Origin of the sequence: Perlucidibaca aquatica, assembly GCF_001676655.1 — a bacterium.
GTDB classification, from domain to species: domain Bacteria; phylum Pseudomonadota; class Gammaproteobacteria; order Pseudomonadales; family Moraxellaceae; genus Perlucidibaca; species Perlucidibaca aquatica.
This window is the reverse complement of sequence record NZ_LZDB01000001.1, coordinates 395,892-452,419: the sequence shown is the minus strand read 5'-3', so window position 1 is coordinate 452,419 and position 56,528 is coordinate 395,892. Positions and strand designations below refer to the sequence as shown.

General features: G+C 57.0%; 56 protein-coding genes and 1 pseudogene (2 of these 57 cut by a window edge). 23 read left to right on the top strand and 34 right to left on the bottom strand.

Translation table 11 applies throughout. The features are described from left to right. Positions 1-229, top strand: partial view of an RES family NAD+ phosphorylase gene (locus tag A8710_RS02225; RefSeq protein ID WP_082968600.1) — the 3' portion only. It extends 518 nt beyond the left edge of the window; only the last 229 of its 747 coding nucleotides appear in the window; its start codon lies beyond the left edge, outside the window; the stop codon is at positions 227-229. Positions 230-236: 7 nt separating this feature from the next. Here A8710_RS02225 and A8710_RS02220 read toward each other — a convergent pair whose 3' ends face one another. The 6 genes from A8710_RS02220 to A8710_RS02195 form a co-directional block, all read right to left on the bottom strand. Then, a complete protein-coding gene (locus tag A8710_RS02220; RefSeq protein WP_068857837.1) occupies positions 237-2,051 on the bottom strand; it encodes an alkaline phosphatase D family protein in 1,815 nt (604 codons plus the stop codon). 106 nt (positions 2,052-2,157) lie between these two features. Further along, positions 2,158-3,405, bottom strand: a complete 1,248-nt coding sequence (locus tag A8710_RS02215) for a dihydroorotase (protein WP_068857836.1) — start codon at positions 3,403-3,405, stop codon at positions 2,158-2,160. Then, positions 3,402-4,391 carry an aspartate carbamoyltransferase catalytic subunit gene (locus A8710_RS02210; RefSeq protein ID WP_068857835.1) on the bottom strand — a complete coding sequence of 330 codons (990 nt, stop codon included), beginning with the start codon at positions 4,389-4,391 and terminating at the stop codon, positions 3,402-3,404. The genes A8710_RS02215 and A8710_RS02210 overlap by 4 nt, the downstream gene beginning before the upstream one ends. A gap of 57 nt (positions 4,392-4,448) precedes the next feature. Beyond that, on the bottom strand, positions 4,449-4,820 hold the full coding sequence (locus A8710_RS02205; RefSeq protein ID WP_068857834.1) for a hypothetical protein: 372 nt from the start codon (positions 4,818-4,820) through the stop codon (positions 4,449-4,451). Positions 4,821-4,836: 16 nt separating this feature from the next. Further along, positions 4,837-5,277, bottom strand: coding sequence for a Holliday junction resolvase RuvX (ruvX, locus tag A8710_RS02200; protein WP_068857833.1), 441 nt, complete (start codon positions 5,275-5,277; stop codon positions 4,837-4,839). Then, positions 5,270-5,839: a YqgE/AlgH family protein gene (locus tag A8710_RS02195; protein WP_068857832.1), complete on the bottom strand. Its 570-nt coding sequence runs from the start codon at positions 5,837-5,839 to the stop codon at positions 5,270-5,272. The genes ruvX and A8710_RS02195 overlap by 8 nt, the downstream gene beginning before the upstream one ends. A gap of 136 nt (positions 5,840-5,975) precedes the next feature. On the opposite strand from A8710_RS02195, the gene A8710_RS02190 reads away from it, so the two are divergent. Beyond that, positions 5,976-6,755: an SDR family NAD(P)-dependent oxidoreductase gene (locus A8710_RS02190; RefSeq protein WP_068857831.1), complete on the top strand. Its 780-nt coding sequence runs from the start codon at positions 5,976-5,978 to the stop codon at positions 6,753-6,755. Positions 6,756-6,764: 9 nt separating this feature from the next. Here A8710_RS02190 and A8710_RS02185 read toward each other — a convergent pair whose 3' ends face one another. Genes A8710_RS02185 through pyrE form a run of 4 tightly spaced genes read right to left on the bottom strand, consistent with a single transcriptional unit; the run spans position 6,765 to position 10,001 of the window. Continuing rightward, on the bottom strand, positions 6,765-7,658 hold the full coding sequence (locus A8710_RS02185; RefSeq protein ID WP_082968599.1) for an energy transducer TonB: 894 nt from the start codon (positions 7,656-7,658) through the stop codon (positions 6,765-6,767). Further along, the gene (locus tag A8710_RS02180) at positions 7,633-8,313 is read right to left on the bottom strand and encodes a class I SAM-dependent methyltransferase (RefSeq protein WP_082968598.1); all 681 of its coding nucleotides are present in this window, start codon (positions 8,311-8,313) and stop codon (positions 7,633-7,635) included. The genes A8710_RS02185 and A8710_RS02180 overlap by 26 nt, the downstream gene beginning before the upstream one ends. 5 nt (positions 8,314-8,318) lie before the next feature. After that, positions 8,319-9,320 (bottom strand): glutathione synthase, encoded by a 1,002-nt coding sequence (gene gshB, locus A8710_RS02175; protein WP_264753522.1) that lies wholly within the window; start codon positions 9,318-9,320, stop codon positions 8,319-8,321. Positions 9,321-9,353: 33 nt separating this feature from the next. Further along, positions 9,354-10,001, bottom strand: coding sequence for an orotate phosphoribosyltransferase (pyrE, locus tag A8710_RS02170; protein WP_068857829.1), 648 nt, complete (start codon positions 9,999-10,001; stop codon positions 9,354-9,356). Between the two features lie 125 nt (positions 10,002-10,126). Here pyrE and A8710_RS02165 point away from each other — a divergent pair, with 125 nt between their 5' ends. The 6 genes from A8710_RS02165 to A8710_RS02140 are packed head-to-tail and all read left to right on the top strand — an operon-like array spanning position 10,127 to position 14,266. Continuing rightward, on the top strand, positions 10,127-10,606 hold the full coding sequence (locus tag A8710_RS02165) for a lipocalin-like domain-containing protein (protein ID WP_068857828.1): 480 nt from the start codon (positions 10,127-10,129) through the stop codon (positions 10,604-10,606). 17 nt (positions 10,607-10,623) lie between these two features. After that, positions 10,624-11,910 carry an MFS transporter gene (locus A8710_RS02160; RefSeq protein ID WP_068857827.1) on the top strand — a complete coding sequence of 429 codons (1,287 nt, stop codon included), beginning with the start codon at positions 10,624-10,626 and terminating at the stop codon, positions 11,908-11,910. 2 nt (positions 11,911-11,912) lie between these two features. Beyond that, on the top strand, positions 11,913-12,680 hold the full coding sequence (locus A8710_RS02155) for an exodeoxyribonuclease III (RefSeq protein WP_068857826.1): 768 nt from the start codon (positions 11,913-11,915) through the stop codon (positions 12,678-12,680). A gap of 11 nt (positions 12,681-12,691) precedes the next feature. Beyond that, entirely contained in the window at positions 12,692-13,054 is a 363-nt protein-coding gene (locus tag A8710_RS02150; RefSeq protein ID WP_068857825.1) for a hypothetical protein, read from the top strand. 1 nt (position 13,055) lies between these two features. Then, positions 13,056-13,661 carry a class I SAM-dependent methyltransferase gene (locus A8710_RS02145; RefSeq protein WP_068857824.1) on the top strand — a complete coding sequence of 202 codons (606 nt, stop codon included), beginning with the start codon at positions 13,056-13,058 and terminating at the stop codon, positions 13,659-13,661. Beyond that, positions 13,661-14,266: a TetR/AcrR family transcriptional regulator gene (locus A8710_RS02140; protein WP_068857823.1), complete on the top strand. Its 606-nt coding sequence runs from the start codon at positions 13,661-13,663 to the stop codon at positions 14,264-14,266. The genes A8710_RS02145 and A8710_RS02140 overlap by 1 nt, the downstream gene beginning before the upstream one ends. Here A8710_RS02140 and A8710_RS02135 read toward each other — a convergent pair. From A8710_RS02135 to rph, 5 genes are all read right to left on the bottom strand, one after another. Then, complete coding sequence (locus tag A8710_RS02135; RefSeq protein WP_068857822.1) at positions 14,263-15,786, bottom strand: flavin-containing monooxygenase; 1,524 nt, start codon at positions 15,784-15,786, stop codon at positions 14,263-14,265. The two genes, A8710_RS02140 and A8710_RS02135, sit on opposite strands and share 4 nt — an antisense overlap. A gap of 20 nt (positions 15,787-15,806) precedes the next feature. Next, positions 15,807-16,643: an SDR family NAD(P)-dependent oxidoreductase gene (locus A8710_RS02130; protein WP_068857821.1), complete on the bottom strand. Its 837-nt coding sequence runs from the start codon at positions 16,641-16,643 to the stop codon at positions 15,807-15,809. A 22-nt stretch (positions 16,644-16,665) separates the two neighbouring features. Continuing rightward, positions 16,666-17,595 (bottom strand): metal-dependent hydrolase, encoded by a 930-nt coding sequence (locus A8710_RS02125; RefSeq protein ID WP_068857820.1) that lies wholly within the window; start codon positions 17,593-17,595, stop codon positions 16,666-16,668. A gap of 255 nt (positions 17,596-17,850) precedes the next feature. After that, entirely contained in the window at positions 17,851-18,225 is a 375-nt protein-coding gene (locus A8710_RS02120) for an MAPEG family protein (RefSeq protein WP_068857819.1), read from the bottom strand. A gap of 39 nt (positions 18,226-18,264) precedes the next feature. Next, positions 18,265-18,981, bottom strand: coding sequence for a ribonuclease PH (gene rph / locus A8710_RS02115; RefSeq protein WP_068857818.1), 717 nt, complete (start codon positions 18,979-18,981; stop codon positions 18,265-18,267). A gap of 92 nt (positions 18,982-19,073) precedes the next feature. Here rph and A8710_RS02110 point away from each other — a divergent pair, with 92 nt between their 5' ends. Next, positions 19,074-19,946, top strand: a complete 873-nt coding sequence (locus A8710_RS02110; protein ID WP_068857817.1) for a YicC/YloC family endoribonuclease — start codon at positions 19,074-19,076, stop codon at positions 19,944-19,946. Positions 19,947-19,951: 5 nt separating this feature from the next. Here A8710_RS02110 and A8710_RS02105 read toward each other — a convergent pair whose 3' ends face one another. From A8710_RS02105 to A8710_RS12590, 7 genes and pseudogenes are all read right to left on the bottom strand, one after another. After that, on the bottom strand, positions 19,952-21,628 hold the full coding sequence (locus tag A8710_RS02105) for an AMP-binding protein (protein WP_082968597.1): 1,677 nt from the start codon (positions 21,626-21,628) through the stop codon (positions 19,952-19,954). 25 nt (positions 21,629-21,653) lie between these two features. Beyond that, on the bottom strand, positions 21,654-22,898 hold the full coding sequence (locus A8710_RS02100; protein WP_068857816.1) for an alpha/beta fold hydrolase: 1,245 nt from the start codon (positions 22,896-22,898) through the stop codon (positions 21,654-21,656). A gap of 3 nt (positions 22,899-22,901) precedes the next feature. Continuing rightward, on the bottom strand, positions 22,902-23,525 hold the full coding sequence (locus tag A8710_RS02095) for a 1-acyl-sn-glycerol-3-phosphate acyltransferase (RefSeq protein WP_068857815.1): 624 nt from the start codon (positions 23,523-23,525) through the stop codon (positions 22,902-22,904). Positions 23,526-23,565: 40 nt separating this feature from the next. Next, positions 23,566-24,786, bottom strand: a complete 1,221-nt coding sequence (locus A8710_RS02090) for a DUF445 family protein (protein WP_068858135.1) — start codon at positions 24,784-24,786, stop codon at positions 23,566-23,568. Between the two features lie 142 nt (positions 24,787-24,928). Continuing rightward, entirely contained in the window at positions 24,929-26,110 is a 1,182-nt protein-coding gene (locus A8710_RS02085; RefSeq protein WP_068857814.1) for a lipid-transfer protein, read from the bottom strand. Between the two features lie 31 nt (positions 26,111-26,141). Continuing rightward, complete coding sequence (locus A8710_RS12595; RefSeq protein WP_454557326.1) at positions 26,142-27,779, bottom strand: MaoC/PaaZ C-terminal domain-containing protein; 1,638 nt, start codon at positions 27,777-27,779, stop codon at positions 26,142-26,144. 63 nt (positions 27,780-27,842) lie between these two features. After that, positions 27,843-28,733: pseudogene (locus A8710_RS12590) on the bottom strand (SDR family oxidoreductase); the annotation flags it as partial. Positions 28,734-28,863: 130 nt separating this feature from the next. On the opposite strand from A8710_RS12590, the gene A8710_RS02075 reads away from it, so the two are divergent. After that, positions 28,864-29,628 (top strand): TetR/AcrR family transcriptional regulator, encoded by a 765-nt coding sequence (locus A8710_RS02075; RefSeq protein WP_198341587.1) that lies wholly within the window; start codon positions 28,864-28,866, stop codon positions 29,626-29,628. A gap of 13 nt (positions 29,629-29,641) precedes the next feature. Here the strand turns inward: A8710_RS02075 and A8710_RS02070 are convergent, their stop codons facing one another. Further along, complete coding sequence (locus A8710_RS02070) at positions 29,642-30,229, bottom strand: hypothetical protein (RefSeq protein ID WP_068857811.1); 588 nt, start codon at positions 30,227-30,229, stop codon at positions 29,642-29,644. A 137-nt stretch (positions 30,230-30,366) separates the two neighbouring features. Between A8710_RS02070 and gmk the strand changes: the two genes are divergently transcribed. From gmk to A8710_RS02050, 4 genes are all read left to right on the top strand, one after another. Next, positions 30,367-30,984, top strand: coding sequence for a guanylate kinase (gmk, locus tag A8710_RS02065; protein WP_068857810.1), 618 nt, complete (start codon positions 30,367-30,369; stop codon positions 30,982-30,984). A gap of 100 nt (positions 30,985-31,084) precedes the next feature. Continuing rightward, positions 31,085-31,357 (top strand): DNA-directed RNA polymerase subunit omega, encoded by a 273-nt coding sequence (gene rpoZ / locus A8710_RS02060; RefSeq protein ID WP_068857809.1) that lies wholly within the window; start codon positions 31,085-31,087, stop codon positions 31,355-31,357. 69 nt (positions 31,358-31,426) lie between these two features. Next, complete coding sequence (spoT, locus tag A8710_RS02055) at positions 31,427-33,556, top strand: bifunctional GTP diphosphokinase/guanosine-3',5'-bis pyrophosphate 3'-pyrophosphohydrolase (RefSeq protein WP_068857808.1); 2,130 nt, start codon at positions 31,427-31,429, stop codon at positions 33,554-33,556. 32 nt (positions 33,557-33,588) lie between these two features. Beyond that, positions 33,589-33,972, top strand: a complete 384-nt coding sequence (locus A8710_RS02050; RefSeq protein WP_068857807.1) for a RidA family protein — start codon at positions 33,589-33,591, stop codon at positions 33,970-33,972. A gap of 25 nt (positions 33,973-33,997) precedes the next feature. On the opposite strand, the gene A8710_RS02045 is transcribed toward A8710_RS02050, so the two are convergent. Both A8710_RS02045 and A8710_RS02040 read right to left on the bottom strand, forming a co-directional pair. Then, positions 33,998-35,905 carry an alpha/beta hydrolase family protein gene (locus A8710_RS02045; RefSeq protein ID WP_068857806.1) on the bottom strand — a complete coding sequence of 636 codons (1,908 nt, stop codon included), beginning with the start codon at positions 35,903-35,905 and terminating at the stop codon, positions 33,998-34,000. 91 nt (positions 35,906-35,996) lie between these two features. Then, on the bottom strand, positions 35,997-36,866 hold the full coding sequence (locus tag A8710_RS02040; RefSeq protein WP_068857805.1) for an SDR family oxidoreductase: 870 nt from the start codon (positions 36,864-36,866) through the stop codon (positions 35,997-35,999). A gap of 61 nt (positions 36,867-36,927) precedes the next feature. On the opposite strand from A8710_RS02040, the gene A8710_RS02035 reads away from it, so the two are divergent. The 3 genes from A8710_RS02035 (at position 36,928) to A8710_RS02025 (ending at position 40,803) form a co-directional block, all read left to right on the top strand. Beyond that, positions 36,928-37,824: a LysR substrate-binding domain-containing protein gene (locus tag A8710_RS02035; RefSeq protein WP_068857804.1), complete on the top strand. Its 897-nt coding sequence runs from the start codon at positions 36,928-36,930 to the stop codon at positions 37,822-37,824. Beyond that, on the top strand, positions 37,821-39,914 hold the full coding sequence (recG, locus tag A8710_RS02030) for an ATP-dependent DNA helicase RecG (RefSeq protein WP_068857803.1): 2,094 nt from the start codon (positions 37,821-37,823) through the stop codon (positions 39,912-39,914). Before A8710_RS02035 ends, recG begins: the two co-directional genes overlap by 4 nt. Positions 39,915-40,008: 94 nt before the next feature. Continuing rightward, positions 40,009-40,803, top strand: coding sequence for a tetratricopeptide repeat protein (locus A8710_RS02025; protein WP_068857802.1), 795 nt, complete (start codon positions 40,009-40,011; stop codon positions 40,801-40,803). 85 nt (positions 40,804-40,888) lie between these two features. Here the strand turns inward: A8710_RS02025 and A8710_RS02020 are convergent, their stop codons facing one another. From A8710_RS02020 to A8710_RS02010, 3 genes are all read right to left on the bottom strand, one after another. Next, complete coding sequence (locus tag A8710_RS02020; RefSeq protein WP_068857801.1) at positions 40,889-42,058, bottom strand: NAD(P)/FAD-dependent oxidoreductase; 1,170 nt, start codon at positions 42,056-42,058, stop codon at positions 40,889-40,891. Between the two features lie 3 nt (positions 42,059-42,061). Continuing rightward, positions 42,062-42,226, bottom strand: coding sequence for a rubredoxin (locus A8710_RS02015; RefSeq protein WP_068857800.1), 165 nt, complete (start codon positions 42,224-42,226; stop codon positions 42,062-42,064). A gap of 133 nt (positions 42,227-42,359) precedes the next feature. After that, on the bottom strand, positions 42,360-42,833 hold the full coding sequence (locus A8710_RS02010) for a rubrerythrin family protein (protein WP_068857799.1): 474 nt from the start codon (positions 42,831-42,833) through the stop codon (positions 42,360-42,362). A 181-nt stretch (positions 42,834-43,014) separates the two neighbouring features. Here A8710_RS02010 and A8710_RS02005 point away from each other — a divergent pair, with 181 nt between their 5' ends. From A8710_RS02005 to phoR, 4 genes are all read left to right on the top strand, one after another. Beyond that, complete coding sequence (locus A8710_RS02005; RefSeq protein ID WP_068857798.1) at positions 43,015-43,536, top strand: chorismate--pyruvate lyase family protein; 522 nt, start codon at positions 43,015-43,017, stop codon at positions 43,534-43,536. 6 nt (positions 43,537-43,542) lie between these two features. Continuing rightward, positions 43,543-44,418: a 4-hydroxybenzoate octaprenyltransferase gene (ubiA, locus tag A8710_RS02000; protein ID WP_068857797.1), complete on the top strand. Its 876-nt coding sequence runs from the start codon at positions 43,543-43,545 to the stop codon at positions 44,416-44,418. Between the two features lie 69 nt (positions 44,419-44,487). Then, on the top strand, positions 44,488-45,201 hold the full coding sequence (gene phoB, locus A8710_RS01995) for a phosphate regulon transcriptional regulator PhoB (RefSeq protein ID WP_068857748.1): 714 nt from the start codon (positions 44,488-44,490) through the stop codon (positions 45,199-45,201). Then, a complete protein-coding gene (phoR, locus tag A8710_RS01990) occupies positions 45,198-46,499 on the top strand; it encodes a phosphate regulon sensor histidine kinase PhoR (protein WP_068857747.1) in 1,302 nt (433 codons plus the stop codon). Before phoB ends, phoR begins: the two co-directional genes overlap by 4 nt. 109 nt (positions 46,500-46,608) lie before the next feature. On the opposite strand, the gene phoU is transcribed toward phoR, so the two are convergent. From phoU to A8710_RS01965, 5 genes are all read right to left on the bottom strand, one after another. Next, the gene (phoU, locus tag A8710_RS01985; RefSeq protein ID WP_068857746.1) at positions 46,609-47,322 is read right to left on the bottom strand and encodes a phosphate signaling complex protein PhoU; all 714 of its coding nucleotides are present in this window, start codon (positions 47,320-47,322) and stop codon (positions 46,609-46,611) included. An 18-nt stretch (positions 47,323-47,340) separates the two neighbouring features. Further along, positions 47,341-48,198, bottom strand: coding sequence for a phosphate ABC transporter ATP-binding protein PstB (gene pstB / locus A8710_RS01980; protein ID WP_068858134.1), 858 nt, complete (start codon positions 48,196-48,198; stop codon positions 47,341-47,343). Between the two features lie 82 nt (positions 48,199-48,280). Beyond that, positions 48,281-49,942 carry a phosphate ABC transporter permease PstA gene (gene pstA, locus A8710_RS01975; protein ID WP_068857745.1) on the bottom strand — a complete coding sequence of 554 codons (1,662 nt, stop codon included), beginning with the start codon at positions 49,940-49,942 and terminating at the stop codon, positions 48,281-48,283. A gap of 17 nt (positions 49,943-49,959) precedes the next feature. Then, positions 49,960-52,206 (bottom strand): ABC transporter permease subunit, encoded by a 2,247-nt coding sequence (locus tag A8710_RS01970; RefSeq protein ID WP_227512980.1) that lies wholly within the window; start codon positions 52,204-52,206, stop codon positions 49,960-49,962. Positions 52,207-52,396: 190 nt separating this feature from the next. Continuing rightward, positions 52,397-53,353 carry a PstS family phosphate ABC transporter substrate-binding protein gene (locus A8710_RS01965; RefSeq protein WP_068857743.1) on the bottom strand — a complete coding sequence of 319 codons (957 nt, stop codon included), beginning with the start codon at positions 53,351-53,353 and terminating at the stop codon, positions 52,397-52,399. Positions 53,354-53,533: 180 nt separating this feature from the next. On the opposite strand from A8710_RS01965, the gene A8710_RS01960 reads away from it, so the two are divergent. Then, positions 53,534-53,797 (top strand): hypothetical protein, encoded by a 264-nt coding sequence (locus A8710_RS01960; RefSeq protein ID WP_082968595.1) that lies wholly within the window; start codon positions 53,534-53,536, stop codon positions 53,795-53,797. Between the two features lie 115 nt (positions 53,798-53,912). Beyond that, on the top strand, positions 53,913-54,332 hold the full coding sequence (locus A8710_RS01955) for an acyl-CoA thioesterase (protein ID WP_068857742.1): 420 nt from the start codon (positions 53,913-53,915) through the stop codon (positions 54,330-54,332). On the opposite strand, the gene uvrD is transcribed toward A8710_RS01955, so the two are convergent. Beyond that, positions 54,329-56,528: the 3' portion of a DNA helicase II gene (gene uvrD, locus A8710_RS01950; RefSeq protein ID WP_068857741.1), read on the bottom strand. 2 nt of this gene lie beyond the right edge of the window; 2,200 of the gene's 2,202 nt are visible here — the last part of the coding sequence; the start codon is cut by the window's right edge — 1 of its three bases falls inside, at position 56,528; its stop codon occupies positions 54,329-54,331. The genes A8710_RS01955 and uvrD overlap by 4 nt on opposite strands.

Genomic DNA, 56,528 nt, shown 5'->3' with positions numbered 1-56,528 from the left:
CTGGCTTCGGCAGCAAGGCGCTCAGGGCTTCGAGTTTGAATCGGCGCGCTGCCCGCAAAAAGGCATCAATGTGGCCTTGTTCAAACCCGAAGGTCTGCACTCCGAGACGCCCCTAGAAATGCAGCCTTGGTTATGTGAAACACGCGCAGACAGTGTTGCTTTCAGCAGCCGGAGCAGTCGTCGAGGCATTGATGTCGTGCGCTGGACCACGGCAGACATTCCGCTCTGAAACGGGCTCAGGCAAACGGATCGGCAATATCGGTCAGCTTGCTGGTGCCGGCGGCAACGGTGAAAGTCTTGCGCATGGCCAGACTCTCCACGCCGATCTGCGCGGGATCGACAATGTTCGCGGCGTAACGCCACTGCGCGATCATGCGCTCGGCAGTGAGGCTGACCAGCACGAAGCCATGCGACTTCAGCTCGTTGTAACGGATGTGCGGGTTTGCGACCGGAATCGCGGCAGATACCACTTCCGCGACGCCATCGGGAAAGCCCGGCGATGTCACCGAGGGTGCGACCAGCTCGACGCCAAACGGCTTCTCCAGCAGATTGCCGGCGAGCAGGAACGGGTTCTCGTATAGCTCGATGGCCCAACTGGTGTGGATATCCCCCGTGAGCACCACCAGATTCTGCAGGCCGATGGCTTTGACGAAGTCGCGCACGCGGTCGCGCTCGGCGACATAGCCATCCCACTGATCCATGTTCACCGCCGCGATATTGCCCAGTACCTTTTGCCCGAGTAGTTGTAACTGCGGCAACTCGACCAGATTGAGCTGGCCGAACATGACCTGCTGGCCGAGGAAGGTCCATTTCGCGCCTTCGTTCTTCGCCAGCAAGAGTTGCAGCTGCAGCCATTCGCGCTGGCTCTGCCCGAGCAGCGAGCGATTCGGGTTAGTCCGATCCGGATCGACCGCCGGTGTCGCCGCCTGCTTGTCGCGGCCGACATAGCGGGTGTCGAGCATGATCAGATCCATCAAGCCGCCGACGCGAATGCGGCGATAAATCACTTCGCGCGGATCCGGGCGCAGCGTGGTCGCCTGACGGCTGAACTGCTCACGCAGCGGCATCCAGTTGAAATAGGCGCGGATGCTGAAACCACTGCGATCAGTCCAGCTGCCTTCTGTCCCTTCGGTGTGATTCTCGGCACCGTCACGCCAGGTGTCGTTGGTAAACTCGTGATCGTCCCAGATGCAGATCATGGGGAACTGCGCATGCAGGCGCTGCAGCTCGGGGTCGCGCTTGTACTGGGCATGACGCAGCACATAATCCTGCTGCGTGATCATCTCCGTGGGCGGTTCCGGCACGCGATCCTGGCCGTTGCGGACCAGCGCCGAGCCATCGCCATATTCGTCCTCGCCGTACTCGTAGAGGTAGTCGCCGAGGTGCACGACAAAGTCGAGATTGTCCTCCTGGCTGATCATGTCGTAGACGCTGAAAAAACCTTCCGGCAAGTTCGAGCAGCTGGCGACGGCAAAGTTGGCGGTCGTCACGGCAGAGGCCGCCGGCTGCGTTCTGGCGCGACCAATGCGTGACACCTGCGAGCCGGCAACAAAGCGGTAATAGACAAACTGGCCGGCAGGCAATGCGGTCATCGTGCCTTCGGCAAAGCGCGTGCCTTGATACAGCGCGACATTGCCGAGGTCGATCTTCACCGTGTAGTCACGCGCCTTCAGCGCCAGAAAGGTACCGAGACGGCGGACGGCATTGGCCGTGAACAAGGCTGCCCAATCGCTTTCCTTGGCAAGGCGCTGCGGCGACAGCACATATTCCAGACGCAAGGGTATCGATGCCACATCGGCATTCAGCGGTTTCAGCGCTGTCCACAGGATGATCTTGTCGGCGTCGGGATCGCCACTGGCCACGCCATAGGGGAAGGCATTGGCGGCGAGCAGGGCATCCACTTCACGGGCCGATGGCGTGCTGCCACCCACACCCGAGGTCGGCGGCTGTACGCTGGAGTCCGATGAGCCATCCGAGCCCAGACAAGCCACCAAACTCGGCAGAGTCGCGCCCAGAAGCAGACTGTTTTGAAGGAATTGACGGCGTTGCATAGGAAGGGCTCAGGCAGAATTCAGAGCCCGAACCATAGCTAGCGAAGGTTTCAGTTTGGCGACAATGCGGGGGGATGGTCAGACCTCCGCATTGCGAACGCAGCCCTCAATGACCCGCCCGCACCCGCCCCACCATCTTCTGCCCGGCAAACACCGTATTGCGGCCCACAGACAACCACTCTTCCCCGGCAACCTGCCAAGTCTGCGCCGGATCAATCAACAGCACACCCGACGCCGCCTCGCCCAGCGCCCCAATCGGCTTTTGCAGGATGCGCGCCGGTGCCGAGGTCAAAGCCTCGATCAAGCGACGTGCCGACAATTCGCCATCCGCCACCAGTTTCAGGCCCAGCGGCAGCACGGTCTCCAGCGTGGACATGCCCGGCAGGGCTTCGGCGAACGGCGCTAACTTAGCGGCGGCGTTCAGGGGTTGGTGATCGGAGCAAATAGCGTCAATCACGCCTTCGCGCACGCCGGCAATCAGCGCCACGCGATCAGCTTCGCTGCGCAGCGGGGGCCGCACATGAGCCATGGCGTTGAAACCGTCAATCGCGGCATCGGTGAGATGCAGCTGGTGCATAGACACATCGGCGGTAACCGGCAGGCCTTTATCTTTGGCGAGACGAATGAGCGTGACGGAGCCGGCACAGGAGAGCTGGCCGAAGTGGGCGCGCACACCGGTCTGCTCCACTAGCAGCAGCGCGGAGGCCAGCGCAATGGTCTCGGCCGTTTCGGGGATGCCAGTGAGGCCGAGGCGTGCCGCCATGAAGCCATCGTGCGCACAGCCGCTGGCCAGCGCCTGCTCTTCCGGCGAGAAGAACACGGTGAGGCCCATGGAGCTGGCGTATTCAAGGCAACGCAGCAGCGTGTCGAGACTGGCCACCGGCTGGCGCGCCTGACCCACACCGACGCAGCCAGCCGCTTTCAGGCCGCCCATGCTGGCCAGCGACTTGCCTTCCAAACCTTTTGTTAACGCACCGACCGGATAGACTTGGGCATAACCAGCGGCTGTGGCTTTTTCAATCACCTGCAATGCCACCGCACCATGATCAATAACCGGGTGCGTGTCGGGCGGCAGCACGAGGTGTTTGAAACCAGCCGCTGCAGCGGCTCGCGTTTCGCTGGCGATGGTGCCGTGCTGTTTCGGGCCCGGCTCGCGTAAGCGGGCACAGAGATCGACAAAGGCCGGCGTCAGCCAGCAGCCATCGGCCGCCTGTGTTTCATTCACCACCAGTAAGTCGGCTGCCGAACCCAATGCCACCACCACGCCGTCCTGTACGACGGCGCTTTGCACCGTATCGGTGCCGGTCGCGGGATCGATGACGCGTACGCCGGTGTAGCGAATCAAGGCGCTCATTGCCCGTTCTCCTGAAGCTGTCCTTCCACCGACATCACCAGTACCGCCATGCGCACAGCAATGCCGTAGTTAACCTGTTTTAAGATTAACGACTGCGGGCCATCAGCCACTTCTGATTCAATTTCAACGCCGCGATTGATCGGGCCCGGATGCATGACCAATACATTGGGGCTGGCCACTTTCAAGCGCTCACGAGTCAGCCCGAAGAGGCCGTAAAATTCGCTGGAGCCGGGCAGCAGCGCCGACTCCATGCGTTCGTTCTGGATGCGTAAGGCGATGGCAACATCGGCTCCAGCCAGGCCCGCCGTCATGTCTTCGAACACCTGCACGCCGAGCTGTTCGAAGTCTATTGGCAGCAGCGTGCGTGGGCCAATCACGCGAATTTCTTTTGCGCCCAGGGTCTGCAAAGCATGGATTTCCGAGCGCGCCACACGCGAGTGGCGGATGTCGCCAATGATGGCCACGGTCAGATTCTCAAAGGCACCGGCATGGCGACGGATAGTCAGCATGTCGAGCATGGCCTGCGTCGGGTGGGCGTGACGGCCGTCACCCGCATTGATGACGGCAATTTTTGGTGTGACCTGGCTGGCAATAAAGTGCGGCGCACCGGACAGCCCGTGGCGGACCACAAAAACATCGGCGGTCATGGCCTCGAGGTTCCAGAGCATGTCGCGCAGGGTCTCGCCCTTGCTAGTCGAACTTTTCGAAATGTCGATGTTAAGCACATCCGCCGACAGGCGTTTGGCCGCGACCTCGAAGGTGGTGCGCGTGCGCGTGGAGGGTTCGAAGAACAAGTTCATCACCGTGCGCCCCGCCAGCAGCGGCACATTGCGGATACCGCCTTGATCATCCAGAAAGCTTTCAGCGCGGTCGAGAATTTCGGTGAGCAGCTCGCGGGATAAACCTTCGGTGCTGAGAAAGTGCTTGAGCTGGCCTTGGCCATTGAGCTGCAAACGACTTGCCTGATGGGCGTGAGATTGGTGCATGGGGCGGCATCCTGAATCAGCGTGCCGCGATTGTAGCTGAACTCGTCGCGCCGATCTTCAGCCTTTTGGCCGCTTACCCGGTGGACGCATGGGGTTGATGAAAAGGCGCAAATAACTGCCGATCCACTTGATGTACTCCCAGACCTTAATCCAGTGCTCGTTATCGCGCTCACTTTCGAGCAAAGACACGTCCGGCGCGCGACCGGTCAGTGCGGTGAGTTCAGCGACAAGCGCGTCACGGGCTTCAACAGCTAAACGCGGCAATTGGGCATAGGCTGTGCGGTCGCCGAGATGAAAGGCCAAGTAACGACGGCCGAGCAACTCATACAAGATGTCCCACGAGCTTATCTCCGCCAACGGCACTCGCGTCACGCCACGCAGACCACCCGGCCTCACCACTAACTCTAACCCTTCAATCGCGACTTTCATGCCCTTCTCGCTGACCTTACACCCGAGTCCAATTGGGCTCGGCAAACCATGACGCGACAATATGACAGGCGGCGGTCGAGTCCAGCGACGGCAATTTTCCGCGTCGTTGCTGGCTGACCTCGGCCAACGTTTCGCGCGCAGCCCGCGTACTTAAACGCTCATCCTGGCGATAAACAGGCACTTCGGGATAACGCGCCGCCAGTCGTCGGGCAAATTTCAAGGCACGCAAACTCAACTCCGACACCGTGCCATCCATGTTTAAAGGATTGCCCACAATAAACACCTGCGGACGATGCAGCTTCACCAGGGCATCCACCTGATCCCAGTCCGGAATACCATCACGCGCCGTGACCGGTGCCAAGGGTGAACCCATGGCCGTAATGGGCTGACCGCTGGCCACGCCCATGCGCTTGGTGCCGAAATCAAAGGCCAGCACGCGCTCCGGCAGCTCAGGCATGCCCGACCTCGTGCGACAGCAAACGCCAGTCCAAGCCGATTTGCTGAATGGCCGATTCCCATCGCTGCTCGTAGGGCAAGTCAAACAGAACGGTTTCATTTGCCGGCAGCGTGAGCCACAAATTATCGGCCAACTCCTGTTCGAGCTGACCCGGCTCCCAACCGGCATATCCAAGGGACACCAAATACTCACTGGGGCCGTGACCTTGCGAGATGGCATCGAGCACATCACGCGAATGCGTTACCGCAATATTGGCCGCACTGTGCATGGTCGACGTCCACGGGCCATGGTCGCGATGCAAGACAAAACCCAGCTCCGGATGCACCGGACCGCCCACCAGCACCGGCTGATCCGGGCGGCGCAAGGGCTTCAGCGGTGGCAGACGCAAGTCCGTGAGCAAATCGCCAAAGCGCAGCTCACTAGGCTGATTAATGATGAGTCCGGCGGAACCATCTTCATCACTGCGAAAGAGGTAAATCACCGCGCGATGAAAAATACCATCGGCCAATTCAGGCATGGCGATGAGGAACTGATGGGTAAGAGGCGTGTCTGCAATGCTCATGCCCAGACTATGGGGACTCCCCGCTCAGGAGACAAGGGGCACAGATTAAACAGGCCAAAGATCAAGCATTGACGCTGATGCCGCCACTCCGTATCGTGACCGCCTAGTCGTAAACCACCTATTTTGGAGTACTCGCATGGCCCACCGTCTCGCCACCCTCGTTACCGGCGCATCCTCTGGCATTGGCGCAGCACTGGCCGCTAGTTTTGCCCGCGAACCCAGCCGCGTACTGGTGCTTGTGGCCCGACGTACTGCGCCCATGCATGCCCTTGCGGAAGAATTCAAAAACCGATTTGGTACCGAAACACAGGTGATTGAGGCTGATCTGGAAGTGCCGGGTGCAGCAGCTCAATTACTGGCACAAATTGACCAACTCGGCCTAACCGTCGATACGCTGGTGAATAACGCCGGCTTCGGTCTTAACGGCCCTTTGCAAGATATGACCCTTGCTCGCGTCAGTGGCATGCTACAGCTCAACATCACTGCGCTTACCGAGCTAACACATGGCGTAGTGCCAGCCATGCGCGCCCGCCGCAGTGGTCGCATTCTCAACGTCGCGTCGATTGCCGCCTTCCAGCCCTGCCCGAATTTTGCCGCCTATGGTGCGAGCAAGGCCTATGTGCTGTCGTTCAGCGAAGCCCTAGCGATTGAGCTGGAAACCAGCGGCATTACCGTCACGGCGGTTTGCCCCGGCTCAACATCCAGTGGCTTCCATGCCGTGGCCGGCAGCGATCGCTCACTGGTCGCGAAGTTTATGGACAGCGCGGAAACGGTCGCGGAACAGGCTTATAAAGCCCTGCAAAATGGCGATTCCGTGGTGGTGACCGGCTGGGTAAACAAGCCATTACCCATGATGAGCCGTCTCATGCCGCGCACGATGCTGGCACGGATTACCGGGAAGTTAATGGCGAAGTAATTCGCCTGCTTACACGCCGGTCGCCAGCGTGTCGGCAAAGCGCCAAGTGCGGATGATCTGCAGCACATCAATCTGGCCTTGCTGAGAGGCCGGGAAGCGCGCAAAGGGTTCGGCCTGCCGCACCGATTGCTCGGCGGCGCGATCCAAAATGGCATGACCGGATGACTGCAGAATCTGGATGCGCTGAACACGGCCATCCGGATAGATCGCGACCAGCAAGCGTACTTGCCCCTGAAGGCGCTGCGCCCGCACCTCAGCAGGGAATTGAGCATTACCCACCGACTCAACACGCTGACGGAACTGATCAATGTAACCCGCCCAATCATCCTGACGCGTACTCACCGCCGCCAGCGTACGAATGCGCGGGCGCTTGGCGTAGGCCTGCTTGCTCGCCGAGAGGCGCGCTTCGAGGGCAGCGATGTCGGCATCGAGATCGGGAGAGGGTGGCACGGGCGGCGCAAGCGGTGGCGCTGGGGCTTTTGCGGTAGCGACCGGCGTTGAGGGCTGACGTGTACTGATCAATGTCGGTTGCTTCTGTTCGGCCAGCGCTGCAACGGGCTCCGGCGCTTTCGGGGCGACCGGCTGAGCGCCACGACCCTGCCCCGGCAACGGTGTGCGCTCACGCGTGGTCAGCAGGCGTGCTTCCGCTAAAGTGCCGCTGCCCTCCTGCTGCGCCTGCGCGAGGAAGTCCGCTTTGACCGGCGCTTTCTCACTTTTGGCTGGCACCAGGGTCACTTCCATCACCGGCGCGGCCTGTGTTTTCGGCACCACAAAACGGATGCCGAAGAGCACCAGCGCATGCACCAGCAGCGCCATCACCAGAGTGAATGCCAAGCGGTCCGCCGGTGTAATCGGCGACACCGGCGGCAGCTGCCGCTCAGCCGCGCTGGCCACGGTAGACATTCACGCGACGAAACTCGTCGAATTCATTGAGGTCCGGCAGGGTTTCAGCCATGACCGAAGCGACCTGGGTGTAGTGCTCGGCCTGCAGATTTTTCACCCGTGAATCGGCGAGCCAGACTGTATTGGCACGATCCAGAAATGCCGGCAAGAAATCGCGATTGGCGCGGTCGTAGAGCACGTCGGCGGCAAACAGCACATCGAAGTGCTCATCGAGCTGGAAAAAGTCACCGGCCAGTTCCAGCTGCACGCCATTGAGCGCGGCGTTGGCGGCCGTGGCATCCAGAGAAGCCGGATCAATATCGCAGGCGACCACTCGCGCCGCGCCGGCCATCGCCGCTGCAATAGCGACCACGCCAGAGCCTGTGCCGAAATCGAGCACGGACTTGCCGCGCACCAGCTCAGGGTTACTCAGAATCTGCCGCGCCTGCGCCAGACCAGAGGCCCAGCAGAACATCCAGTAGGCCGGCTCGTTTAGCGCCCAGTCCATTTCCGAAGGGCTGAGTGCGTCGTGCGGGAAATCGTCGTTGAGCAGAAACAGTTGCAAGCCACCACAGTCGGGCAGTGTTTCCGGGGCGATCCTTGCCGCCGACAAATGCGGCTGGATGCGTGCCGTCAGTGCCTGTGCCAGCAAGGCTTCGCTGTGAGTATCTAGCATTCGGTTTACAGACTGCATTTCGCCAGCGCTTGCTGTTGCTCTTTTTGCTGCTGTCGGCGATTTTCCACCGCTTCGATAAGCTTGTCGGCGATGCCGTAGCCGTACTCGCGATCAATTTCGCGGATGCAGGTCGGGCTGGTCACATTCACTTCCGTGAGGTAGGAGCCAATGACATCGAGCCCGACAAACAGCAGGCCGCGCTTCTTCAGCTCCGGGCCGACACGGGCTGCGATGCGGCGCTCATCATCGTTGATCGGACGCGCTTCGCCGCGACCGCCGGCGGCGAGGTTGCCGCGAATCTCATCGCCCTGCGGAATACGCGCCAGCACGAACGGCACGGGCTCGCCATCGATCATCAGCACGCGCTTGTCGCCATCTACAATTTCGGGGATGTAGCGCTGCGCCATGATCGGCCGCGCGCCCACGCCGTTCGTACTGTCCGTAAGCACTTCCAGCGTGGCGCCAATGTTCGGCCCGCCCGCCGTGAGGCGGAAGATGCCGGTGCCGCCCATACCGTCCAGCGGCTTCACAATCACATCGTGATGCTCGGCGATGAACGCCCGCAACTCCGCGCTGCGGCTGGTGACGATGGTGGGTACCATGCAATCCGCGAACGCCGTGGCAAAGAGTTTCTCGTTGCAGTCACGCAGCGATTGCGGCTTGTTCACCACCAGCACGCCCTCGCTCTCGGCGCGTTCGAGCAGGTAGGTGGCGTAAATAAAGTTCATGTCGAAGGGCGGATCTTTGCGCATCAGGATGGCATCCATCTCCGCCAGCGGACGCAGTTCCGCTTCGCCCAGCTCAAACCACTTTGCCGGATCTTCGAACACCTGCAAGGGCGCTAACCGACCGTAGGCTCGCCCTTCGCGCAGCGACAGATCGCCGGCCTCCAGATAGAACAGCTCGTGGCCGCGTTTTGCCGCTGCCCAGAGCATGGCCAGCGTCGAGTCTTTCTTGTAATTCACCGATGCAATCGGGTCCATGACCACGGCAATACGCATGTACAGCTCTCCTGTTTGAACCCAGCTAGAAATCAGCGATCAGGCATCCACACCAAATTCGTCGCGGTAGCGGCGCACGGCCTCGAGGTGCTCAGCGTGCAGCCCGGTCTCTTCCAGATAGGCAATGATCTGGTTGAGTTTAATAATGGCGATCACCGGAATACCGAAATCGCGCACCACTTCTTGTATGGCGGACAGCTCGCCCTTACCGCGCTCCTGTCTATCCACCGCAACCACCACGCCGACCGCTGCCGCACGCGCATTCTGGACCAGTGTCATGACTTCGCGGATGGCGGTGCCGGCGGTAATCACATCATCAATGATGAGCACACGACCCGCTAACGGCGAGCCGACGATCAGGCCACCTTCGCCGTGATCTTTGGCTTCTTTGCGATTGAAGCACCACGGTAAATCGCGATCGAATTCTTCCGCCAGCTGCACCGCTGTGGCTGAGGCAATGGGAATACCCTTGTACGCTGGGCCGAACAACACATCGGCCTCGATACCACTGTCCACAATCGCGGCCGCATAGAAGCGACCTAGCGCCGCCAAGCGTTTGCCGGTGTTGAACAGGCCGGCATTGAAGAAGTACGGGGACTGACGACCGGACTTTAGGGTGAAGCTTCCGAAGCGCAAAACGCCTTGGGCCAGAGCGAATTCAATGAACTCGCGTTGATAATCACGCATGGACGAGACCTGAATAGAGAATGTCTGAGTCGGCGATGATAACGCGACTGTCGCAACAGGCGTATGCCGTGATACAAACTCAGCCGTTGTGATCGCTCCGACCCATCAAAGCCAGTGACTACGTTATGTTCAAAACCACTACCCTGCTTAGCGCTTTTATTTTTCCCGTGCTGAGCTTGATCGCCACACCGAGCCTTGCCCTTTCACCCGCCAAGCTCAGCGCCAAAGATGCTGCCAATAATGCCGCCAATGATCTGGCACTCAGGCAAGCGCTGCTCGGCACGTGGCAGGCAATGGACGCTCCGACATCACCCACGATTAATGGTGAAGGCACCTTCCTCGCGGATGGCAGCGCGACGGGTTATACCACCGCCACCTATGTCTATAACGATGGCTACACCAGTGATGTGAAAGTCGGTCTAAGCTTTCGTTGGTCCGTTAAAAATGGCGTACTAACGCTGAACGAATTTGTTTCTGACCCTTCGCAGTTCATCAAGCCCAATCACGTGAAACGCTTCGAGGTGATCTCTATCTCACCAGAGGGCATGAGTTTGAAGGATCTGTCCGATGGCGAAGTGGTGTATCGCCGCCGCAAAGCCAGCTAAAACATCGAGGCCATCGTATGTCGAGCCCCAAGCAATCTCATCACCGGATAGCCGGGCTCGCCAGCTTTGCCGGCACCACCATTGAGTGGTACGACTTCTTTCTTTATGGCACTGCCGCCGCGCTGGTGTTTAACAAACTGTTTTTCCCCGAAATGGACCCCCTCAGTGGCCTTTTCGCGGCGTTCGCAACTTACGCCGTCGGCTTCATTGGCCGACCGCTCGGCGGCATTGTTTTTGGTCATTTTGGCGATCGCGTTGGCCGTAAAGCCATGCTGATCCTAACGTTGCTGATGATGGGCATTCCCACCATCGCCATTGGCTTGATTCCCACCCACGACCAAATTGGCTATTGGGCCGCTGCGCTTCTGGTGCTGCTGCGTTTTTTACAAGGTGTCGCGGTGGGCGGCGAATGGGGCGGCGCCGTTTTGATGGCGGTCGAACATGCCCCGCCAGATCAAAAAGGATTTTATGGCAGCTTGCCGCAAACCGGTGTGGGTGCAGGTTTAGTACTGTCATCGCTGGCCATGGGTGCTGTCGCGCAACTACCGGAAGAAGACCTGATGAGCTGGGGTTGGCGCCTGCCCTTTCTGGCCAGCGTCGTGCTGCTAGGTGTCGGCTGGCTGATACGCTCCCGTGTACCGGAATCACCGGAGTTTGTGTCACTAAAAACCCAGCAGACTGCTGTGCAAGCGCCGCTTGCGGTCATCCTGCGACATCACCGCCGTCCCGTGCTGACCATCATTGGCGCGCGCATGGCGGAGAACGCTTGGTTCTATTTGTCCGCGACATTTGCCTTGGCCTACGCGACAGGCACTTTGGCACTCCCCCGAGCAGAAATACTCAGCGCCATCACCGCGGGCGCGGCATTGTCACTCCTCACCATGCCACTCGCCGGCTGGCTCGCGGACCGCATCGGCGCAAAGCGACTTTATTTGATCGGCTTAAGCATACTGGCACTTTATGTTTGGCCATTTTTTACCCTGTTGGGCAGTCGTGAATTAGCGTCAGCTTGGTTGGCGCTGGTGATTGCCATTGGCCTAGTTTTTCCGCTCATGTATGCACCCGAGTCGCTACTATTTTCCCGACAATTTCCCGCCGCCGTGCGTTACAGCGGTATTTCGCTTGGCGTTCAAATTGCCGGCGTGCTCGGCGGCGGTTTAGCCCCGATGATTGCCACGGCGCTGCTTGCCAAGGGTGGCGGCGAGCCACATTTTGTCGTGATCTATTTGTGGCTACTCACAGCCATTGCGCTGGTCTCAGCGGCGATGATGAATAGTGATATACCACCGCTCAGCAAGGAATAAACATGCGCATCGTCTCCGCCAACCTCAACGGCATCCGCTCCGCCGCGACCAAGGGCTTCTTCACTTGGCTGGAAACCTCGGGGGTAGACATCGTCTGCATCCAGGAAACCAAAGCCCAGGAGCATCAACTCGCGGCCGAGACCTTCAACCCGTCCGGTTGGCATCGTTACTTTTTTGATGCCGTGCGCCCCGGCTATTCTGGCACCGCGATTTATTCACGTCAGAAGCCTGACCGTGTCAGCACCGGTCTCGGCTTTGAACTCTGCGACACCGAAGGCCGCTGGCTCGAAGCTCAATTTGGCGACCTTACCGTGGTCTCGCTCTATTTACCCTCCGGTTCTGCGTCTGATGCCGCGCAAGCCCGAAAAGACGCTTTCTTGCTCGAACTCATGCCCATTTTGAAAGCCCGTCGCGCGGCCGGCGAAAAACTGGTGATCTGTGGCGACTGGAATATCGCGCACAAAGAAATCGACCTGAAAAACTGGCGCGGCAACCAGAAGAACTCGGGCTTTCTGCCGCGTGAGCGCGCCTGGCTGACCCAGCTCTTCGACGAGGTCGGCTATGTCGATGCCTTCCGCGTTGTAGATCAACGAGCCGAGCGCTACACCTGGTGGAGCAATCGTGGGCAAGCCTACGCCAATAATGTGGGATGGCGGATTGATTACCACATCGTATCGCCTGAACTCGGTGCACTTATTCGTAGCGCTGACATTTACATGGGGGAGAAATTCTCCGACCATGCGCCTTTAGTTATTGATTACGATATTTAAGGAAATATTAGATGCGTCTTCTAACGCCTGTAGCCCTCACCTTACTACTCAGTGCTTGTGCCAGCAGCAATATGCCTAGTTTTGGCGAAAGCCTTTTACAACGCAGTGCTGAGCAACAAGCGCTCGCAGATAAATGGACTCGCGGCGAAAAGCTCTCGGTGTCTGGCCAAAAAGCCATTAAATCTGGCAATGATAAGATTGCTCGTGCACAAAAATTACTTGATGAAGGCAAAGCAGAACTCGCCAAAGGTGAAGCCAACGTGACACTGGGGGAAACCTTAAAAGCGGAAGCGGTGACTGGCTACCAGTCTATTCGGGCTAACCCGTTGACCCTGCCTAACGGTTCTACCCCACCGGCGACACCCGCTAACTAATATGGCCAACCCCGCCCCCGATAAAGCCACCCTAACGCGCTGGCGCGAAGACATCCGCTTCAGTGACACGCTGCTGGGCGAAACGCTGCAGTTCACCACGACCTGGGGTATTTTTTCGCCCGAGGCCATTGATGCCGGCACGCACATGCTGCTTGAGTATCTGGAGATTGCTGAAGATGCCGACTGCCTCGATATCGGCTGCGGTTACGGCCCGCTCGGCATGGCCATGGCGCGTAAAGCGCCTAAGGGCCAAACGCTGATGGTCGATAAAGACTTTATGGCCGTGGAATACGCTAATCGTAACTGCGCCTTAAATCGTATCGGGAACGCGAAAGCTCAACTCTCGAATGGCTTGCAGCACATTGATCCCGCGCTGAAGTTCGACCTCATTGTGTCCAATTTGCCCGCCAAGGCCAGCAAGGAGCAGCACTACCTATTTCTCTTCGACAGTCTATCGCGCCTCAAGCCCGGTGGCCGCTTCTACGTGGTCACCATTAATGGCTTGCGCGAGTTTATGGGCCGCACGCTGAAGGAAGTGTTTGGCAATTACGACAAGCTCAAGCAAGGCAAGGTGTATACGGTGGCGATGGCGGAGAAAACGGCTTAATGCCTAGAAAACCCCAGCAGAGTCGTGCAAAGGCCACCGTAGATGCCATTCTTGAAGCGGGCTTTCAAGCGGTCGCTTCACACGGTACGCAAGCCACGACTCGCCAAATCGCTGAGACTGCAGGCATCAGCATCGGCTCGCTCTACGAGTACTTCAGCAATAAAGAAGCGATTTTTGCCGCCATGCATGAACGCTTCATTCAAGACGTGGTGCTGCTGATTCAGGACACGACACCGACCATCATGCATCTGCCCCCCGATCAGGGCACACGAACGTTGCTAACGCATTTTGGCGCGCTGCTGCAACGCGATGATGGCCGATATTTAAAAGTCGCCCGCAAACTGGTCGACAGCGATTCCTTGCTTTACTTAGATCCCATTCGGCAAATGCTGATGCAGCTGGTGACCGCGTTCATCATGAATAAGCCGGAATATGGCGCCATCAAAGACTTGCCCACCATGGCCTACATCATGGTGAACACGGGCATTTACATGATGCTGCATCACCTTTCTGACCCCAAACCACCCATCAGCTTTGAACAGCTCTGTGATGGCCTAGCCGGCATCGTGCGGCGCTACATTACAAGCGCCGCACAACCTAGTTAAGCCACTTCAGCCGACAGCGCCTGCTTAGCCTCTTCATACACCACGTCGTAGTCTTCCAAGTGGAAGGCACTGAGCCGCTTACGCAAGGTCGCTAACGACCATGGCCAGGCCGCAAAGTTGCGACCGTTCTGATCCAAGTAATAGCTACGGCAACCGCCACTGTTAAACACCGTCCCTTGTAGGTGCTTCTGCACTTTTTCGTTATGCGCCTTCAGTACCGAGGGCTTGATCGTTAGCTTACGAATGCCGCGTGTTTTAATTTGCTTAATGCCATCCACGATGTAGCCCAGTTGCGCTTCCGCCAGGCCAATAAACGAGTCGTAGACCAATACATTAGGGCCCAGCACTAAAAACGCGTTGGGCGTATTGGCCAAGGTTGCGCCCAAATAGGCTTCGGGGGAGCCGCTCACCCAAAGGTCTGAGAGTCGCTCACCGTTCGCATTAATGACGCGTCGGCCAATGGGCGGATGCGAAACCTCAAAGCCGGTTCCCCAAATAATCACATCCACTTCATGACGCTCACCGTTGGCAGCAGTCACGGTATTGCCCTCAACCGCGACTAATCCGTGCGGGATCAAACGGGTGTTGGGAGCCTGCAAAGCCGGGTAGTAATTGTTGGCGAATAAAATGCGCTTACAGCCCAAGGTGAAGTCGGGTGTCACGGCTCGGCGTAGATCAGGGTCTTTGATTTGCAGTTTCAGTAGCTGCTTAGCGGCCGTACTAATAGGTTTCAAGACCGCCGGGTTACGAAGCCCGAAATTCACGGCATTCAGCGAGCTGGCAACGGCTTTGCGCCAGCCCTGTTGAATTACCGGCAGACGTTCGATGAGCTGCTTGGCGCTGTCACCCAGGGGCATATCTGGCTTAGGCAGAACCCACGGAGCGGTGCGCTGAAACACCAACAAGGATTTCACCTTGGGCTGAATTTCCGGCACAAACTGAATGGCCGATGCGCCCGTACCAATAACCGCCACGCGCTTACCCGCCAAGTCGTAGTCATGATTCCAGCTCGCTGAGTGGAACATTTCACCCGTGAAAGTCTCCAGTCCCGGCAACGCGGGTGTTTTCGACTCTGTAATGGGGCCTGTGGCAAACACCACGGAACGCGCTAAAAATTCGCCTTGATTAGTCACAAGGACCCAAACATGACGAGACTCATCCCACGTGGCACTTTCCAGCGAGGTATTGAAATCGATTAGTGGGGTGACCTGTAGCGCGTCACTCACTTCTTCCAAGTAGCTCAGAATTTCGGGCTGCTTGGCGAAGAGTCGGCTCCACTTACTGCTCAAGAAAAAGGAGTAGGAGTAGAGCGAAGAAGGCACATCGCAGCCACAGCCAGGATACGTGTTCTCACGCCACGTGCCGCCGACGCGAGCGGCCCGCTCAATGATCTTAAAGTCATGAAGCCCTGCTTCACGTAATTTCACGGCAGCGGCAATGCCCGAGATACCAGCACCCACGATGAAGGTGTCATAAATGTGTGCGCTAGACTTTTTTACGTTTCGTTTAGTGGCTGACACGTCGCATAACCCTTGAGTAATTATTTTAAGAAACGATAAGACAGGCCGAGAAAGTCGGCATACCAATTTGGGGCTAAACGCTTCATTAACCAAAACAGCTTGGCGTCTAGTTGAGGGGTGGTATAGAGCTGGCCTTGATCCAGTCTATCCAAGGTCAGTTTCGCCACCGAGTCGCTGGTGGTCATGGCAAAGTTCATCAGTGCATGATCGGCGAGGCCGGAGTAGCGTCCGGGAATACGGCCATTTTTGATGATGTTGGTCGGCACCAAGGTCGGGCACAGCACATTTACGCGAATGTTGTCCGATTTCAGTTCGGCGTATAGCGTTTCGGACAGCGCCCGCACACCCGCTTTGGTGACGTTGTACGCGCTCATTTCCGGCGCCGCCGTATACGACGCTGCGGAGGCCACATTGATGATGGCGCCGCGCCCGTTTCGCTTAAATCCCGGCACAAAATAATGGCAGCCATGAATAACGCCCCATAGGTTGACGTGCATGCACCACTTCCAGTCGTCTAAGGACTGCTCATGAAACTTGCCACCCAGACCCACCCCAGCGTTATTGATGAGCAGCGTGACCGCATGGCTCAGTAACTGCTCTGCGTTTTCCGCCAAGGCGCGCACCGCCTCCGCCTCGCCCACATCACAGCTCACGGCATACGCTCTGCCACCGGCCTGCTCAATCAGCGCGACCGTTTCTTGGGCGGCTGCCAGATTAATGTCGGCACACACCACCACACCCTGACGGCGGGCCAGCTCCAGCGAAAAGCTACGGCCAATGCCACTGCCGGCTCCCGTAACCACGGCATACGCCGAGTGACTTGGCTTGGTGGCTCGCCCTTTTAAAAAATTCAGCATGACTTAGGTATCTCAGGAGTGATTAAGCTTGCAGGCCAGGGGTAAATTCACGCACGAAATACGGTGCGAGCAACCCTGTTTTGGGGTCTAGCAGACGCTGCTTGTAATAGGCCAGCCATTCGGAGGTGTCATGATCATTCGGGTGAAAGTCTCGACGTAAATAGTCAAAGATATGGCTCAGGCTGCTGCCGTAAACACCGTCTTCACGCCCGAAAATCAGCGCGGCACTGCGTTTCACATCTTTCCAGTAGCTCAGGCTCAATACATTGCTGGGCTTGCGAATAACCGGAATGAGCGTGGCGGCGAAAGGCACTAATACGGTAATGGTGATGAGGGCGATCACGAAGCCCACCACCCGCAGGGGGTAGTTGGCCGATAAAGTCTGGTACACATCGTAGGCGATGTCTTTGTGCTCAGACTCTTCCAGCATGTGCCACATCCACAAGGCGCGCTGCTGCGCATCGCTGGTTTCGAAGAAATTATCTTCGTGCTTCATCATGAATTCCGCCAGCACCGCCGTGAAGTGCTCGATGCCTGCCATCATGGAAAGCTTCAAGGGCTGCGGAAATCGATTAAAGCCGTACTCGAATACCTTGCTGCCCAGGAAGCGGAAGAGCGGGACAGGAAAGCGATGCTGCGCCAACACATCGTTCCATTCATTATGCATTTTTGAATGAATAGCCTCCTGACCAATCAAGGCGGTGACGCGCTGCTTGAGTAACGGGTCGGTGAGGAACTGGCGATGATGACGCGCGGTATCAATGACCAGGTCTTCGCCGTAGGTCAGAAAAATGGACAGGGCTTCAAAGTAGGCGGTAGCCAATTCCGCACGTAAATAAAACTTATCGTCGGCCTGACTGGCATCGAAATTAAACGCCAAATGCCGCACAGGGATAGCCTTATTTTGCACCGGCGTATGGGCAGCGAAATCAAGCACAGTAGCAGTGTTCATGAGGAGACCTCTCTATCCTGATCATCAGATGCCAGCGCCAACCATGAAAAAGTCAGCAATAACTGTTACATCCTTCAATGGCAGTTTAGTGCCCACTGAGGGTCTGATAAAAGTCGGATATTGAGTCGCCTAAATCCTCGCTACGAATAGAAATAGGTAATTGTTTTTGTTGGTAAAAAATTTCGCCAATAGCGTGCTATCAGCGAAATTCTGAGGGATTGTTCAGTATTGTGTCGCTATGTGAGTGCGCCACACTCAAAACACCAGTAAGAGTGCGCCCACAATCTGCAACGTAAAGGTCAGCGCAGCACCCAGTTGTCGCGCCAAAATATGCGGCTTTAACATGCCCAGCGCATGCACCACGCGGGCAACGCTGAACGTAGCCGCCAGCATCAGAAGCCATTCGGCTGATAGCGCCTGGTAGGTCAGCGCCAGTAGCACCAGCGCAAACACCACCACTTGCTCGACGCCATTAGCATGCGCACGAATGGCTTTTTTCATGGGGATGCTGTTGCCATCCCCATTCGGAATGCGCAGGCCAATGCGAACGCGCGACACATTAAGCGCGAGCAGCGTCAGCAACACCGTATTGAATGCCACAAACAGTGTGAACACGTGAAAATCCGGCATGACCCACCTCTTCTTGTTGTGTTGAGTTAACTCACCCGCTTACCAGTTCAGTGCTTTCTGCTGCGCCTGCACCAGCTCTTTCACACCCTTCTCGGCCAGATCCATGAGCGCATCCACTTCCTTACGCGAGAATGCTGCACCCTCGGCCGTGCCCTGAATCTCAATGATGCCGCCGAGCTGGTTAATGACCACATTCATATCGGTATCACAGGCTGAATCTTCCGTGTATTCGAGATCGAGCATAGGCTCGCCCTTAACAATGCCCACCGAAATCGCGGCAATCAGACCAATCAGCGGGTCGTTCTTAATCATTTTCTGGTTCAACATCCAGGTCAAGGCATCGACCAGCGCGACAGCACCGCCGGTGATCGCCGCCGTGCGTGTGCCGCCATCCGCCTGAATCACATCGCAGTCGATGGTGATGGTGTTTTCGCCGAGCTTCTTCAGATCGACCATGGCACGCAGCGAGCGACCAATCAGACGTTGAATCTCCAGCGTACGACCGCCCTGCTTACCCTTGCTGGCTTCGCGCTGATTACGCGTGTGTGTGGCGCGCGGCAACATGCTGTATTCAGCGGTGATCCAGCCCTCGCCCTTACCCTTCATAAAGCGCGGCACGCCGGCCTCAACGCTGGCCGTGCACAGCACCTTGGTATTGCCGAACTCAACCAGCACCGAACCTTCGGCATGGCAGGTAAAGTCGCGGGTGATGGTGACGGGGCGAAGCTGATCGAGCTGACGGCCGGAAGCGCGCATGGAAACATTCCTGAATGATGAGAGATCTGTAATGGCGTGGAGTATAGCCGCTACAATCACCGTCTTCGTCTTTTCTGCCCCGAGAACTGCGCATGAGCCAGCCCATTCACAGCATGACCGCCTTCGCCCGCGCTGAACAACGCAGCGCCTTAGGCCTGCTGGCCATCGAAATTCGCTCCGTCAACAGCCGGCATCTGGAAGCCAGTTTTCGTTTGGCCGATGCTGTCCGTGAGCGAGAGTTTGCCTGGCGCGATCGCCTGCGCGAACAGGTCGCGCGTGGCAAAGTCGAGATCAGTGCACGCTATGAACCGGCGGATAGCAGCGAGGCCGTGACCATCAATACCGCACGCGTACAGCAGCTGCTCAGCGCATTGCGCGAGATCGATCAGCTCGCGGCCAATACAGCCCCGCTGAATGCGGTGGATCTGCTGCGCCTGCCCGGCGTGCTGATCACCCAAGAGGTGGATGCTTCAGCCCTGCTCGCCAGTGCCGACGCTTTGTTCGCGCAGGCTATGCAGGACTTCATCGCCATGCGTGCCCGCGAAGGTGCCGCACTGCATGAGCTGGTCGAGGCCCGGCTGCAAGGCATCGAGCGCGAGGTCAGCGGCGTGCGGGAACGCCTGCCGCAAATCCTTCAGCATTTCCGCAGCAAGCTACTCGCACGCGTCGCGGAAGCCAAGGCCGATTTGTCCGCTGAAAGGCTGGAGCAGGAAGTGGTGCTGTTCGCGCAGAAGATGGATGTGGCTGAAGAAGTGGACCGCCTACTCGCGCATGTCACCGAAATTCGCCGGGTATTGGCCAGTGGCGGCGCGGTGGGCCGTCGCCTCGATTTCCTCATGCAGGAGCTCAATCGCGAAGCCAACACCCTGGGCTCTAAGTCGGTAAGCGCCGACAGCACCCTTTCATCAGTTGAGTTGAAGGTGCTGATTGAGCAGATGCGGGAACAGATTCAGAACGTCGAGTGACGCGCTCAGACCCAGACCAACAGCGTCCGGCGATTGGCAGCCTCGCGCTCGACCAAGCCCGCGTAATTGGCCTCAACGAGGTTGCGTTTCACTTTCAGCGTTGGGGTCAGAAAGCCGTTATCGATCGTCCAGCTGTCACTGGTGATGATGAGCTTGGCGACTTTTTCGTGATCCTCCAGGGCGCTATTGACCGTATCGAGCAGGACCAATAACTCGCGCTCAACCGTCTGGCGTGGAAGGTCCAAGGCATCGGCCGTGAGCGTCATGATCATGACCGGCTGCGTCAAATTCATGCCCACTAAGCAGAGCTGATCGATCAACGCCGATTTCGCCATGGCACCCTCAATGGGCGCCGGCGCTACATACTTGCCTTTCGCCGTCTTGAAAATGTCTTTCACACGACCGGTGATGTAGAGGTAGCCATCGTGGTCTAGACGGCCTTTATCGCCCGTTTTAAGCCAACCATCGGCGGTAAATGCCTCTAGCGTTTTATCGGGCTCTTTCAAGTAGCCGGCCATCACGCCCGGGTGCTTGACCTGAACTTCGCCTTCGTCTGAGAGCCGGAAACCGGAGTCCGGAAAGGGCTTACCGACGGAGCCGGGGCGTGTCCGTCCGGGCAAACCCGCAGCAACATAGGCCAAGTTTTCGGTCATGCCGTAGCCTTCCAAAATCTCCAAACCGAGCACGCGCTTGTACCACTCCAGCGTGCTCACCGGAATTGGCGCGGCACCGGATAGCGCCATGCGAACATTCTGTAAGCCCAGGGTTTTCAGCAATTTGAAACGCACCACATCACGCAAAATGGGAATGGCCATGAGGCGATCGAGTTTGCTCTCAGAGAGCTTGCCTAAGATGCCGGCCTTAAAGCGCCCCCACACCAACGGTACGGCAAAGAATCGCGTCGGAGCGACTTGGGGTAATTGTTGCGCCAGCTTGTCCAGTGCTTCCAGAAAATGCACTTCGGCCTGCCAGAGCAAACTCGCGGTTTCTACGGCCGCGCGCTCCAGCACATGGGCCAAGGGCAAGTAGGAAAACAGGCGCTCATGCGCTGAGGCAGGTGGCAACTTGGACAGGAAAGATTGCGCTGTCCAAGCCATCGCGCCATAGGTAATCATCACGCCCTTAGGGTGCCCCGTGGTCCCCGAGGTATAGATTAGCGTCATCAGGGTGTCGGGTTCGGGTCTGTCGTATTGGCTGAGCGGGGACTGTGCCTGCGCCATATCGTCCCAATCAATATCCGCATGCGGGGCTTCCACATACGGGAAACGAATGGTGGTCACACCTTCGGGAATAGCGGCCAGAAAATCCGCGCCATCAGGCATGGGCCCGAGAAACACCGCCCGTGCTTCGCAGTGCTGCAAGATGTATTGCGTTGCCGAGGGCGCTTGTTTAGGAAATAAACCAACAGTGACATGCCCTGCCCACTGAATCGCTAAATCGGCGAGAAACCAATGCGCGGTGTTCCGGCCCGAGATAGCAATAGCACTGCCGGCGGGCCAATTCTGTGCCTTCAGGGCAGCTGCCATACGACCAACTTCGCGCGCCGCTTGCGACCAAGTCCATTGGCGAACGCTGTCACCAGCCGGTTGCACCAACCAGATTTTGTCGGGCGCTTTGCGGGCATGTTCGAGCAAGCGTTGTACCGGGTACTTATCGGCTCGACGCGCGTTTGCTGCTGGCATGGCTTTTATCCTTCCACAAATAAACTTACAGCGTTGGGTCTTCCGCGATGCGGCGTTGACGCGCCTGTCGCGCGGTCATGTCGGCGGTACTGCTGCGTTGACGGCCATCCGCTGACCATTGCGAGCGTGACGACAACCACTGCACCGTCGGCTCCCAAACGGACTTCACGGCTTTGCTACCGAGAATCACGCCCATATGCCCGCCTGGGGAAACATGGAACTGTTTGTCTTTGGAGGCCACCAATTCAATGCTGCGGCGGGCAATTCCCTCGGGTACCAGCACATCGGTCTTACCGGCAAACACCAACATATTGGCGGTGATGGTGGTGAGATCCGCCACGGCATCACGAATTTCAATACGGCCGGTGGCCATCTGGTTGTCGATGGCCATCTTCACCATCATGTCCTGAATCACGCCACCGGGATAATCCAGCATATTGTTCAGGTAGTCGGCGGTGGTTGAGTGGCTTTCCACGAAGTCGCGATCCCAGAGCTTGGTCAGCAAGTCCCAATAGGTAGTAATGCTGCCGATGGGATCGGTGAGCTTAAAGCCCAACGTGGTCATCCAGCCCGGTGAATGCAGGCGGCTGGGATTCAGATTGTGTAAGCGCCAGCCACTGAATTTGCGCACCAATTGAGCGGGCGCATTCATGGCAGTGGCCGCCTTCGCCACAATGCCGCCACCGCGCATGTTAATGGGGCTGGCAATGGTGATGAGATTGCGAATGTGCTGATCTTGCGTCAGCCCCATATAGACCAGCGACAGCAGGCCACCCATGCACCAACCCATGAGCGACACATCTTCGCTACCCGAGTGACGGCGCACCTCCGCTAGGGCGTCGCCCATCATGTGCTGTGCGTAATCCTGCATACCCAGCTGGGCATGACGACGTTGGGGCTTGCCCCAGTCAATCAGATAGACATGGAAGCCTCGGGCGGCCATATAGCGCACTAGGCTGCGATGCGGCATTAAATCAAACGACTCGGTGGTGACACCCAGCGGCGGCACTAAAACCAGCGGTACCGGATGCCGCTGATGCTCGACGCGCACGCGTTCGTTATCGGCCATCTCGATGAATTGCTCAGCGGGTGGCGGGTAATAACGCAGCGACATCGGGTCCGATTCAAAAATCACTTCGTGCGCGGTAAGGCCCGATTGCACCAGCGTTTCGCGCAGAAACAGCCAGTCAAACGCATTGTCCACCACCGAGGCGACTCGCGAATTCGCAGACAGTCCGGCATTCAAGGCGCGGCGCATAATCGGGTTCATAACTTAGTCCTTTTCGTTTAACTCGCGCAGCGGAATCGAGAGCCGACTGGGGTCGGCTGGCACCACGCCACGATATAAACCGATGAGGTACTTCATGTCGGCTTCAATATCACCGGTCGGCGTAAACAAGGGAAAAAATTCCATTTTGCGCTCGCCAAAATTCAGCGAGAACGGCTGGATCGGCACGCCCGCCATCACCGCAATATGGTAGAAACCGGACTTCCACGCCTTAGAGGCATGGCGCGTACCTTCGGGCGCAATGCCCAGATACAGCTTGTCGGTCTCGCGATATTGCTGAGCCGACTGCTCGACCAGACCCATGGATTTGCTGCGATACACCGGGCGCATACCGAACCAGTGAATGAGCTTGCCGAACGGGCCGACAAAGAGCTCGGCCTTGACCATGACATTAATTCGCAATCGCAACGCCAGCATCACGGCCACGGCAACTAAGGCATCACGATTAGACGTATGCGGGGCGCCAATGAACATGGCCTTGGGCGCCGACAGCGGCACGCCAACGATTTCCCAGCGCAACAACTTCAACATTAACTCGCCGATAAACTGGCCGACGGCATTGCCTCGGCGCGGCACATCCGGCCCTAAATCTTTTGCCTTAATCGCCATAGCGACCCTCCTACTTTTTTATTTATGCCTACGGGTCACGTTAGAGCATGAAGTGAATTTGCATTTCGCCGACCATGAAGCCAAGCACCGCTCCGACCGTAATCAGAATCCATTCTTCTTCTTTAAAGGCGGGGCGCAGCATGCCTTCGAACTCCGTAGGCGTTAGCTGCTTCATACGCGTAATCAGCGTATTGCGCACATCCATGGCATCTTCGGCGTAATTTTCCATGTACTTCATGGTGTCAGGCAGCTTCTCTAAAATACGTTCGGCTACCGTCGCTTTCATTTGGATATAGCGTTCGGTGCCCACGGCGTAGAGCACCAGCGGACGCGCAAGACCGGCTTGTTCATCAATGACACGGCGAACATGGCGCTGTAGCAATTGAATCACTCGGTCCGATTTCGGGCCAGTAAACAGCTCCTCCATCATGATGCCGGGCGTGAGAATTTGTTTGGAAATGAGCGCCGCGTAATCGGAAGCCACTTCGTTCTGGCGTTTAAGAAATAAGCCATGAATCGTGAAGCCCATGAACTTCTTTGGGTTAAGTGGGCGGAAAAGCATTTGCAGCGCGAGCCAGTCACTCACCAAGCCAACAAAGCCACCGAAGGCAGGCAACATCCACGGCTGCTTAAAGATGATCCAGCACACCATCTGCACCAGGCCGATCGTAAAACCAAAATAGAACCCGGCGGTGCAAAAAAACTTCAGCTCCTGCTTACCCACACGCTGGAACACTTCATTCAATAGCGTTTTATCTTTTTGCAGATTGCTAATGACCATGTGCCGAATGTCGAAATAGCGCGACACATCGTGCTGCACCTCGCCCATGATCGTGGCTACGATTTTCGGCGCCTCGGATTTCACGCGCTTAATGATGGCTTGCCGCATGAACTCGGGCATACCTTCCCAGAGTCCCGGCTGATACTGGTGCATGACTTCCCGCACGATATCTTCCGACGCTTCCATCATCGGCGTTTCGATTTCGCGGGCGATGCGCTTGGGGTCGAGTCTAGCGAAGATTTCTTCGGGCTTAATTAAGCGCTCGGTCATCAGGTCGACGGCAATGGTCGCCATCTTCACCGACTTGCGCGGCACAATGCCCTGCCAGCCGAAGAACGGCTTGATGCCCCAGAATTCGATGGGGTGAAACATCATCTTGATCGCCACGACTTTGGTGACGTACCCAATCAAACCGCTGATAAACGGAATAGAGCAATAAAGCCAGAAATTGGCTTGAAAGTCGGCGATATATGCGTCCATGAAGCCCCGAAAATGGCAAATGCCGTAAAAAGTGACCAAAAGGTCTACCAATCACGGAGCTTACGGGGTTGACCTAACAAGTTCAAATCGCATGCAACGTGTCAGTCAACCTCTCTTAGCATTATCGCAGTCGCATTAACCCTCAGTCACGACGATACATCGTGACCACGCAAGCGCCGCCCAGGCCGAGATTATGCTGCAGCGCCACCCGCGCACCGGCGACCTGACGCTGATCGGCTGTGCCGCGCAGCTGCCAGACCAGCTCCGTGCACTGCGCCAGCCCCGTCGCCCCGAGCGGATGCCCCTTCGACAGCAAGCCGCCGGACGGATTGGTCACCACCTTGCCGCCGTAAGTATTGTCTTCGTCCCAGATGAACTTCTCGGCGCCACCTTCCGGGCACAGCCCCAGCGCCTCGTAGGTCAGCAGCTCATTGGCGGTAAAGCAGTCATGCAGCTCGACCACATCCACATCGCCCGGACCAATACCCGACGCTTCGTAGACCTGATTAGCGGCGGCTTTGGCCATGTCGTAACCGATCATCTTGATCATGGAGTTTTCGTGGATGCTGCTGGCAAAGTCCGTGGTCATAGATTGGGCGGCGATATAGACCGGATTACGGATGCCGTGTTTGGCGGCAAATTCATCCGAGCAGAGCACGGCGGCACCGGCACCGCAGGTTGGCGGGCAGCACTGGAAGCGGGTCAGCGGATCAAAGACCTCGTCCGATGCCATGATCTCCTCCAGCGACAGCACCTGACCAAACAGCGCATACGGGTTCTTGCTGGCATGACGACGCGCCTTCTCGGCGATCTTGCCGAAGGTTTCCTTCTTGGTGCCATGACGCCAGCGGTATTCGCGACCGGCCCCACCGAACATTTGCGCCGCTGGTGGGGCGCTGGTGAAGCCCTGAGCCGCGAGCATCACATTCGCGTGCAATGACATCGACGACTCACGGTCGTTGAACTTGGCCCCGAGCGCCCCCTTCTCCATCTTCTCGAAACCGACCACGAGCACACACTCGGCCAGACCGGACTCGATAGCCTGACGGCCGAGGTAAAGCGCGCTGGAGCCGGTCGAACAGTTGCTGTTCACATTAAAAATGGGAATGCCGGTGAGGCCGATCTCGTAGACCGAACGCATGCCGCTGCAAGAGTCACCATAAACATAGCCGGTGTAGGCCTGCTGCACCTCGTCGTAGCGGATGCCGGCATCGGCCAGCGCCAAGCGGCCTGCGTCTGCCGCCATGATGTGGTAGTCATCGCTGGCACCGGGTTTGGCGAACTTGGTCATGCCCACGCCAATCACATTTACACGATTCTTCATGATGCTTTCTCTCTTCGAATTCGGGGTTGGTTCAGGCCAGACCGGCCAGGCAGGTCAGCTCACGCGCCAGCAGCACATCGCCATCCACACGCACGGCACCTTTCTGGAACAAGGCGGCAAGATCGCCCCCTTCCGCCAGCGCCTTCAGGGTGTCATCACTGAGGCCGATGACCGCCGCCGGCGATGCCGCCGCACTGCGCACCACCTCGCGGCCGCCGAAATCGACCGACCACACGGCATCGATGTCGTTGATGTTGAACTGGAGTACGGAGGTCAGTCCGGTCTTGAGTTCGCCACTGCCGAGTTTTGCGGTCAGCGCCGCGAACAAGCGATCAGCAAAGACTTCACGCGGAGCCTGCGCAGCTACCGCCGTCTCAGCGGGGGCACCGCTGGCCAGACGCTCCAGGCGCGCCCTCTCCACCAGAGCCTTGTCCATGCCGGCCAGCGCCGTGAGCTTGTTCGACGCCATGACATTGCCGCTGATCTTGAGCTGGCCGCCGAAGAACAGCTTCTGCACGGCCGCCAGATCGCCGCCGAACAGCGTGTCCACATACTGGCTGTCGAGCTCGATGGTCACATCCGGCTTAACCGCCGTGCCTGCACCCACGCTACCCGGCGCATTGCGCAGATCAATAAACCAGCTCGACTCAGGATTGTGGAAAATGAACTGGAAGCTGGTCTTGGTCTGCTCGACCAGCTCCGGCTTGGCGGCCACGAACGCCTTGATGCCGCCAAACACATCCGCCAGCGTCACGCCCTCATCAACGCCGCTGGCCGCTGCCTTGGCCGCCGCCGGCTCAGTCTTTGCCTTGGCTTTGGGTGCTGGAATCTCAGCATACAGCTCGACGGCGGCATTCTTGATGACCACCTCGCCACGCTCCTTCACCGAGGTCTCGAAGATAATGCGGGTGTCGGACTCCTTCCACATCTTCGTGACCAGGGTCTCGCCTGGAAACACGCTCCTGGCGAAACGTACCTTGATACTCTTGAAGTAGCGCGGGTCGTTGCCGCTGAACGCTTTCACCACATGGCGACCGCAGTAGCCGAAGGTGCACATGCCGTGCAGGATAGGCTTCTCGTAGCCGAACGCCTTCGCGAAAGCCGGGTCGGCATGCAGCGGATTCCAATCGCCCGAGAGGCGATACAGCAGCGTCTGGTTGTCGTCGGTCTTCTCTTCGATGACCGCATCCGGCTCACGCGCCGGCGGCACATTGATATCCGCCGATGGGCCACGATTGCCGCCCCAACCACCCGCGCCCTTCACGAACGATGTCATCTCGTTGTAGATGATTTCTTCGCCGGTCTCGTCATAACTGTGCACCGCGAAAGTCACCACCGCATTCGGTGCCTTGTCGAAGGCTTCCTTGAACTTGAACACATGCCGGAGCTTGGCCTGCGGCGGCAGCGGTCGCTTGATCTCGGTGTACTGTTCGCCATGCAGCAGGCGATCAAAGCCGAAATTCATGCCCGGCAGTTTCAGGCCGCCGGTCTTCGCGGCGGCCAGCATGGCGTTGGACTGCGGCATCACGCCGTAGGTCGGCAGCACGCGGAAGTCGGCACCGAGTTCGTAGACATAACCCAGCTCGGTGGCATCCATCGGATCGCGTGCCGCGCCGATGCCCAGCGCATACAGCGCAATGTCGCGCTCGTCGTAACCGTTCTCCAGCACCAGTTCGGCCTTCGCGGCCTCATCGAGATCAATGAATTCATTGCCGCCCAAGCGCGGGTTATTGATGTTGTGCAGAATCGGCGCAAAGGAATCGTTTACGCTGGCCGGATGCCCGGCATCGGTGAAGTCGGTAATCGTGTCCCACTTCTTCGCCACATCATCAATGCTGAAGGCCTTGCCGAGCGGGAACGACTGCCCCACGGTGCGCTCCCAGCGCAGCTTGGCGATGTAGCCGGCACCAACCTCGAACAGACCCTTGGTCTCTTCGCAATCCTCATGGCAGAGCCAGGCCACCAGCGGGCTGACATTCTCCGGCTTGAGGTTGGCCAGCAGCTCTGGCGGCATCACCGTTTCGGTCAGACGCGAAGCGGCAATTGGCGCGATGGTATTGACATGGATGCCCTTGCTGCGGCCCTCCTCGGCGAGGCAATTGGCCAGCCCGGCGAGGCCGAGCTTGGCGGCACAGTAGTTGGCCTGCCCGAAGTTGCCGTAGATGCCCGCCGCCGAGGTGGTCATGATGATGCGGCCGTAGCCCTTCTCGCGCATGATCGGCCACGCGGCATGGCTGACGCTCATGGAACCGGTCAGATGCACCTTGAGAATGAGATCCCAGTCGCCCTGCGTCATCTTCTGGAAGCTGACATCGCGCAAAATGCCGGCGTTGTTGATCACGATGTCGACGGTGCCGAAGGCATCCAGCGCCGTCTGCACGATGCTCGCGCCGTTCTCCACCGAATCGTAGTTGGCCACGGCCTCGCCGCCGAGCGCCTTGATCTCTTCCACGACCTTGTCGGCTGCTGCGGAGGACTTGCCGTCGCCATGCGCACCACCGCCAAGGTCATTGACCACGACTTTGGCTCCGAGTGCTCCCAGCATCAGGGCATGCGAACGACCGAGCCCGTTCCCGGCCCCAGTCACAATGGCCACGCGGCCGTCAAAACGCAGATTAGACATCCTCAACCCTCCAAGTGCCGGCCGCGCTAATGAAGAATATTTACAATACGGCCGTACAACATGTTTGTTTTTTACCGTGCAGGCTGAGATACTGTCAAGCAGTTTGTGACCGATCAGTCAGGAATTTCTCATGTCCCGACTCAGTGAAATGCTCGATAGAATGCGGCAACAACGATTGTCGCCAGAGAACGCCAAGATGACCGAAGCCGCCGCATCCGAGGCCGTCAAAGACAATGCCCGTCGCACTCAGGCCGAGCGCAGCAACGCCATGCGCCAGCGATTGATCGAAGCCACGGTGCAGTGTCTCGCTGCCGAGGGCTATGTCGGCACGACCGTGAGTCAGATCATCACGGCGGCAGGCGTTTCGCGCGGCGCTCCGCTGCATCACTTCCCGACCAAGGCATCGCTGATTGAGGCCACGGCAGACCATCTGATTCGCCAGCTCTACATCTATCTCGGCCATGCCATTCGCGCACTAGAGCATTCAGACAATCGCCTCAACGACATGATTCTGGCGAGCTGGCATGAGCTCTTTGGCAAAACCGAGAGCCTAGCCTTGATGGAGCTCATGCTGGCGAGTCGGCGCGATGATGAGCTGTCGGCCATCATTCAGAAACTCTGGGCCGTGGGATACAAAACACTTGAAGTGGCGACGCAACACTACTTTGAGCCAGCGCGAGATGGCATTAATGCCACGCACCTGTTCGTGCTTACGCACTGGCTGCTCACGGGCATGGCGATGGAGCGGCATTTAATGAAAAGCGATGCTTTCGCCGCACACTTTCTCACGCTCTGGTCACGCGTGCTTGGAGAATATCTACAGGCAAAACCGGGGGTAACGACACCGCCGCCACGACCGGTTTATTGGGATAGTTCGCTCAGCGATCCGCACTGAGCGTCAACACACTTCACGCCACGGATGGCACAGACTTCAGCGGTGCGCCAACCACGCGCCCGAAGCGCATTGGGTCCGGCAAGCGCTTCGCCAGCCACTGCGGCAGCTTCTGCAACCCCAGCACATTGCTCTCACGCGGGGCATCCGGCATGAATTCACGCGTGCCCATGACATAGTCGAACCACGGTTTGGTCACACACCAGTTGGCGTTCGGGTTACGACCCATGTGGTGATCGTAATGCCAGGGAATGTTGGATCGCCCCCAAGCCGGGTCCATGTGCGACTTCTTGTGCACGCGATAGTAGTTGGCCGCGCAATACCAGAGCGTGCCCACATAAAAAGGCGCTACCGGGAACAATGGTGCCACCGCCGCGCTGGCCGCGATCAAACCCCAGGCTTCCTTGCCCTGAGCGTGCAGGCCGAGCGGGAATTTCTCGTAGTTCGGGTCGTGGTAGGCATTTTTGCGCACCACTTTGTGATGCTCGTGAAAGTGAAATGCCCAGAAGTTCTTTGGGTCGCGCCCCATGTCATGCAATACATACTTGTGCATGACCCACTCCACGGCGTTTGCGGTGACCAGTCCTAGCGGAATACCTAACATGATCCAACCTATTTTTAATGTGGCAACGCGTTTTATCACGACCCGGCAGTCACTGTCAGCGGCCTTACAAACACGCACACGACCACTGCCTGCTGCATGCGCTAGACTCCGTTCTTTGTAATTTTTGGAGCGAGGCCATGTCCGGCACCCTGTTTATCATCGCCGCCGCCTCCGGCACAGGCAAAACCTCACTCGTCAAAGCCTTGGTGGCCGATGCCGACCGTCTGGGTGTATCCGTGTCGCACACCACGCGCCCAGCTCGCCCCGGCGAGGTCGATGGTGTGAACTATCATTTCACCAGCCGCGAACAGTTCTTAGCGGAGGTCGCGGCCGGTCAGTTCCTTGAACATGCTGAAGTCTTTGGCAACCTCTATGGCACATCGCGTACCTGGGTCGAACGGCAACTCGCCAAGGATCACGATGTCATTCTTGAAATTGACTGGCAGGGTGCTCAAATTGTTCGTGCGCTGATGCCGCAGGCCTTATCCATCTTCATTTTGCCGCCATCACTTAAGGCCCTGGCCGAGCGCCTGAACGGACGCGGTACAGACAGCAATGAGGTCATTGCGCATCGTCTTAGCGAAGCCATTGCCGACATCACGCATTACAGCGAGTTCGACTACCTCGTCATTAACGATGATTTCCCCACCGCCCTGGCTGACCTGCAAGCGATTGTCCGAGCGGCGCGCCAATCCCATCGAGCCCAAGCCGACCGTCAGGCCGAACTGATCAAACGACTGCTCACCGGTGGCTAAGTCTTAATCATTGCGTTGAGGCGGCTCGTCGCGTAATATTCCGCCTCTTTTGTGATCGCTCCCCAGCTCGGCGCAGCGATCACGCCTTCGGAGAGACATCGTGGCCCGTGTAACCGTCGAAGACTGCTTGACCAACCTAGATAACCGTTTCGAGCTCGTGCTGGTCGCTTCCAAGCGTGCTCGTCAACTCGCGACTGGCGGCAAAGAAGCCACTCTGCCGTGGGAAAATGACAAGCCTACCGTCATGGCTCTGCGCGAAATCGCTGCTGGCCATGTCACGCGCGCCATTCTCACGGAAGTGCAAGAAGAAGAAGCTCTGCCTGACCTCAGCAACCTCGGCGACCTCGAATACCAACCGCCTGTTGAGCTGTAAATAAATTCCAGCAAAATTAGCCGCTTGTCTGCCTTGACGACGCGGCCTGCGAAGCCGGAGACTCAACCCATGAGCTCCGGCATCGACACCCTCTGTAAACGCCTATCCGATTACCTGACACCAGACCAAGTGGCGGACATTCGTCGTGCCTACTTTTTCTCCGAACAGGCCCATCTCGGTCAGTTTCGACGCAATGGCGACCCATATGTCACGCACCCGTTAGCCGTTGCCCATATTTTGTGCGACATGCACATGGACCATCAAAGCTTGATGGCCGCGATGCTGCATGACGTGATTGAGGACACGGGCGTTTCGAAAGAGGCCCTGAGCACTGACTTTGGGCCTGATGTAGCGATGCTGGTGGATGGCGTTACCAAGCTCACCCAAGTGCACTTCAACTCCAAAGCCGAAGCTCAGGCCGAAAACTTCCAGAAAATGATTTTGGCGATGACGCAGGATGTCCGCGTTATCGTCGTTAAGTTGGCCGACCGCCTGCACAATATGCGCACGCTGGATGTGCTGACGCTGGAAAAACGCAAACGGGTGGCGCGCGAAACCTTGGAAATCTATGCCCCCATCGCCATGCGACTGGGCATGAATGACATTCGCATTGAATACGAAGAGTTAGGCTTCCAAGCCATTTGGCCCATGCGCGCCGAGCGCATTCGTGGTGCCGTTCTCGCTGCCCGCGGCCACCGCAAAGAAATGGTCGTCACGCTCGAAGCTGCCTTGAGCGAACGCCTTAAGAGCGAAGGATTGACCGCTCGCGTTGAAGGCCGAGAAAAGCATCTTTACAGCATTTACGAGAAGATGCGCGATAAACGCCGCAATTTCGCCGAAATTATGGATGTTTATGGCTTCCGCGTCATCGTGGAAAACGTCGATGCCTGCTACCGCGCTCTGGGCATCATGCATAATTTGTATAAGCCGATACCGGGCAAATTCAAAGATTACATCGCGATCCCGAAAACCAATGGCTACCAATCGCTGCATACCGTGCTGAAAGGCCCGCGCGGGGTGCCCATTGAAGTGCAAATTCGTTCGGAGGCAATGGATGCCATGGCCAGCAATGGCATCGCCGCACATTGGCTGTATAAGTCGGATGGCTTCACCAACACCTCGCAAACTCGTGCGCGGGAGTGGATGAAGTCATTGCTGGAGCTACAGCGCAACGCCGGGGACTCGCTAGAGTTCATTGAGAGCGTGAAGGTCGATCTATTCCCCGACGAGGTCTATTTGTTCACGCCCAAGGGTCGCATCATGACCCTGCCGCGTGGCGCCACCCCGGTGGATTTTGCCTATGCCGTGCACTCCGATGTGGGCGATACCTGCGTGGCTGCTCGCGTAGACAACCGACTAGCACCGCTCAGTTTGCCGCTCATGACCGGACAAACCGTGGAGATCGTCACCGCACCAGGTGCACGCCCTAACCCGGGCTGGCTCGACTTCGTTGTGACCAGTCGTGCCCGAGCTAAAATTCGCCACTTCTTAAAAGATCAGCAAGGTAGCGAGTCTCAAGATTTAGGCCGACGCCTGCTCGCTAAGGCACTTTCCAATATTGGCGCCAGCCTAGACGCTCTGCCGGAAAAAACGGTGAAAAAAGTACTGCGTGAGCTTGGCATGCAGGAATTGGAAGAGCTGTTAGAAAGTGTAGGGCTGGGCAATCAGGTTCCACAAATCGTTGCTCGTCGCCTCGTGCCCGAGGAAGAGGGCATTCTCGATAAGCTATTTTCTAAGCGCAACGCCGCCGCCAAAGGCATTGCGATTCGCGGCACGGAAGGGCTGGTTGTGTCCTATGCTCGTTGCTGCCGCCCCCTTCCGGGCGATGACATCATGGGCCATCTCAGCGCCGGTCGCGGCATCGTTGTGCATCGCCAGAAGTGCCGTAACATCAGCACGGAGTTGCGCGCCAGCCCAGATAAATGCCTACCGCTTCGTTGGTCCGATAAAATTGATCGGGAGTTTCAAAGTGAATTGCGCATTGCTCTGGTGAATCAACGGGGCTTATTGGCGACCATTGCCAGCGTCGTTACCGATAGCAATGCCAATATCGAGCACATCAGCATCGAAGAAAAGGGCTCTCATCACGGTGTGATGCAGCTCGGCCTCTTGGTAAAAGACCGTATTCATCTGGCTCAGATTATTAAACGTATCCGTGTGTTGACCGGCGTCGATAAAGTTATTCGCGTCAAAGCCTGACGCCGCCATTTTTCTTTCTCTAGGGAGTCGCTATGAATCGTTCCATCATTTCCACGAGCGCTGCACCTGCCGCCATCGGCACTTACTCGCAAGCAGTGAAAGTGGGCAACACCATTTATTTGTCCGGTCAGATCGGCCTGAACCCAGCCAGCATGCAGATGGTGGACGGCATTGAAGCGCAAATCGTGCAGGTGTTTGACAACCTGAAAGCAGTCTGTGAAGCCGGCGGCGCAAGCCTCAATGACATTGCTAAGCTCAATATTTTCTTAACAGACTTGGGCCACTTCGCCCTGGTTAACGAAATCATGGCACGTTATTTTCAGCAGCCTTACCCAGCGCGCGCTGCCATTGGCGTGGCCTCGCTACCCCGTGCCGCATTAGTTGAAATGGATGGCATTGTGGTGGTGCCGGCCTAAGCGCAGCACCACCCTCGCCCAGCGGTTACGGGTTTAGCAGTGGCACGTCCACCGTGCCACTCACCGTCACCGCGGGCACCAAGAGGTCACGCGAAATACTGGTTAAATACTGCAAGTGGTAGCCATAAACCAGCAAGCCCAAGCTCTCGTCAGCGGCCAACTCGTCAGCAACGCCCACCATTCTGATGGTGTGATCGCCCAGCCCACGTACCGGTACGACTTGCTCATCGAGTAAGCGCGGCGCGGCTGAGCCAGACTTTGCACCCCAACCAATATAGACAATTGCATCACAGCCCTTGATGGGGAATTCCGGCGGCAGAGAGCCTGCGAATGCACAGCCATCAACCGGCAGTATCGAGGCTAGTTTAATTTTTAGCTGGCCAATGCCCGCCACCGTGCGGCGCGCTGCGGGCAGGTTTGCCAGCGGAATAAACGTGGGTTGTAGCAGACTGGTCAGGCCCAATAAGGAATTGGCCACCGGCAAGGTGGTGGCTGGAATGGGAACTGCTTTGACCAAGTTTTTGTCTGCAATTTGGTCTGCATTTACCCAAGCCGCTTTTTTATCGTCCAGTGATAAACACACCTGACTTTTCAGCCTATCCAAACCCGCCACAATGGCGGCAGAGCTGGCGACTTTGTTGGGCGGATTCAGCTTTTCATTGAGGAAGGCCAGGGTCAGATCAAAGCGATCTAGGCCTCCGCAAGCATTAGCGCCTGACGGCTTCTGCAGCTCCACCGTACTCAGCCCGGCACCATTTAGCTGATCAGTGATCTGATTGACTGCGTCACCTAACGGCCCCGCTTGCGCCAAGATCGTTTGCGTACCCGGCAAAATATGACCGGACTCATGTGTCATCAAACGGACGTCGCCGCCAAGCGCCTTGTACGCTTGGAAATTGTCCCAACCATTGTTGAAGTCAAATAAGGTATCGCGCATGCCTTGCGAAAACAGAATGCTCACCGGCTTTGGTTTGGTTGCGGGCACTTCGTAGGTTAATAGATCACTCAAGGGAGCCCCCAGGAAGTCCATGGGCTCCTGTGCGCTCGCAGGCTTAGCGTCCGTAAAGTAACGCACGCTGTGGTAATAGAAGAATGGCAGCGCGCCCGCGTGTATCGTGTTGGTTGCGGCACCGCGCAGCAGCGTTTCTTTTAACACCGGATCTAAGCCGCCAATTAGTTTCTCGCTCGCACCTGCTTCTCCACCCACGGCTAACAGAGCCACCCAAGCCGACTTAATGGTGCTGTTGGGATTCAGGCTATAACGCAAATCATGCGGGGTAATGTCCGGCGTTAATGCATCCAGTCGCTGCTTAGGATCCATGTTGTGAATCAACATTTGATACATGCCGCCATAACTGCCGCCAGTAGAGCCGGCAACTAGGTTGAAGTTCACATTATCCGTGGTGTCTTGCGCCAGATAATCGAGATTTTTCTCGGCCCAATCCAAGATTTGCAGCAGATCTTTACCTTCGGCATTGGGGTCCATGACGCGCACGGTGCCCGTGCTTTCACCAAAGCCACGCTGGTCAATACTAATAACGGCATAACCGTTGTTTTGTAGGCGCTCGAGAAACGTACCGGCGGGGTCAATCGTACGCGAGCCGCCAAAGCCGTGACCTTGAAGGACGAGGGGGTTACCCTCCGTACAGTTAATGACTTTTGGTTCAATGACTTCAAAGCTAATGACCTTGCCACTGGCCGAGGTCAATTTCACTTGATGATGGCGGCCACCCGTTAAATTAGCTTTACGGGCACACGAAGCTTCGTTGGCATTTTCTGGCGTTTGCTGCGTCCGATTGGGCACCTTGAAGCTCGCCACACGCTCCGATTTAGCCCCCGTTTCACCCTGAGGATCTGGCTTATTTTCAGAGCCGCTGCCACACCCATAAAGTGATAACGCCACAAGTGCTGCGGAAATCATGCGCAACTGCATACTGCCCCTCACTGGCCAGAAATAGCCAAATTGTTTTATTTATGTGGCGGGATGGTAATGCGATTGCCTTAATCGAGCCATCAAAGAAATGTTAATGCGCTTCTCGAGCTGCCAATACCTGCAACAGCACCTGCAAATAGCCCTCTCGAAAACTCGGGTAACGCAGTGCATAGCCACTGGCACGTAATCGAGTATTGCGCAGTCGCTTTCCCCTCTGGGCGCTGATTTCAGTCACTTCAGGAGGCACCGCGCAGCCCAGCTGCTGCGCCAGCCAAGTCAGTACCTCATGCTGCGCACTGGGCGCATCATCCACGCCGATATAAGTGTCGTGCAGTGTTTCGCCACGCAAGGCCAGCATCGCGAGATGGGCTAGAAAGCCTGCGGCATCCTCCACGTGTATGCGATTGCTCCACACCGGCGGCTGTGACTGCATGGCGCGCCCCGAACTAACCCAACGCAATAACCAATGCCGCCCCGGACCATACAGCCCGCCAAAGCGCACCAGGGTGCACGGGATTGACGATGCCTTGGCCACCGCTTCCGCAGCAATTAGCGCGTCGGTGGTTGGGCTGCTGGCATCGACAGGCGTGTTGTCATCGATCCAACCGCCATTTTGTTCGCCGTAGACGCTGGTTGATGACACCCAAAAGTGACGAATCACGTTCTGCCCTTCTAGGGCCTGAAGCAGATGACGTGTGCCTTCCACATACACTCGACGGTACGCCGCTTCGCCGGACTCACCTGGGCTCAGGGCCGTAATGATCACGTCTAGGTTCTCTGGCAACTGCGTCAGGGTTTCTGGGCGTGTGACATCAGCGACCAGTGTTTGCACGCCCGCTAGAGGCTGCCGTTGTTCGGGCATGGACCGACGTAACGCCCAAACACGATGGCCCTGCTCGGCCAAAAGCACCGCAACGCGGCCACCCACATCGCCCGCACCCACGATTAATATTCTTGCCATAGAATTCCCAAACTCATAGGTTTTGGCTACTGTTCATTGAAACCAATTCGTGTGATGGCCCATGACACTGACCGAGCTTCGTTATTTAGTCACCTTAGCCCAAGAGCGCCATTTTGGCCGCGCGGCTGAGCGTTGCCATGTGGCGCAACCGACGCTGTCGGTGGCCATTCGCAAACTCGAAGAATCGCTCAATTTGAGTATATTCGAACGCCATCGTCATGGGGTTCTCGTCACACCTGCCGGCGAAGCCGTCATTGCCCAAGCGCAAGTGGTGCTAAATGAAGCGGAAGCACTCACGCATCTTGCCAATCAGGCCAGAGACGAATTTGCCGAACCCCTGCGTGTCGGCGCCATTTTTACGCTGGGGCCCTACTTATTTCCGGCCTTAATACGGCAACTCAGAGCCAATGCCAGCCCTTTAAAGCTGTATTTAGAAGAAAACTATACCCATGTGCTTGATCAACAACTCGCCAATGGCGACTTAGACGCCATTCTGGTGGCTCTGCCCTTCGAGCCACCGGAGACGCGTGTCGTGGCCTTGTTTGAAGAGCCCTTTAGCTTGTTAATGTCGGCGCAACACCCTTGGGCGAAACGCCGCAGCATTAATAGTAGTGAGGTCAGTAACAGCCCGCTCTTGATGCTCGGTGAAGGCCATTGCTTCCGAGACCAAGTGCTAGAGACTTGTGCCCTGAGCAGTGCCGCCGGCAGCATCCGTACCGGCAGCTCGCTCATGACGCTGCGTCATATGGTTGCCAACGGCCTGGGCAGCACGTTTATCCCGGCTATTGCCGAACCTTACCTAGTAGACGACGACGTTATTTCTCGGCCGCTCAAACCTGCCCCTATGCGCCAAATCGTACTTGCCAGCCGCTACCGCTTCCCGCGTCGGCGCGCCTTAGAGGCACTCACACAAGCCTTGCAATCGTTGCAACTCCCGGGCGCTGTTCGTCTCACATGACATCGGCCAGCGGTTTTCTTCACTCGCTGCCCATGCGTCAACTCCGTGGCGTAGGCCCGGCGCTGGCTGAAAAGCTCGCGAAACTAGGCATTAATACGGTTGAAGACCTGCTGTTTCTTCTCCCTCGCCAATACGAAGACCGTAGTCAAATCACGCCCTTCGGCGCGTTGATTCCTGGCATGACCACCTTGGCCGAAGGCGAAGTGAAGCTCGCGGATATCGCACTCGGTCGCCGCCGCGCCTTGCTCGTTCGTCTGCGTGACCACACGGGCGGACTCACCCTGCGCTTTTACCATTTCCGTCAAAGTCAAAAAGAAAGCTACCGGCCAGGTCTGCGCGTACGCGTTTTTGGTGAGGTGCGCCTGGGCCCGCTAGGGCCAGAAATGGTGCATCCTGAAGTCGAGTTCCTGAGTGAAGAAACGGCGTCGCCCGAGTCCGGCCTGACCGCCACGCTCACGCCGATTTACCCGTTGGTGGATGGCCTGACGCAACGCCGATTGCGGGAGCTAATGGCACGAGCCCTGCCCCTGCTGGATCAAACCGATGCACTGGTGGATGTGCTGCCCGCGCGCAGCAGCGGCGGTTGGACCTTGGCCGATGCCCTGCGCTATGTGCATGCGCCACCGCTCGATAGCGACCGCCGTCGCTTGCTTGCGGGCGAGCATCCTGCGCAACAACGATTAGCCTTCGAGGAGCTGGTGGCACATCAGCTCAGTCTGCTGCAACGGCGCCAGCGTCAACGACAGTGGCCCGCGCCTGCCTGCACCGACAGCGCCCAACTCAGTGAACAGTTTCTTCACCAACTGCCCTTTCAACTGACCCACGGTCAGCAGACGGTACTGCACGAAATTCGACACGATCTGCAACAACCCACGCCTATGCTGCGCTTGGTTCAAGGGGATGTAGGCTCTGGCAAAACCGTGGTAGCCGCACTCGCTGCCTGCCCGGTACTCGCCGCTGGTTACCAAGTGGCCATCATGGCCCCCACGGAAATTCTGGCAGAGCAACATCGCCAGCGCTTTCAAAGTTGGTTCGAGCCCTTGGGCATTCCGGTGGGATGGCTGGCCGGCAAAGTCACCGGCAAGGCGCGACAGACTCAGCTCAACAGCATCGCTTCGGGCGAGTGCCGCCTGGTCACCGGCACGCATGCCCTGTTTCAAGACAGCGTGCAATTCGCCCGATTAGGTTTAGTGATTATTGATGAGCAACATCGCTTCGGTGTTGAGCAACGCTTAGCGCTGACCCGACGCGGCCTGGCCAGCGGATTCGCACCCCATCAGCTCATCATGACAGCCACCCCCATTCCGCGCACGCTGGCCATGAGCGCCTATGGCGATCTCGATACATCCGTGATTCAGGGCTTGCCACCGGGCCGACAACCCATCCAGACCGTCGTGCTTCCCGCCACCCGACGCGACGACCTGATTACGCGTATTGCCCATCATGTCGCCAGTGGCCAGCAGGTGTATTGGGTGTGCACATTGATTGAAGACAATGAACAAATCCAAGCGCAAGCCGCAGAGGTCGCGGCTGATTTGCTGCGGGAGTCTCTGCCCCATCTCGCCATTGGCTTAATTCATGGCCAGCTCAAAGCGGCTGACAAGGCCGCCATCATGGCCGCCTTCGCGAGTGGTCAGATAGCCGTGCTCGTCGCCACCACCGTCATTGAGGTTGGCGTGGATGTGCCCAACGCCAGTCTCATGGTGATTGAAAATCCGGAGCGCTTAGGTCTGTCTCAGCTCCATCAATTACGCGGGCGTGTGGGTCGAGGATCGGCGGCAAGCTTCTGCGTTCTGCTTTATCAAACCCCGTTATCCGGCCTCGGACGCGAACGCCTGCAAATTCTGCGCGACTCGCAAGATGGTTTTGTCATTGCAGAAAAAGACCTTAGTTTGCGCGGTCCTGGCGAGGTGCTGGGTACTCGCCAAACCGGAGATATCAGTTTTCGCATGGCGGATTTGCTGCGTGATCAACACTTGCTAGAACCGGCTCGCGTGCTGGCAGAACACCTCATGCGAGATAACGCTAGACTTGAGCAAGCACTCCTGCAACGCTGGGTTGCAGAAAAAGACCATTACGCGACCGTTTAAACACAATTCCAACACAATGCATGGGCTTTGCACTTCCCGTGCCGACTATCGATTGGTAAATTGTTAATCGTACTTTTGTTCAATGGATGACGATATGCCCCTATCGCGTTTGAATCGCTTAGTGATGCTCTGCTTATGTGCAGGCATTTCGGTGGCGTATGCTGCCCCTAGCATCAAAGGTGATCGCAGCACCGTCTCCTTGGCGCAAACTCGCTTGGAGGCCCAGCGCGGCTCTCCCGAAGCTCAATACAACTTTGCTATTTTTTACTACAACGGCGATGGCTTGGTGCGTAATCGCACTAAAGCAGCCGAGTGGTTTACCAAGTCGGCTAAACAAGGCTTAGATCGTGCGCAATACAACCTAGGTGCGCTGTATTTCAGCGGCTTAGGTGTGGAGCGCGACTATAAAGTGGCCAACACCTGGTTCCGTCTGGCTGCTGAGCAAAACTACCCGCCAGCCCTCTACGCCCTAGGCATGTCTTACTACGAGGGCAAGGGTCTTCCCCAGGATCGCCGCAAAGCCGCAGAGCTACTCACCCGTGCAGCAAAACGAGGCTCAGCCCTCGCGCAAAACAACCTAGGCCTGATGTATGACCAAGGTGTTGGTGTACCGCAGGACAAAGGCAAGGCCGCGGACTGGTATGAAGAGGCTGCCGATCAAGGCGTCGTAGAAGCACAATTTAACTTGGCGCAGATGTATTACAACGGTGAAGGGGTTCGTCAGAATCGCCGCAAGGCTGCCCGTTGGTTTGAGCAAGCGGCGAATCAAGGCTATGCCAAAGCCATGTCACGCTTAGGCGATATGTACTTAACAGGGGATGGCGTGGAGCAAGACATTGATCGTGCCCGCACGCTGTACAAGCAAGCCGGGGCTGCAGAGCAGCGCTAACCCGCTTCCCCTCTGCATAAAAAATGCCGGCACATGCCGGCATTTTCACTGACGGTTCCCGCGGACTGATGGTTCCGCGGTGGGCTTAAGCCAAAATTGCTGGCAGCGCCTTGGCCATTTCCGATTTCACTTTCATATCGGTGGCATAGCTACCCGTTAAGGCAAACCCCAGCAGGTCGCCATTAGCCGCCCGGAAGCTGGCTTTCACATTGGCACCATCCGCTTCCACTTCCCAAGCACCTTCGGTATTCGGGGCCACTGGCGAGACTACAATCGGGCAAATCGGTGTCTTGATTTGTACCGGCATGGCGGGGTAGCTCACCGGCGTGGCTTCACCGGCCAAGGTTTTGGCCAAAGCACGTGCTGCGGCCATTAGCGGCAACACATACATCAGCACTTTACCGGACACCTCGGCGCAATCACCTAACGCATAGATGTGCTCGTCGCTGGTACGCAGCAAACGATCGGTCACGATACCGCGAGCCGTCTCTAGACCTGCGGCCTGAGCTAACGCAACACGCGGGCGCAAACCAATGGCAGAGAGCACCACATCGGCTGCGACGGACTTTCCATCCGATAGCGTGACGCTCACGCCATCACCGGCCAGATCGACCGCTGTCACACCTGCAAAATGGAAGTTCACACCGAGGGAACGCAAACCTTCCGCCACCGCTGCCGAGGCGCGCTCGGGCAGTAACGTCGGTAATGGGCGACCCATAGGCTCGACCAGCTCCACCGCAAAACCACTGGCGGACAAGTCATTGGCAAATTCACAACCAATCAGACCGCCACCAATAATGAGTACGCGCTTACCGCTCTCACCAATAGCAGCACGGAAACGAGCGTAGTCTTCCAAGTCGTTAACCGTGTAGACGCGCTCGCCGCCGTTACCACCCAGTGGTGGACGGAAAACGTCAGCGCCTACCGCCAGCACGAGGTCACCATAGGCCAGCGTTTCGCTGCTGCCGTCGGCGGCCTGAACGGTGATCGTCTGAGCGGCACGGTCAATCGCGGTGACGGCGACATGCGCATGCACGGTCGCCTTCAGTTGCGTGGCCATGTCTGCGGCGGATGCCATCGCAATAGCATCTGCCGTTTTGCCCTTGCTCAGTCCGTTCGACAGCATGGGCTTGGAGTAGCTGCGCCCATCATCCTGCGAAATCAGCACGAGCTCGCGCTCGGCATTGAGCTTGCGGTATTCACGGGCCAGCGTGTAACCGGCCAGACCTGTACCGAGGATGATTAACGGGCGCATGACTTAGATCTCCACCATTTCAAAGTCATCTTTACCCACGCCACAGTCTGGGCACAGCCAATCTGCTGGAATGTCATTCCACGAGGTTCCGGCGGGAACGCCGTCCCACGGCATGCCTACGGCTTCGTCATAAATGAAACCACATACGATGCATTGCCACTTCTTCATGATTTACCCCTGATTCATCAAATTCGTTTCGGATTTATGATCGCCACTGTGACAGCGTCGATACGGTACGCGCGCCAGCTGGCACATGCAATTCGGCGCGCTATGTTACATCAAACCCTTACATCAAACACTGTCATGCTTGAACGTTCGCCAACACCTGCTTGTAGTGATTGGCATGGCGCTCTTCGACCTTAGCCAGCGCGGCAAAACGCTTCTCGGCTTTTAGCAGCGCCTGCTGGAACCACTGGGCGTGCTCCTGCGACTCAGCAATCTGCTCGCTAAACTCTTGGATGGCATCGGCGTTGTTCTCCGCCACCGCGGTTTCGCGAAACTTAGGGTACATTTCGGTGTACTCGTAGGTCTCACCGGCAATCGCCGTTTCCAACATGTTGGCGGGCGTGAGCGTTTCTTTGGGATAGAGAATATCGAGGTGACCAAAGGCGTGCTGGATTTCCTGTTTCGCTGTTTCCTCAAACGCGGCGGCAGTGGCTTCATCGCCCATGGCACGAGCCACTTTGGCAAAGTAGCTGTACTTCATGAAGGCCATCGACTCGCCAGCGAAAGCGGCTTCCAAGTTTTTCCCGGTCACGGTAACGTTGATTTTCATGCTGCATACTCCTCGTAGAATCGGCTGCGAACAGGGGCTAGCTGCTCGGTACAAGGGCACTTTAACCAGACCCAAAAACAATAGAAAATATATTATTTATAATTAAATGATAGCCAATGGCTATGGCTATAAGCTTCGTTAGCTTGCGTCCCCTGAAACACATCGTCATGCTCGCGCCATCATGCAAAAACACCGCACGCATTGGCATCACCCAGCGCTCTGGCTTCCGTCGACACGGCACTGGCAAATTGCTCCCCCCACGCAATGGCGAAGCTGGCTCAAGGAGCCCGGCTCGCTCACCGCGCGCCTGCAACGCAAAGCGCAGGGCCAACTACGCGTACGCGTTTTACACGAGGGCTGGGCGCTGCCGCATCGCGAAGAGCGGGCGCAATTGGGTTTGGCTGCTGGCCAATTGGCGTGGATTCGTGAGGTTCAACTGATCTGCCAGAACGACGTGTGGGTTCAGGCCCGCTCCATTTTGCCGCGCAGCAGCCTCATCGGCATGGGGCGACGCTTAACGCGGCTGGGCAATCAATCTCTGGGCAGCGTTCTTTTCCGCAACCCGCAATTGGTTCGCGGCGACATTGCTTGTGCGCAAATTCTGTTGCGGAATCAATTATGCTGGGCGAGGCGATCACGCCTGTCTCTGCAAGGCCATCCGGTCTTGGTCGCAGAGGCCTTTTTACCTGCGCTTTTGGACTGACTCGCTATGGCCTCTTTCGCTTCGCGCCTGCCCGATTTTATTGCCCTCATGCGACTCGATCGCCCCATCGGCATTTGGCTGTTGCTCTGGCCTACGCTGTGGGCCGTCTGGATTGCAGGCGACGGCCATCCCAGCCTGTCTATCGTGCTGATTTTCACCCTAGGCGTGGTGTTTATGCGCTCCGCCGGCTGTGTCATTAACGACTATGCCGATCGGCATTGGGATGGCGAAGTTGCACGGACGGCAGATCGTCCACTGGTCACCGGCCGTGTCAGTGCGAAAGAGGCCCTGCTGCTGTTTGCGCTCTTAGTCGGCCTCAGCGCCTCGCTGCTGCTCTGGCTAAATCGCGAAACGTTTTATTGGTCTTTTGGCGCATTGGCCTTAGCCACGCTGTATCCGTTTATGAAGCGCTACACCTATTTACCGCAAGTGGTCTTAGGCGCCGCGTTTTCGTGGGCCATCCCAATGGCCTTTGTGGCCCAAGGCAAATCACCCGATGCCCTGTGCTGGCTGCTATACAGTGCCAACCTAGCCTGGACTGTGGCCTACGACACACAATACGCGATGTGTGATCGCGACGATGACCTGAAAGCGGGAATCAAATCCACCGCCATTTTGTTTGGTGAGCTCGACTTGCTCATGGTTGGCCTGCTGCAAGGCCTGTTTTTAGTCGGCTTGCTCCTGCTGGGGCAACAGCTCAGCCTAGGCTGGCCTTGGTATGCGGGCCTGCTGGCCGCTTTCATACTGTTTGCTTTGCAGGCATGGCAAACTCGCGCTCGAGAACCCCAAACCTGCTTGGATGCGTTCAAAAATAACCATATTGTCGGATTGGTCGTTTTTATCGCACTCTTGGGCGGATGGCTTTTTCACGCCACGACATGAAATAGTAATATTTCCGTCATGAAATCTGCGTGTAATGAGAGTGTCACTTCACTCACGGTAAACCGTCACATGAAAAACGAACGCATTTTAATCGTCGATGATGAAGCCGCTATCCGCGAGATGATCGCTATCGCCCTGGATTTAGCCGGCTTTGAGTGCATTGAGGCCGAAGATGCCCTGCAAGCACATCACCTGGTCGTCGATGAGCGCCCTGCCCTGATTTTGCTCGACTGGATGTTGCCCGGCATGACCGGCATCGAGCTGGCGCGTCGCCTCAAGCGCGACGAGAACACCAGTGAAATCCCCATCATCATGCTCACCGCGCGCGGCGAGGAAGACAACAAGATCCAGGGCCTGGATGCCGGCGCCGACGACTACATCACCAAGCCGTTCTCAACCCGTGAGTTGATCTCGCGAATTAAGGCCGTACTTCGCCGCTCCAGCGCATTGAACCAGGAGAAGGCGATTGAGGTTGAAGGCCTGAAGCTCGACCCGGTCAGCCACCGGATTACCGCGCACGACAAGCCCGTGGAAATGGGCCCAACCGAATACCGTCTGCTGGCCTTTTTCATGAGCCACCCCGAGCGTGCCTACACGCGCACACAGATGCTCGATCAGGTCTGGGGCGGCAATGTCTATGTTGAAGACCGGACCATTGATGTTCATATCCGCCGTCTGCGCAAAGCGCTGGAGCCCTTCGGCTTCGAACGCTTTATTCAGACTGTTCGCGGCACCGGCTACCGCTTCTCGACGCAAGTCGAGGATCGCGCTGAGGCGCCGTGAAGCGATATCTCCCCGAACGCGAAACCAGTGAGCTCCTGTTAGCCATCGTTGCTGCAGGCGCGGTCGGCTGGTTTTTTGGTATTGCCGGATGGACAGTTGCCGCCGTCTTGGTGTTATTTCTCTGGCGCTCACTGCGCGATCTTGAGCGTTTACGTGAGTGGTTGCGCAACCCGGAGCAAGACGTTCCAGACAGTAAAGGCAGCTGGGATGAAGTCTTTCAGGACATTTATCAGCTGCGTCGCAATGAGCGTCGATCACGCGACAATCTGCTCAATATTATCGAGCGCGCGCGCGCGTCGGTTTCAGCCCTTGAAGAGGCCGTCACACTCATCGACAGTGCGGGTAATTTGGAGTGGTGGAACCCCGCCGCGCAAGCCTTGCTGGGCATACGCCCGCGAGACCGAGGCCAACCCATCCTTAACCTCATTCGTACGCCCAGCTTTAATCGCTACTTCCAACACGGCCCCTATGAAGAAGGCCTAAAAATGGCATCGCCGCGAACGCCGGGGCAGCAACTGCAATTCGAAATTACCCGCTTCGGTGATAACGACAGGCTCATGATTGTGTACGACATCACGCGCCTGCATAACCTCGAACAAATGCGCAAAGATTTTGTCGCAAACGTGTCGCATGAGTTAAGAACTCCACTAACCGTGCTCAGTGGTTACTTAGAAACGCTCAACGATCAGATCGAAGATTTCGCGCCGCGCTGGACGCGTGCATTGAGCCAAATGCAGCAGCAAGCCACGCGCATGAATAACCTGGTGAATGACCTACTCATGCTGTCTCGCTTAGAGAGCCAGCCGGAAGATCGCGAACCGCAATGGGTTGATGTGCCTAGACTGCTGCGCCAAATCCATCACGATGCCGAGGCGATGGCCAAGCCCAAAGGTCAAAGTGTGACGCTGGAAGTTGAGGACGGCCTGTGTCTGCTGGGACGCGAAGCCGACTTGCGCTCGGCCTTTTCCAACCTGGTCACCAATGCCGTTAAGTACACGCCAGACAACGGCCTGATTCATGTGCGCTGGTGGTCTGACAGCCAAGGCGCGTACTTCCGCGTTAGCGATAACGGCATTGGTATTGACCCTGTTCATGTGCCTCGCCTCACCGAACGCTTCTATCGCGCCGATGCCGCCCGCAGCTCAGCGACCGGCGGTACGGGTCTGGGGCTGGCTATCGTTAAGCATGTGTTGATGCAGCATAAAGGACATCTCGATATTCACTCCGACCTGGGCAAAGGCTCGCGTTTCAGCTGCATCTTCCCCTCATCGGTTATTGCTGGAACTATCGAACACTGACTTTTCCTTCGCCAAGCGCACGAGGCCCCCATGCAGTTTCATGACAGCGCCATCCCGTTTTAAGGGCATAAAAAAACCGGCGATACGATCGCCGGTTTTTTTAACGCACTTAGTTTTCGAGCTTGCGTTGCACCTGCTCATAGCTGCTGTGACGCACATCCGCACCCTTCACCAAGAAGATTAACTGCTCGGAGATATTGCGGGCGTGGTCGCCAATGCGCTCCAGCGAACGCAATACGCCCATGACATTGAGCACGCGCGAAATAGCGCGTGGGTCTTCCATCATGTAAGTCACCAGCGCACGCGTAGCGGTCTTGTACTCGATATCGATTTCGGCATCGGCCTGCATGACCTTGAAGGCCTGATTGGCATCGAAGTGCGCGAACGCATCAAGCGCTTCGTGAATCATTAAGCGCACCTGATTGCCGATGTGACGACATTCCAGGTAGCCACGCGGCGACTCGCCTTCTTCGCACAGCGAAAGGGCTGCGCGCGCGATCTTCGCAGCTTCATCGCCCATGCGCTCAAGGTCGGTAATGGATTTACCAATGGCGATAATCATGCGCAAATCGGATGCCGCTGGCTGGCGACGCGCCAAAATACGGATAATTTCTTCGTCAATGCCCGACTCCATCTGGTTGATGCGACGGTCATTGTCTTGCACCGATGCCGCCAGTGCCGAGTCGGCATCCAGCAAGGCGTTAATGCTGTCAGTAACTTGCTTTTCGACCAGACCACCCATGGCGAGGAAGTGGGTACGAACTTCCTCCAGCTCTGCGTTGTACTGGCCGGAAATGTGGTGAGCGTAATCTTTGCTTTGCATGGTCTTAGCTCCGCCTTATTAACCGTAACGGCCGGTGATGTAGTCTTCGGTTTGTTTATTTTTCGGGTTGGTGAAGAGCGTATCGGTATCACCGTGCTCCACCATCTTACCGAGGTACATAAAGGCAGTGTAATCGGACACACGCGCAGCTTGTTGCATGTTGTGCGTCACGATGAGGATGGTGAAGCGCTCACGCAGCTCATGAATAAGCTCTTCCACTTTCAGCGTGGAAATCGGGTCTAGTGCCGAACAGGGCTCATCGAGCAACAGCACTTCGGGCTCTACAGCAATGGCGCGGGCAATGACCAAACGCTGCTGCTGTCCACCAGACAGGCCAAGCGCAGACTCGTTCAAACGGTCTTTCACTTCGTCCCAGAGGGCCGCGCCTTTCAGCGAGTTTTCCACCACTTCGTCGAGCACACGCTTATTGTTTTGGCCTTGCAAACGCAGACCATATGCGACGTTTTCATAGATCGTCTTCGGGAATGGGTTGGCTTTTTGGAACACCATCCCAACACGACGACGCAAATCGGTGATGTCTACCGAACGGTCAAAAATGTTCTGGCCATCGAGCTTGATTTCGCCATTGATGCGGCAGCCATCAACCAGATCATTCATGCGGTTGAAGGTACGCAACAGCGTCGACTTACCGCAACCGGACGGGCCGATGAATGCTGTCACGCGCTTTTTCGGAATCTTCATGTTGACGTCGAAGAGCGCCTGCTTGTCGCCGTAGAACAAGTTCAGATTGTGTGTTTCCACACACACTTCTTCGCTGCCTAACTGCAGATGGCGGCTGGTACGACCCATTGCGCCATCGTCGTTGCCAGTCATGTTGTAACCCTTGCTTGCAGTTACTGGGGTGTCATTAGTCATGGGCTTGTCCATATCGAAACTCATCGCTCTTCTCAGGATTCTGTCAGGTTGTGATGGCTGGTGTCTCCACCAGCCGTCCTAATTAGTTTTCCAGGGCCTTGTACTTTTCACGCAAACGGTTACGCAGGCTGATTGCCGATAGGTTAAGCGCAACCACCACCGTCACCAGCAGGAACGCGGTGGCGTAAACCAGCGGACGTGCCGCTTCAACGTTGGGGCTCTGGAAACCGACGTCGTAGATATGGAAGCCCAAGTGCATAAACTTACGCTCGAGATGCAGGAACGGTGCATTCATGTCGAGTGGCAGTGTGGGAGCCAGCTTCACCACACCCACCAGCATCAGCGGCGCTACTTCACCAGCTGCACGGGCAATTGCCAGAATAACACCGGTCAAAATCGAGGGCGTTGCCATGGGCAGAATGACGCGCCACAAGGTTTCAGCCTTGGTTGCACCCAGTGCCAACGAGCCTTCCTTAAGCGCACGCGGAATACGCGACAAGCCTTCCTCGGTCGATACAATCACCACCGGCAAAGTCAGCAAGGCCAGGGTGATGGCCGCCCAAAGCAGGCCTGGCGTGCCGAATACAGGCGCTGGCGAGGCTTCGGGGTAGAACAGGGCATCAATATTGCCGCCCAAGAAGTACACGAAGAAGCCCAAGCCAAACACGCCATAAACGATGGATGGCACACCGGCGAGATTGTTTACCGAGATTCGGACGATTTGCGTAACCATGCCCTGGTTAGCGTATTCACGCAGATAAATTGCCGCGATCACGCCCAACGGCGTGACCAGCACCGTCATCAACAACACCATCAGCACGGTGCCAAAGATGGCAGGGAAAATGCCACCCTCGGTGTTGGCTTCACGCGGGTCGCCAGACAAAAAGTGCCAGAGGTTCTTAAAGTAGTGGCCGAGCTTCTCGAGCACGTTCATGGCGTTCGGCTGCGTGGCGGCAACAATTTTATTCAGTGAAATATCCACTTCGTTGCCTTGCGGCGTCACGAAGGTCGCGCTGTCGCGCGTGCCCTGCTGCTTTAAGGCATCCAGTTGTTCGGCGAGTTTGGCGTAACGGGTATTCAGGGCATCACGCTCAGAGGCAATACGAGCAACTTCCGCCTCTGTGAGCGCGTTTTCCAGTTGCAGACGCTTCTCTTCCAGACGCAGAGATTCTAGGGCGAAGTTGATGCTACCAATCTCACCCTTTTCAATGGCGGTCATGTCCGCCAGCAAATCATTGCTACGATCCAAGCGATCTTGCAGCGCGTCCCACGCGGCGGGGCCTGATGCGACTTCGGTGCCATTCTCGCTCACCGACTTTAGGCGGCCATAGAAGCTACCCCACTCAAAGCGCTCCAACACCACGATGTCTTCTGGGTATTTCACATTGCTCAGAGTGTCGGCAAAGACCCAGCGGAAGTCTGGCTGGCCTTGGTCACGATTACCCTGCTTAATGGAAATACGCTCCACCGCCGTGATGCCTTGGGGCACTTCAATACCGGATTCGGCTAGGCGTTTGGCAGTGTCCGTTTTGCTGTCATAAATTTCGCCAACAACCGTTTCAATTTGGCTGCTGCCCGGCGCCGAGTACTGTGCCTGCACCACATCAGCCGGCCAGAAGTAGCCCAAGCCGCGCACCGCAATGAGGCCAAGTACGCCCAACACCATGATCAGGCAGATGGCGACCGTGCCGGCATTGAGCCAAACGTAGGCCTCTCCGGATTTAAAATATTCACGTGCTTTCATGAGTCAATCCACTTCCCTTACAGAGAGCCGTACTTTTTACGCAGGCGGTTACGCACCACTTCTGCTGCGGTGTTCAACACGAAGGTCAGCACAAACAGCACGAAGGCCGACAAGAACAAGACGCGGAAGTGGGTAGATGCCACCTCAGCCTCGCCCATTTCAACGGCCACGTTCGCCGACAGCGTGCGCATGCCTTCGAAGATGTTCCAATCCATGACCGCCGTATTACCCGTGGCCATGAGCACGATCATGGTTTCGCCAATGGCGCGACCAAAACCAATCATAACGGCCGAGAAAATACCGGGCGATGCTGTGGGTAGCACCACGCGCGTTAGGGTTTGCCACTGCGTAGCACCCAGCGCCAAGGAACCATTCGTCAGATGACGAGGCACTGCGAACAGCGCATCTTCGGCAATGGAGTAGATGCTAGGAATCACCGCAAAGCCCATGGCCAAACCCACAATCAGGGCATTGCGCTGGTCGAAGTTCAGACCAGTTTCAGATTCCAACCAGAGGCGAACATCGCCACCGAAGAAGGCCACTTCAATGGGCTTGGACATAGAAAACGAGAACCAGCCAATCAGCAGAATCGGCACGATCAGCAGAATTGGCGTCCAACCTTCGCTAAACAGGCGCTTTTCTTGCGGCAGTCGCGACCAGAGCATGCCGAATAACAAGATGCCCAGTGGAGTCAGAATTAACAGGCTGAAAATACCAGGCAGGCTAGCTTCGATAGTGGGTGCTAACCACAGGCCCGCTAAGAAGCCCAAAATAACCGTCGGCAGCGCGCCCATCAGCTCAATGGTCGGCTTCACTTTGCGGCGCAGCGCAGGTGCCATGAACATGGAGGTGTACATCGCACCAAAAATCGCCAGAGGTGCTGCCAAGACCATGGCGTAGAACGCGGCCTTGAAGGTACCAAAGGTCAGCGGCATTAAAGACAGCTTGCCCTCGAAATCAATATTGCCGGAAGACGATTGCCACGTGTAAGAAGCTTCTGGATACGACTCGTACCAGACCTTGCTCCACAGCGATGACATCGACACATCGGGATGCTCAGATTCCAACGCCCAGAAGCTAAAGGCATCTTCCGACTGCACTAAAATGCCTTGCGAGCGGGGCGATACTGACAGCACACGAATGGGCGTCGTCGAAACCTGTTCTTGCCCGATGAGGCGTTGCGAAGTGGTGTAGTAATACGACATCACACCTTTTTTATCGCCCGCCACAAAGCCTTTACGGCCCGGCTCACCGGTCAGCGCAGTGATGGGCGCATCGCCCAACTTAACGCCACGAATTTTGGTTAGCTCAAACTTTTCGCCATCGGCGGTTTCTTTACGTACTTGAAACCATTGGCTGGCCTGACCTCGGCTATCGCCAATAATCAGCGAGATATTGCCTAGCAGTGCCGTCACCGCAGTCACATCAACGCCGGGCTCAGCCACGGTAATTTCTTGATTTAGGACCGGCTCATTGCGCAGGCTGTAAATGGCGAGCTGATTGCGATCATGGAACACATAGCCCCAAACACCGTCTTGGCCCAACACGATTTCCGTGATGGGTCCGCCGCTATAGGGCAGAAGCGTCCGCTCGGTTTGGGTGAGCGCGGCCTCACTGCCCTCGCTTGTTTCACCGAAGCCCAGCGACAGGCCACCCGCTTCTTCGCCACCGCTCATTTCAAAGGTCAAACGCTCTAAGCCCTGTGAAGTCTTTGCGAGCACGACCAGTTTGCTTTCGTCGCCACGCACATAGAACGTTGTCAGTGGCTGGCTATCAGCATTAATGACAATGGGCTGTTCGCCATACGGATACTCTAACGAGGCAGTGACCTGACGCGCGTTCGTGGCCTCATCGAATTGCGTGGTGTACTGAGGCTTGGCTACGAGTAGCTGGCCGTTGGATAAACCAAAGCCGATCAGCCCCGATAACACGGAGCCTTTTTTAATGGATGCGACCGTCACGCCTTCAGGCAACGGCAGGGGATTACGCGATAAAAGCGTGCCGGACTTGGCATCAATCACGTCGTATTGACCGTCGGCCTGGATACGCAGGCCACGGGAGTTGTACTCGTCAGCATCGAGGTAAAGCGATGGCGTGGTCGACGCCACGGAACTACCTTTTGTTAAGTCACTGCCTTTGAGCAGCGGCCAAACCTCATACAGCAAGTAAAAGAAAATGAGCAGAATAGACAAGATGACGGTCACACCGCCCATGCCAATCGTGATGTTGGCCAGCTTATCTTTGAAGCGCCGTTGGCGTTGCATCAAAAGCCGATTCTGAGTGGTGGCTGATACCGCAGGTGTTTTGTCCATCACGCAACCCTATAAGACGAGGTGGTCTACTTCGTTTGTTGGCGGCATTTTAAGACGCCATTGTTACAGTTGCACTTCAAAACAAACGGGGGCAATGCCCCCTTTTGTTTTACCACACATTAACCGGTTGAAAATTCGTCGATTACAAACCTAACATCTTACGAATTTTCTCAGCCTGCTTTGCTGGCAACGGGATGTAACCGTCCTTCTCAACCACGGTTTGACCCTGCTTCGACAGCACCGACTTCAGGAACTCAGCTTCCAGCGGTGGCAGCGGCTTGTTTGGCGCCTTGTTGACGTATACGTAGAGGTAACGCGCCAGCGGGTAGTTACCGCTAAGTGCATTCTTCTCGCTTGCATCGTAAAACTCACCGTCTTTACCCTGCAGCGGAACAGCGCGTACGCCGGACGTCTTGTAGCCGATACCCGAGTAGCCAACGCCGTTAATGGAGCCGGAAACCGACTGCACAACCGATGCAGAACCTGGCTGTTCGTTAACGTTGGTTTTGAAGTCGCCTTTACACAGAGCATTTTCTTTGAAGTAGCCGTAAGTACCCGACACCGAGTTACGACCGTAAATCTGCATGTCTCGGCTGCCCCAAGCACCCGTCATACCTAGGTCGCCCCACTTGTTCACGGACTTGCTCAGGCCACACTTACGTGTAGAGGAGAACACCGCATCCACTTCCTGCATGCTCATGGACTTGATGGGGTTGTCCTTGTGTACATAAACAGCCAGCGCGTCGATAGCCACCGGAACGGCGGTTGGCTTGTAGCCCTTAGCTGCTTCAAAGGCCTGAATTTCGTTGCCTTTCATCATGCGCGACATCGGGCCGAAGTTAGCGGTGCTCTCTGTCATTGCGGGTGGCGCTGTGGAAGAACCGGCACCTTGAATCTGAATATTGATGTTGGGATACATCTTTTTGAAATCTTCAGCCCACAGTGTCATCAGGTTGTTCAGCGTGTCCGAACCAATGCTGGTCAGGTTACCCGACACACCAGAAGTTTTCGTGTAAGCAGGCAGTTTAGGGTCCACGGCGGCTTGTGCCGACAGGGAAAGGCCTAGGCCCATAGCAACAATCAGTGTCTTCGCGTTCATTTTTACTCACTCCGCAAGGGGGTTAATTCGCTACGGTGCAAATCTTGACGGCGAATTGTGAACATAAGATGACAATATCTTGACCGCTAGGCGATACCGGCTGTCGTCATTTCGTCATATTTCTCTCGCAGAATCCTGTCTGTTTGCACAACTCTTCTACTGATATGGAGCAACCTTACGATGATTCGTCGCCTAGCATTAACCACTTTATTGGCCATCAGCAGCGCTGCGTTCGCCAACACAGACTTCAATAAAGCCGGCTTTGAGGCCCATGTTGAAAATGGCCGCCTCTGGGTATTTCAGGCCAACTCCCCTGAACTCGCTGCTTTCAAAGCCCAAGGCGAGCCTGCTGTATCGGTTTCACGCATTGGCGAAGGCCCCGAAGGCATGACGGTTCGCAGTCACAGCCAAGAGGTCATTGAGGCTTACTTGTCCGCCAAGTAATTCGTCGCTTTTATGTTGAACCAGACGGCCGCAAGGCCGTTTTGTTTTTTTGCCTTATATTCGCGCCATCCCTTTATGCGCTAGGATTTCTAAATAATAAGACTGGGATGTCCGCATGAATCAACAAGAACAAGAACCTACGGAAAACGCCATCACCGGCCCTATAGGTCAACTCACCCTGCAGCTGGTGGCAATGCCCAGCCACACCAATGCCTCGGGGGATATCTACGGCGGCTGGCTTGTCGCCAATATGGATATTGCTGGCGAAATGGCCGCATCGGCTCGTGCAGAGGGTCGAACGGCAACGGTCGCCATCGACAGCATGGTGTTTTTACGATCGGTAAAAGTAGGCGACGTGATTGGCTTTTATACGCAACTCGAAAGCGTTGGGCGCTCCTCGTTAAAAGTCCACGTAGAAGCATGGATCAATTCGCTCAATGGCCAGTGCCCGGTGAAACTGACCGAGGGTCGCTTCACCTTTGTGGCACTGGATGCCCAAGGTCGCACCCGGCTACTGCCCAACGCAGGCGCTTAAACTCGCGTTAAGCGTGCGTACTGGGCGACTAACCACTTACTGCCCAGATCAGCAAAATTGACCTGGATGCGCGCATTCGGGCCATTGCCTTCAAACGCCAAAATCACGCCCTCACCAAAACGCGGATGCGCCACGCGCTGACCCAAGCTCCAACTGCCATCACCTGTCGCATCGCCACCCAAGGAGCTTTGTTTGAGGTTGGCGGGCAAGGCGCTGTTGGGCACGCTACTACCGCCGCGATAGCTCATCGCCGTTGGCGCGGATTTCACACGTACCGGCTCTAGCAGAGTCTCCGGCATTTCGCGCAGGAAGCGCGAAGGCACATGATGGTTTTCGCTGCCGTAAAGCCGGCGTACTTCGGCGTAGGTGATGTAGAGCTCACGCATGGCGCGGGTGATGCCGACGTAGCAAAGTCGGCGCTCCTCTTCGAGATTGCCGTCTTTCAGCGCCATTTCGTGCGGAAACAGACCTTCCTCGAAGCCCGCCAGAAACACGATGGGGAACTCCAGGCCTTTGGCGGCATGCAGTGTCATCAGCTGCACGGCATCCTCGAATTCACCGGCCTGCTGCTCGCCCGCCTCCAGCGCGGCATGGTCGAGAAAAGCGGCAAGGGCAGACGGCGCCTCATCGTCCTCTACCTCGAACTCACGCGCAGCCGAGATCAATTCGCGCAAGTTTTCTACCCGCGCCTGACCTTTTTCGCCTTTCTCTTTTTGGTGATGCAGAACCAATCCACTCTGCTCGATGACCGCTTCAATCAACTCACCGAGCGGAACGTCACGCGTGGTCGCATCCAGGGTTTCAATGAGCTGCAAGAAGGCCGCGAGCTTGCTGCTGGCTAGCGTGGGCAGGAGCTTGCCTTTGAGCACGGCTTCGGCCGCTGCCCACAGGCTAATTTTTTCCTCACGCGTGACTTGGCGGAGCAGCTCCAAGGTCTTATCGCCAATGCCGCGTGTTGGCGTATTCACAACGCGCTCAAAGGCCGTGTCGTCATCACGCTGTTGCAGCAGACGCAAATAGCCCACGGCATTTTTAATTTCGGCGCGCTCAAAGAAGCGCAAGCCGCCATAGATGCGATAGGGAATCTGCGCCCGCAGTAGCGCTTCTTCGAGCACACGCGATTGGGCGTTGGACCGATACAGAATGGCCATGTCGCGGCGTGCCGTGCCGGCGCGGAAACGATCATCGAGGGTGCGCGCAATGTAGTGCGCCTCATCAAGATCATTGAAGGCGGCATAGACCCGGATGGGGTCGCCGTTCGGACGCTCGGTCCACAGGTTCTTACCCAGGCGATCGCCATTATTGGCGATGACCGCGTTGGCGGCCTGCAAAATGGCCGAGGTGGAGCGGTAATTTTGTTCGAGACGAATCAGCTCAGCATCGGCGTAGTCACGCTGGAAGGTGCGGATATTCTCAATGCAGGCACCACGCCAGCCGTAAATACTTTGGTCGTCATCGCCCACCGCGGTGAGCATGCCGTGCTCGCCCGCCAGCATGCGCAGCCAGGCGTACTGGATTTTGTTGGTGTCTTGGAACTCATCGACCAGGATCATGCGGAAGCGCATTTGATAATGCTTGAGCAACTCCGGATGGTTCAGCCATAGCTCATGGCTGCGCAGCAGAATTTCGGCAAAATCAATCATGCCGCTACGCTGACAAATCTCTTCGTAGGCCGCATAAATGCGCAGTTGTGTGCCGGTAAATAAGTCGCCGTTGTGTTGAATATGGTGCGGTCGGCGACCCTCTTCTTTATTGCCATTAATGAAGCTCGCCGCCTGCCGTGCCGGCCACTTTTCCTCATCGAGCTGCAAATCTTTCAAGACTCGCTTAATGACGCGTTGCTGGTCATCGCTATCTAAAATTTGAAAGGTTTGCGGCAGCCCGGCTTCCTTAAAGTGGGCGCGCAGAAAGCGATGCGCTAGGCCGTGAAAGGTGCCGATCCACAGGGGCTGCGTGGCAATGCCGAGCTGCTGCTCTAAGCGCGCACGCATCTCATGCGCGGCCTTGTTGGTAAACGTCACCGCCATCACCGCAAACGGCGAGATGCCAAAGCTCTGGCAGAAATGCGTGATACGCGAGGTCAATACGCGTGTTTTGCCCGAACCAGCGCCGGCCAGTACCAAGAGATGTTGGCTGTCACAGGTGACGGCATCGTGTTGGGCTGCGTTCAGCCCTCGGAGTAATTCAGAGTCGTTC

What these genes read in the sequence shown, in the direction of transcription:
- A8710_RS02220 (WP_068857837.1), bottom strand. Translation starts at nt 2,051, where the DNA reads ATGCAACGCCGTCAATTCCTTCAAAACAGTCTGCTTCTGGGCGCGACT.
- A8710_RS02215 (WP_068857836.1), bottom strand. Translation starts at nt 3,405, where the DNA reads ATGAGCGCCTTGATTCGCTACACCGGCGTACGCGTCATCGATCCCGCG.
- A8710_RS02210 (WP_068857835.1), bottom strand. Translation starts at nt 4,391, where the DNA reads ATGCACCAATCTCACGCCCATCAGGCAAGTCGTTTGCAGCTCAATGGC.
- A8710_RS02205 (WP_068857834.1), bottom strand. Translation starts at nt 4,820, where the DNA reads ATGAAAGTCGCGATTGAAGGGTTAGAGTTAGTGGTGAGGCCGGGTGGT.
- ruvX (WP_068857833.1), bottom strand. Translation starts at nt 5,277, where the DNA reads ATGCCTGAGCTGCCGGAGCGCGTGCTGGCCTTTGATTTCGGCACCAAG.
- A8710_RS02195 (WP_068857832.1), bottom strand. Translation starts at nt 5,839, where the DNA reads ATGAGCATTGCAGACACGCCTCTTACCCATCAGTTCCTCATCGCCATG.
- A8710_RS02190 (WP_068857831.1), top strand. Translation starts at nt 5,976, where the DNA reads ATGGCCCACCGTCTCGCCACCCTCGTTACCGGCGCATCCTCTGGCATT.
- A8710_RS02185 (WP_082968599.1), bottom strand. Translation starts at nt 7,658, where the DNA reads ATGTCTACCGTGGCCAGCGCGGCTGAGCGGCAGCTGCCGCCGGTGTCG.
- A8710_RS02180 (WP_082968598.1), bottom strand. Translation starts at nt 8,313, where the DNA reads ATGCTAGATACTCACAGCGAAGCCTTGCTGGCACAGGCACTGACGGCA.
- pyrE (WP_068857829.1), bottom strand. Translation starts at nt 10,001, where the DNA reads ATGCGTGATTATCAACGCGAGTTCATTGAATTCGCTCTGGCCCAAGGC.
- A8710_RS02165 (WP_068857828.1), top strand. Translation starts at nt 10,127, where the DNA reads ATGTTCAAAACCACTACCCTGCTTAGCGCTTTTATTTTTCCCGTGCTG.
- A8710_RS02160 (WP_068857827.1), top strand. Translation starts at nt 10,624, where the DNA reads ATGTCGAGCCCCAAGCAATCTCATCACCGGATAGCCGGGCTCGCCAGC.
- A8710_RS02155 (WP_068857826.1), top strand. Translation starts at nt 11,913, where the DNA reads ATGCGCATCGTCTCCGCCAACCTCAACGGCATCCGCTCCGCCGCGACC.
- A8710_RS02150 (WP_068857825.1), top strand. Translation starts at nt 12,692, where the DNA reads ATGCGTCTTCTAACGCCTGTAGCCCTCACCTTACTACTCAGTGCTTGT.
- A8710_RS02145 (WP_068857824.1), top strand. Translation starts at nt 13,056, where the DNA reads ATGGCCAACCCCGCCCCCGATAAAGCCACCCTAACGCGCTGGCGCGAA.
- A8710_RS02140 (WP_068857823.1), top strand. Translation starts at nt 13,661, where the DNA reads ATGCCTAGAAAACCCCAGCAGAGTCGTGCAAAGGCCACCGTAGATGCC.
- A8710_RS02130 (WP_068857821.1), bottom strand. Translation starts at nt 16,643, where the DNA reads ATGCTGAATTTTTTAAAAGGGCGAGCCACCAAGCCAAGTCACTCGGCG.
- A8710_RS02125 (WP_068857820.1), bottom strand. Translation starts at nt 17,595, where the DNA reads ATGAACACTGCTACTGTGCTTGATTTCGCTGCCCATACGCCGGTGCAA.
- A8710_RS02120 (WP_068857819.1), bottom strand. Translation starts at nt 18,225, where the DNA reads ATGCCGGATTTTCACGTGTTCACACTGTTTGTGGCATTCAATACGGTG.
- rph (WP_068857818.1), bottom strand. Translation starts at nt 18,981, where the DNA reads ATGCGCGCTTCCGGCCGTCAGCTCGATCAGCTTCGCCCCGTCACCATC.
- A8710_RS02110 (WP_068857817.1), top strand. Translation starts at nt 19,074, where the DNA reads ATGAGCCAGCCCATTCACAGCATGACCGCCTTCGCCCGCGCTGAACAA.
- A8710_RS02105 (WP_082968597.1), bottom strand. Translation starts at nt 21,628, where the DNA reads ATGCCAGCAGCAAACGCGCGTCGAGCCGATAAGTACCCGGTACAACGC.
- A8710_RS02100 (WP_068857816.1), bottom strand. Translation starts at nt 22,898, where the DNA reads ATGAACCCGATTATGCGCCGCGCCTTGAATGCCGGACTGTCTGCGAAT.
- A8710_RS02095 (WP_068857815.1), bottom strand. Translation starts at nt 23,525, where the DNA reads ATGGCGATTAAGGCAAAAGATTTAGGGCCGGATGTGCCGCGCCGAGGC.
- A8710_RS02090 (WP_068858135.1), bottom strand. Translation starts at nt 24,786, where the DNA reads ATGGACGCATATATCGCCGACTTTCAAGCCAATTTCTGGCTTTATTGC.
- A8710_RS02085 (WP_068857814.1), bottom strand. Translation starts at nt 26,110, where the DNA reads ATGAAGAATCGTGTAAATGTGATTGGCGTGGGCATGACCAAGTTCGCC.
- A8710_RS02075 (WP_198341587.1), top strand. Translation starts at nt 28,864, where the DNA reads ATGTCCCGACTCAGTGAAATGCTCGATAGAATGCGGCAACAACGATTG.
- A8710_RS02070 (WP_068857811.1), bottom strand. Translation starts at nt 30,229, where the DNA reads ATGTTAGGTATTCCGCTAGGACTGGTCACCGCAAACGCCGTGGAGTGG.
- gmk (WP_068857810.1), top strand. Translation starts at nt 30,367, where the DNA reads ATGTCCGGCACCCTGTTTATCATCGCCGCCGCCTCCGGCACAGGCAAA.
- spoT (WP_068857808.1), top strand. Translation starts at nt 31,427, where the DNA reads ATGAGCTCCGGCATCGACACCCTCTGTAAACGCCTATCCGATTACCTG.
- A8710_RS02050 (WP_068857807.1), top strand. Translation starts at nt 33,589, where the DNA reads ATGAATCGTTCCATCATTTCCACGAGCGCTGCACCTGCCGCCATCGGC.
- A8710_RS02045 (WP_068857806.1), bottom strand. Translation starts at nt 35,905, where the DNA reads ATGCAGTTGCGCATGATTTCCGCAGCACTTGTGGCGTTATCACTTTAT.
- A8710_RS02040 (WP_068857805.1), bottom strand. Translation starts at nt 36,866, where the DNA reads ATGGCAAGAATATTAATCGTGGGTGCGGGCGATGTGGGTGGCCGCGTT.
- A8710_RS02035 (WP_068857804.1), top strand. Translation starts at nt 36,928, where the DNA reads ATGACACTGACCGAGCTTCGTTATTTAGTCACCTTAGCCCAAGAGCGC.
- recG (WP_068857803.1), top strand. Translation starts at nt 37,821, where the DNA reads ATGACATCGGCCAGCGGTTTTCTTCACTCGCTGCCCATGCGTCAACTC.
- A8710_RS02025 (WP_068857802.1), top strand. Translation starts at nt 40,009, where the DNA reads ATGCCCCTATCGCGTTTGAATCGCTTAGTGATGCTCTGCTTATGTGCA.
- A8710_RS02020 (WP_068857801.1), bottom strand. Translation starts at nt 42,058, where the DNA reads ATGCGCCCGTTAATCATCCTCGGTACAGGTCTGGCCGGTTACACGCTG.
- A8710_RS02015 (WP_068857800.1), bottom strand. Translation starts at nt 42,226, where the DNA reads ATGAAGAAGTGGCAATGCATCGTATGTGGTTTCATTTATGACGAAGCC.
- A8710_RS02010 (WP_068857799.1), bottom strand. Translation starts at nt 42,833, where the DNA reads ATGAAAATCAACGTTACCGTGACCGGGAAAAACTTGGAAGCCGCTTTC.
- A8710_RS02005 (WP_068857798.1), top strand. Translation starts at nt 43,015, where the DNA reads ATGCAAAAACACCGCACGCATTGGCATCACCCAGCGCTCTGGCTTCCG.
- ubiA (WP_068857797.1), top strand. Translation starts at nt 43,543, where the DNA reads ATGGCCTCTTTCGCTTCGCGCCTGCCCGATTTTATTGCCCTCATGCGA.
- phoB (WP_068857748.1), top strand. Translation starts at nt 44,488, where the DNA reads ATGAAAAACGAACGCATTTTAATCGTCGATGATGAAGCCGCTATCCGC.
- phoU (WP_068857746.1), bottom strand. Translation starts at nt 47,322, where the DNA reads ATGCAAAGCAAAGATTACGCTCACCACATTTCCGGCCAGTACAACGCA.
- pstB (WP_068858134.1), bottom strand. Translation starts at nt 48,198, where the DNA reads ATGACTAATGACACCCCAGTAACTGCAAGCAAGGGTTACAACATGACT.
- pstA (WP_068857745.1), bottom strand. Translation starts at nt 49,942, where the DNA reads ATGAAAGCACGTGAATATTTTAAATCCGGAGAGGCCTACGTTTGGCTC.
- A8710_RS01970 (WP_227512980.1), bottom strand. Translation starts at nt 52,206, where the DNA reads ATGCAACGCCAACGGCGCTTCAAAGATAAGCTGGCCAACATCACGATT.
- A8710_RS01965 (WP_068857743.1), bottom strand. Translation starts at nt 53,353, where the DNA reads ATGAACGCGAAGACACTGATTGTTGCTATGGGCCTAGGCCTTTCCCTG.
- A8710_RS01960 (WP_082968595.1), top strand. Translation starts at nt 53,534, where the DNA reads ATGATTCGTCGCCTAGCATTAACCACTTTATTGGCCATCAGCAGCGCT.
- A8710_RS01955 (WP_068857742.1), top strand. Translation starts at nt 53,913, where the DNA reads ATGAATCAACAAGAACAAGAACCTACGGAAAACGCCATCACCGGCCCT.